This window comes from Streptomyces sp. NPDC056373, assembly GCF_042262425.1.
In the GTDB taxonomy this organism is placed as follows: domain Bacteria; phylum Actinomycetota; class Actinomycetes; order Streptomycetales; family Streptomycetaceae; genus Streptomyces.
On the sequence record NZ_JBHJPX010000002.1, the window covers coordinates 567742 to 623320 of the forward strand.

Annotated in this window: 54 protein-coding genes, 2 tRNA genes and 1 riboswitch (1 of these 57 cut by a window edge); of the genes, 21 read left to right on the top strand and 35 right to left on the bottom strand. The window is 70.5% G+C overall.

Translation table 11 applies throughout. The annotated features are described in order from the left end of the window. The 3 genes from ACFCXS_RS06520 to ACFCXS_RS06530 all read right to left on the bottom strand — a co-directional run. Positions 1 to 42 carry the 5' portion of a carbohydrate ABC transporter permease gene (locus tag ACFCXS_RS06520; RefSeq protein WP_376641929.1) on the bottom strand. It extends 801 nt beyond the left edge of the window, so the window shows 42 of its 843 coding nt (coding positions 1-42); the start codon lies at positions 40 to 42; its stop codon lies off the left edge, out of view. Further along, positions 39 to 1028 (bottom strand): carbohydrate ABC transporter permease, encoded by a 990-nt coding sequence (locus tag ACFCXS_RS06525; protein ID WP_376641930.1) that lies wholly within the window; start codon positions 1026 to 1028, stop codon positions 39 to 41. The genes ACFCXS_RS06520 and ACFCXS_RS06525 overlap by 4 nt, the downstream gene beginning before the upstream one ends. Positions 1029 to 1101: 73 nt before the next feature. Then, positions 1102 to 2382, bottom strand: a complete 1281-nt coding sequence (locus ACFCXS_RS06530; RefSeq protein WP_376641931.1) for an extracellular solute-binding protein — start codon at positions 2380 to 2382, stop codon at positions 1102 to 1104. A gap of 314 nt (positions 2383 to 2696) precedes the next feature. Between ACFCXS_RS06530 and ACFCXS_RS06535 the strand changes: the two genes are divergently transcribed. The 6 genes from ACFCXS_RS06535 to ACFCXS_RS06560 all read left to right on the top strand — a co-directional run bounded on the left by ACFCXS_RS06535 (position 2697) and on the right by ACFCXS_RS06560 (position 9824). Then, the gene (locus tag ACFCXS_RS06535) at positions 2697 to 3461 is read left to right on the top strand and encodes a GntR family transcriptional regulator (RefSeq protein WP_376641932.1); all 765 of its coding nucleotides are present in this window, start codon (positions 2697 to 2699) and stop codon (positions 3459 to 3461) included. Between the two features lie 139 nt (positions 3462 to 3600). After that, positions 3601 to 3867, top strand: coding sequence for a DUF3311 domain-containing protein (locus ACFCXS_RS06540; RefSeq protein ID WP_170320969.1), 267 nt, complete (start codon positions 3601 to 3603; stop codon positions 3865 to 3867). After that, positions 3864 to 5492, top strand: a complete 1629-nt coding sequence (gene mctP, locus ACFCXS_RS06545; protein ID WP_376641933.1) for a monocarboxylate uptake permease MctP — start codon at positions 3864 to 3866, stop codon at positions 5490 to 5492. The genes ACFCXS_RS06540 and mctP overlap by 4 nt, the downstream gene beginning before the upstream one ends. A gap of 131 nt (positions 5493 to 5623) precedes the next feature. Beyond that, positions 5624 to 6130 carry a GNAT family N-acetyltransferase gene (locus ACFCXS_RS06550; protein WP_376641934.1) on the top strand — a complete coding sequence of 169 codons (507 nt, stop codon included), beginning with the start codon at positions 5624 to 5626 and terminating at the stop codon, positions 6128 to 6130. A gap of 77 nt (positions 6131 to 6207) precedes the next feature. After that, positions 6208 to 6317, top strand: a riboswitch (cobalamin riboswitch). 145 nt (positions 6318 to 6462) lie between these two features. Further along, positions 6463 to 8817 carry a ribonucleoside-diphosphate reductase subunit alpha gene (locus ACFCXS_RS06555; RefSeq protein WP_376641935.1) on the top strand — a complete coding sequence of 785 codons (2355 nt, stop codon included), beginning with the start codon at positions 6463 to 6465 and terminating at the stop codon, positions 8815 to 8817. After that, a complete protein-coding gene (locus ACFCXS_RS06560; protein WP_376641936.1) occupies positions 8817 to 9824 on the top strand; it encodes a ribonucleotide-diphosphate reductase subunit beta in 1008 nt (335 codons plus the stop codon). Before ACFCXS_RS06555 ends, ACFCXS_RS06560 begins: the two co-directional genes overlap by 1 nt. On the opposite strand, the gene ACFCXS_RS06565 is transcribed toward ACFCXS_RS06560, so the two are convergent. Beyond that, entirely contained in the window at positions 9737 to 9979 is a 243-nt protein-coding gene (locus ACFCXS_RS06565) for a hypothetical protein (protein WP_234849276.1), read from the bottom strand. The two genes, ACFCXS_RS06560 and ACFCXS_RS06565, sit on opposite strands and share 88 nt — an antisense overlap. A gap of 93 nt (positions 9980 to 10072) precedes the next feature. Between ACFCXS_RS06565 and ACFCXS_RS06570 the strand changes: the two genes are divergently transcribed. Next, a complete protein-coding gene (locus ACFCXS_RS06570; protein WP_376641937.1) occupies positions 10073 to 11035 on the top strand; it encodes a GlxA family transcriptional regulator in 963 nt (320 codons plus the stop codon). Between the two features lie 13 nt (positions 11036 to 11048). Here ACFCXS_RS06570 and ACFCXS_RS06575 read toward each other — a convergent pair whose 3' ends face one another. From ACFCXS_RS06575 to ACFCXS_RS06620, 10 genes are all read right to left on the bottom strand, one after another. After that, a complete protein-coding gene (locus ACFCXS_RS06575) occupies positions 11049 to 12419 on the bottom strand; it encodes a cytochrome P450 (protein WP_376641938.1) in 1371 nt (456 codons plus the stop codon). After that, entirely contained in the window at positions 12416 to 13501 is a 1086-nt protein-coding gene (cyc1, locus tag ACFCXS_RS06580; RefSeq protein ID WP_376641939.1) for an epi-isozizaene synthase, read from the bottom strand. Before cyc1 ends, ACFCXS_RS06575 begins: the two co-directional genes overlap by 4 nt. Before the next feature lie 295 nt (positions 13502 to 13796). Then, positions 13797 to 14447 (bottom strand): peptide deformylase, encoded by a 651-nt coding sequence (gene def / locus ACFCXS_RS06585; protein ID WP_376641940.1) that lies wholly within the window; start codon positions 14445 to 14447, stop codon positions 13797 to 13799. A gap of 128 nt (positions 14448 to 14575) precedes the next feature. Next, complete coding sequence (locus ACFCXS_RS06590) at positions 14576 to 15556, bottom strand: tetratricopeptide repeat protein (protein ID WP_376641998.1); 981 nt, start codon at positions 15554 to 15556, stop codon at positions 14576 to 14578. 117 nt (positions 15557 to 15673) lie between these two features. Next, positions 15674 to 16954, bottom strand: a complete 1281-nt coding sequence (locus ACFCXS_RS06595; protein ID WP_376641941.1) for an HD-GYP domain-containing protein — start codon at positions 16952 to 16954, stop codon at positions 15674 to 15676. Between the two features lie 62 nt (positions 16955 to 17016). Beyond that, positions 17017 to 18354, bottom strand: coding sequence for an HD-GYP domain-containing protein (locus ACFCXS_RS06600; RefSeq protein ID WP_376641942.1), 1338 nt, complete (start codon positions 18352 to 18354; stop codon positions 17017 to 17019). A 153-nt stretch (positions 18355 to 18507) separates the two neighbouring features. Continuing rightward, on the bottom strand, positions 18508 to 18819 hold the full coding sequence (gene rsrA, locus ACFCXS_RS06605; protein WP_362245642.1) for a mycothiol system anti-sigma-R factor: 312 nt from the start codon (positions 18817 to 18819) through the stop codon (positions 18508 to 18510). Then, a complete protein-coding gene (gene sigR, locus ACFCXS_RS06610) occupies positions 18816 to 19502 on the bottom strand; it encodes an RNA polymerase sigma factor SigR (RefSeq protein WP_356920487.1) in 687 nt (228 codons plus the stop codon). The genes rsrA and sigR overlap by 4 nt, the downstream gene beginning before the upstream one ends. A gap of 310 nt (positions 19503 to 19812) precedes the next feature. Beyond that, positions 19813 to 20478 (bottom strand): alpha/beta family hydrolase, encoded by a 666-nt coding sequence (locus tag ACFCXS_RS06615; RefSeq protein ID WP_376641943.1) that lies wholly within the window; start codon positions 20476 to 20478, stop codon positions 19813 to 19815. A 1-nt stretch (position 20479) separates the two neighbouring features. Next, positions 20480 to 21295: an SOS response-associated peptidase gene (locus tag ACFCXS_RS06620; RefSeq protein WP_376641944.1), complete on the bottom strand. Its 816-nt coding sequence runs from the start codon at positions 21293 to 21295 to the stop codon at positions 20480 to 20482. 104 nt (positions 21296 to 21399) lie between these two features. Here ACFCXS_RS06620 and ACFCXS_RS06625 point away from each other — a divergent pair, with 104 nt between their 5' ends. The 4 genes from ACFCXS_RS06625 (at position 21400) to ACFCXS_RS06640 (ending at position 25036) form a co-directional block, all read left to right on the top strand. Next, positions 21400 to 22122 carry a M50 family metallopeptidase gene (locus tag ACFCXS_RS06625; protein WP_376641945.1) on the top strand — a complete coding sequence of 241 codons (723 nt, stop codon included), beginning with the start codon at positions 21400 to 21402 and terminating at the stop codon, positions 22120 to 22122. A gap of 107 nt (positions 22123 to 22229) precedes the next feature. Continuing rightward, the gene (gene aroA, locus ACFCXS_RS06630; RefSeq protein ID WP_376641946.1) at positions 22230 to 23546 is read left to right on the top strand and encodes a 3-phosphoshikimate 1-carboxyvinyltransferase; all 1317 of its coding nucleotides are present in this window, start codon (positions 22230 to 22232) and stop codon (positions 23544 to 23546) included. A 17-nt stretch (positions 23547 to 23563) separates the two neighbouring features. After that, positions 23564 to 24574, top strand: a complete 1011-nt coding sequence (gene rsgA, locus ACFCXS_RS06635; protein WP_376641947.1) for a ribosome small subunit-dependent GTPase A — start codon at positions 23564 to 23566, stop codon at positions 24572 to 24574. Positions 24575 to 24712: 138 nt separating this feature from the next. Further along, the gene (locus ACFCXS_RS06640; RefSeq protein ID WP_362245654.1) at positions 24713 to 25036 is read left to right on the top strand and encodes a multidrug efflux SMR transporter; all 324 of its coding nucleotides are present in this window, start codon (positions 24713 to 24715) and stop codon (positions 25034 to 25036) included. A gap of 44 nt (positions 25037 to 25080) precedes the next feature. Here ACFCXS_RS06640 and ACFCXS_RS06645 read toward each other — a convergent pair whose 3' ends face one another. The 4 genes from ACFCXS_RS06645 to ACFCXS_RS06660 all read right to left on the bottom strand — a co-directional run bounded on the left by ACFCXS_RS06645 (position 25081) and on the right by ACFCXS_RS06660 (position 28377). Then, the gene (locus tag ACFCXS_RS06645) at positions 25081 to 25686 is read right to left on the bottom strand and encodes a TetR/AcrR family transcriptional regulator (protein WP_376641948.1); all 606 of its coding nucleotides are present in this window, start codon (positions 25684 to 25686) and stop codon (positions 25081 to 25083) included. Between the two features lie 236 nt (positions 25687 to 25922). Beyond that, the gene (locus tag ACFCXS_RS06650) at positions 25923 to 26714 is read right to left on the bottom strand and encodes an ABC transporter permease (protein WP_376641949.1); all 792 of its coding nucleotides are present in this window, start codon (positions 26712 to 26714) and stop codon (positions 25923 to 25925) included. Next, positions 26711 to 27673: an ATP-binding cassette domain-containing protein gene (locus ACFCXS_RS06655; protein WP_376641950.1), complete on the bottom strand. Its 963-nt coding sequence runs from the start codon at positions 27671 to 27673 to the stop codon at positions 26711 to 26713. Before ACFCXS_RS06655 ends, ACFCXS_RS06650 begins: the two co-directional genes overlap by 4 nt. Positions 27674 to 27705: 32 nt before the next feature. Then, positions 27706 to 28377, bottom strand: coding sequence for a DUF4097 family beta strand repeat-containing protein (locus ACFCXS_RS06660; RefSeq protein WP_376641951.1), 672 nt, complete (start codon positions 28375 to 28377; stop codon positions 27706 to 27708). A 231-nt stretch (positions 28378 to 28608) separates the two neighbouring features. On the opposite strand from ACFCXS_RS06660, the gene ACFCXS_RS06665 reads away from it, so the two are divergent. The 4 genes from ACFCXS_RS06665 (at position 28609) to ACFCXS_RS06680 (ending at position 31446) form a co-directional block, all read left to right on the top strand. Then, positions 28609 to 29364, top strand: a complete 756-nt coding sequence (locus tag ACFCXS_RS06665) for a helix-turn-helix domain-containing protein (protein WP_376641952.1) — start codon at positions 28609 to 28611, stop codon at positions 29362 to 29364. Positions 29365 to 29452: 88 nt separating this feature from the next. Continuing rightward, a complete protein-coding gene (gene hisN / locus ACFCXS_RS06670; RefSeq protein ID WP_376641953.1) occupies positions 29453 to 30253 on the top strand; it encodes a histidinol-phosphatase in 801 nt (266 codons plus the stop codon). Between the two features lie 129 nt (positions 30254 to 30382). Next, entirely contained in the window at positions 30383 to 30775 is a 393-nt protein-coding gene (locus tag ACFCXS_RS06675; protein WP_376641954.1) for a cyclic nucleotide-binding/CBS domain-containing protein, read from the top strand. Positions 30776 to 31029: 254 nt separating this feature from the next. Then, positions 31030 to 31446 carry a Fur family transcriptional regulator gene (locus ACFCXS_RS06680; protein ID WP_376641955.1) on the top strand — a complete coding sequence of 139 codons (417 nt, stop codon included), beginning with the start codon at positions 31030 to 31032 and terminating at the stop codon, positions 31444 to 31446. Between the two features lie 289 nt (positions 31447 to 31735). On the opposite strand, the gene ACFCXS_RS06685 is transcribed toward ACFCXS_RS06680, so the two are convergent. The 4 genes from ACFCXS_RS06685 to ACFCXS_RS06700 form a co-directional block, all read right to left on the bottom strand. Further along, positions 31736 to 31809 (bottom strand) — tRNA-Met (locus ACFCXS_RS06685). Between the two features lie 83 nt (positions 31810 to 31892). Further along, the gene (locus ACFCXS_RS06690) at positions 31893 to 33716 is read right to left on the bottom strand and encodes a sel1 repeat family protein (protein WP_376641956.1); all 1824 of its coding nucleotides are present in this window, start codon (positions 33714 to 33716) and stop codon (positions 31893 to 31895) included. A 234-nt stretch (positions 33717 to 33950) separates the two neighbouring features. After that, positions 33951 to 34024: transfer RNA gene (locus ACFCXS_RS06695), tRNA-Met, on the bottom strand. 57 nt (positions 34025 to 34081) lie between these two features. Then, a complete protein-coding gene (locus tag ACFCXS_RS06700) occupies positions 34082 to 37036 on the bottom strand; it encodes a UPF0182 family protein (RefSeq protein ID WP_376641999.1) in 2955 nt (984 codons plus the stop codon). Between the two features lie 164 nt (positions 37037 to 37200). Here ACFCXS_RS06700 and ACFCXS_RS06705 point away from each other — a divergent pair, with 164 nt between their 5' ends. Further along, entirely contained in the window at positions 37201 to 37743 is a 543-nt protein-coding gene (locus tag ACFCXS_RS06705; RefSeq protein WP_376641957.1) for a PPA1309 family protein, read from the top strand. Positions 37744 to 37818: 75 nt separating this feature from the next. Here the strand turns inward: ACFCXS_RS06705 and ACFCXS_RS06710 are convergent, their stop codons facing one another. The 4 genes from ACFCXS_RS06710 to ACFCXS_RS06725 all read right to left on the bottom strand — a co-directional run bounded on the left by ACFCXS_RS06710 (position 37819) and on the right by ACFCXS_RS06725 (position 41019). After that, on the bottom strand, positions 37819 to 38910 hold the full coding sequence (locus tag ACFCXS_RS06710; RefSeq protein ID WP_376641958.1) for a PDZ domain-containing protein: 1092 nt from the start codon (positions 38908 to 38910) through the stop codon (positions 37819 to 37821). 102 nt (positions 38911 to 39012) lie between these two features. Further along, positions 39013 to 39189: a hypothetical protein gene (locus ACFCXS_RS06715; protein WP_376642001.1), complete on the bottom strand. Its 177-nt coding sequence runs from the start codon at positions 39187 to 39189 to the stop codon at positions 39013 to 39015. A gap of 124 nt (positions 39190 to 39313) precedes the next feature. Next, positions 39314 to 39775, bottom strand: coding sequence for a molybdenum cofactor biosynthesis protein MoaE (locus ACFCXS_RS06720; RefSeq protein ID WP_376641959.1), 462 nt, complete (start codon positions 39773 to 39775; stop codon positions 39314 to 39316). Between the two features lie 122 nt (positions 39776 to 39897). Continuing rightward, positions 39898 to 41019 (bottom strand): SDR family oxidoreductase, encoded by a 1122-nt coding sequence (locus tag ACFCXS_RS06725; protein WP_376641960.1) that lies wholly within the window; start codon positions 41017 to 41019, stop codon positions 39898 to 39900. Between the two features lie 192 nt (positions 41020 to 41211). Here ACFCXS_RS06725 and ACFCXS_RS06730 point away from each other — a divergent pair, with 192 nt between their 5' ends. Together ACFCXS_RS06730 and ACFCXS_RS06735 are read left to right on the top strand one after the other, a co-directional pair. Further along, positions 41212 to 42672, top strand: coding sequence for a zinc-dependent metalloprotease (locus ACFCXS_RS06730; RefSeq protein WP_376641961.1), 1461 nt, complete (start codon positions 41212 to 41214; stop codon positions 42670 to 42672). Beyond that, positions 42669 to 43196: an NUDIX hydrolase gene (locus ACFCXS_RS06735; protein WP_376641962.1), complete on the top strand. Its 528-nt coding sequence runs from the start codon at positions 42669 to 42671 to the stop codon at positions 43194 to 43196. The genes ACFCXS_RS06730 and ACFCXS_RS06735 overlap by 4 nt, the downstream gene beginning before the upstream one ends. A gap of 165 nt (positions 43197 to 43361) precedes the next feature. Here ACFCXS_RS06735 and ACFCXS_RS06740 read toward each other — a convergent pair whose 3' ends face one another. The 4 genes from ACFCXS_RS06740 to ACFCXS_RS06755 all read right to left on the bottom strand — a co-directional run bounded on the left by ACFCXS_RS06740 (position 43362) and on the right by ACFCXS_RS06755 (position 47304). Then, a complete protein-coding gene (locus ACFCXS_RS06740) occupies positions 43362 to 44117 on the bottom strand; it encodes an AIM24 family protein (protein WP_376641963.1) in 756 nt (251 codons plus the stop codon). A 16-nt stretch (positions 44118 to 44133) separates the two neighbouring features. Beyond that, positions 44134 to 44814, bottom strand: coding sequence for an AIM24 family protein (locus ACFCXS_RS06745; protein ID WP_376641964.1), 681 nt, complete (start codon positions 44812 to 44814; stop codon positions 44134 to 44136). An 11-nt stretch (positions 44815 to 44825) separates the two neighbouring features. Beyond that, a complete protein-coding gene (locus tag ACFCXS_RS06750; RefSeq protein ID WP_376641965.1) occupies positions 44826 to 46553 on the bottom strand; it encodes a TerD family protein in 1728 nt (575 codons plus the stop codon). A 142-nt stretch (positions 46554 to 46695) separates the two neighbouring features. Then, positions 46696 to 47304 (bottom strand): M48 family metallopeptidase, encoded by a 609-nt coding sequence (locus ACFCXS_RS06755; protein WP_376641966.1) that lies wholly within the window; start codon positions 47302 to 47304, stop codon positions 46696 to 46698. 452 nt (positions 47305 to 47756) lie between these two features. Between ACFCXS_RS06755 and ACFCXS_RS06760 the strand changes: the two genes are divergently transcribed. After that, the gene (locus ACFCXS_RS06760; protein WP_376641967.1) at positions 47757 to 48971 is read left to right on the top strand and encodes a ThiF family adenylyltransferase; all 1215 of its coding nucleotides are present in this window, start codon (positions 47757 to 47759) and stop codon (positions 48969 to 48971) included. After that, the gene (locus ACFCXS_RS06765) at positions 48964 to 50334 is read left to right on the top strand and encodes an ABC1 kinase family protein (protein ID WP_376641968.1); all 1371 of its coding nucleotides are present in this window, start codon (positions 48964 to 48966) and stop codon (positions 50332 to 50334) included. The genes ACFCXS_RS06760 and ACFCXS_RS06765 overlap by 8 nt, the downstream gene beginning before the upstream one ends. 140 nt (positions 50335 to 50474) lie before the next feature. Here the strand turns inward: ACFCXS_RS06765 and ACFCXS_RS06770 are convergent, their stop codons facing one another. The 4 genes from ACFCXS_RS06770 to ACFCXS_RS06785 form a co-directional block, all read right to left on the bottom strand. Further along, positions 50475 to 50798 (bottom strand): hypothetical protein, encoded by a 324-nt coding sequence (locus ACFCXS_RS06770; RefSeq protein ID WP_376641969.1) that lies wholly within the window; start codon positions 50796 to 50798, stop codon positions 50475 to 50477. Further along, entirely contained in the window at positions 50795 to 51163 is a 369-nt protein-coding gene (locus ACFCXS_RS06775) for a WhiB family transcriptional regulator (protein ID WP_033313877.1), read from the bottom strand. Before ACFCXS_RS06775 ends, ACFCXS_RS06770 begins: the two co-directional genes overlap by 4 nt. Before the next feature lie 172 nt (positions 51164 to 51335). Beyond that, entirely contained in the window at positions 51336 to 51662 is a 327-nt protein-coding gene (locus ACFCXS_RS06780) for a hypothetical protein (RefSeq protein ID WP_376641970.1), read from the bottom strand. 164 nt (positions 51663 to 51826) lie between these two features. Continuing rightward, the gene (locus ACFCXS_RS06785; RefSeq protein ID WP_376641971.1) at positions 51827 to 54022 is read right to left on the bottom strand and encodes an ATP-dependent DNA helicase UvrD2; all 2196 of its coding nucleotides are present in this window, start codon (positions 54020 to 54022) and stop codon (positions 51827 to 51829) included. 183 nt (positions 54023 to 54205) lie between these two features. Here ACFCXS_RS06785 and ACFCXS_RS06790 point away from each other — a divergent pair, with 183 nt between their 5' ends. Further along, on the top strand, positions 54206 to 54448 hold the full coding sequence (locus ACFCXS_RS06790) for a mycoredoxin (RefSeq protein WP_003992805.1): 243 nt from the start codon (positions 54206 to 54208) through the stop codon (positions 54446 to 54448). A gap of 94 nt (positions 54449 to 54542) precedes the next feature. Here the strand turns inward: ACFCXS_RS06790 and nudC are convergent, their stop codons facing one another. After that, positions 54543 to 55487, bottom strand: coding sequence for an NAD(+) diphosphatase (gene nudC / locus ACFCXS_RS06795; protein WP_376641972.1), 945 nt, complete (start codon positions 55485 to 55487; stop codon positions 54543 to 54545). Positions 55488 to 55579: the final 92 nt, after the last annotated feature.

Below are 55579 nucleotides of genomic sequence, written 5' to 3' on the forward strand. Positions count from 1 at the left end.
CAGCCGCGACGTGCGGCGGCCGGCTCCGGCGAGTGTGCTCATTCGACCTCTCCGATCTTCAGCATCTGCCGCATGTAGACGGCGACCACGCCGAGCAGCAGCAGGACGGTGATCAGCGCGATGGCCGAGCCCTGGGCGTAGTCGTTGACGACGAACGCCCGGTCGTAGGAGTAGGTGTTGAGGACCTGGAACTCCGGCTCGGGGTGGCCGCCCCGCATGACGAACACCTGGGGGAAGACGCCCATGTCCCAGATGACCGACAGGGTCGTGAGCATCACGATGATCGGCTTGAGGACGGGCAGGGTGACGAAGCGGAAGACGCCCCAGGAGCTCGCGCCGTCCAGGCGGGCGGCCTCCTCCAGCTCCTTCGGGACCTGGGTGAGACCGGCGCTGAGGGTGATGACCACGAACGGCACGGCCCCCCAGATCACCAGCAGCATGATCACGGCGAGGCCCTCGGGGCCGCTCGCGAACCAGTTGTGGCCGACCATGTCGACGCCGGGCAGCTTGCTGAGCAGCGCGTTGAAGACGCCGTAGTCGGAGTCGAAGAGCCACTTGAAGACGGTGGTCGCCACGATCACGGGCATGCCCCAGCTCGCCACCAGCACGATGTTGATCAGCATCTTCAGCCAGCCGGAGACCCGCTGGAGCAGCAGGGCGAGGGCCATGCCGATCACCATGGTGAAGACGACCGCGCCGGCCGCGAAGACGATCGTGCGCAGGACGACGGCCCAGAACTCGCCGTCGCCGAGCACCGTGGCGAAGTTGTCGAAACCGACCGTCTCGGCCGGCTGGAAGCCCCACAGCTGGGACTGTCCGAACTTCTGGAAGGACAGGGTGACGAGCCGGGCCAGCGGATAGCCCATGACCAGGGCGAGGATCAGCAGGCAGGGCGCGAGCAGCAGCCAGGGGGCCAGGGCCCCGCGCGACGTGCGCTGCCGGTGGGGCCGCCGGTCCTTCGGGGGCGGCGGTGGTGCCTGCCGTGGTGGCGGCACCTTGGCGGGGGTGGTGGTCTCTGCGGCACTCATCGCGCGCTCCTCGGCGGTCCCTCAGGTCTTGACGGCGGCGGGGCTCCGCAGGCCGGGGAGCCCCGCGCGCAGGTCACTTGGTGTTGATGACCTTGTCGATCGCGGCGTCCGCGTCCTTGGCGGCGGCCTCGACGGACTTCTTGCCGGTGCCGATGCTCTGCAGCATGGTCTGCAGGACCTGGGCCTTCTCGACCTGGCCCCAGCCGGGGGCCATCGGGACGAACCAGCTGGACTCGGCCGCGGTGGCGGGAACGGCCGTCTTCGGGTCGTTCTTGAGCGTCGCGAGGTCGGTCTTGTTGTTGGGCAGGTTGCCCTTGGCCATCAGGCCCTTCTGCCCGGAGGACCCGGTGAACGCGTTGATCCACTCGGCGGCCAGGGCCTGCGCGTCGGACTTCACCGGCACGGCGAGGTCGGAGCCGCCCAGGAAGACGGGCATGTTCTTGCCGGACGGGCCGGGCATCACGAAGTTCTCGAGGTTGCCCTTGAGCTTGCCCGTCTTGTCGTTCTTCGGGTCCTCGGCGGTGGCACCCTCCCAGGCAGCCGCGAAGATCATGGCGGACTTGCCCTGGCCGTAGACGATGTAGCGGTCGGACTCGTCCTTGGTCTTGTCGCCGTGCATGTAGGAGTCGACGACGTTCTTGAACTCCTTCAGGCCCTTGAGGGACTCGGGCGAGGAGAGGGATGCCTTCCACTGGCCGCCGGACTCGGTGGCGATGGCGCCGCCCGCGTCGTAGACGAAGGACATGGCCGCGTACCAGTCGCGGGTGGGCTGGTACCAGGCGCTGAACTTGTCGCCCCGCTTCTTCTGGATCTTGTCCAGGGCGGCGGTGAGTTCCCTGTACGTCCTGGGCGTCGACTTCACCCCGACGCTTGCCGCCACGTCCTTGCGCCAGTTGGCGACGCGGCCGCCGGCGTAGTACGGCACGCCGTAGGTCTTGCCGTCGTAGGTGACCGAGGCCTTGAGGCCGTCCAGCCATGCGTCGGAGTTGTCGAACTCGGCCTGGTCGAGGGGGGCGAAGGCGCCCTTGACCATGTAGCCGAGCATCTCGGTGTTGCCCATCTCGACCACGTCGGGCGCCTTGTCCGTGGCGAGGACGGCGTCGAGCTTGGCGTTCTTGTCGGGCCAGCCGTAGTACTCGTGGTTGATCTTGAGGCCGGGGTGCTTCTTCTGCACCGCGGCGTCGGCGGCCTTCACCAGCGAGGGCCAGTTGTTCTGGGCGTCGACGGTGAGCCAGACGGTCAGCTCCTTGGCGTCCGCGCCCTTGTCGGAGCCCCCGCCGCCCTCGCCCCCGCATGCCGCGATGGAGACCATCATGCCCGCGATTCCGATCGCGGCTGTCAGCTTGCGCTTCACGCCACCCTCCTCAGGGATCCCACAACCCCCCTGGCTCCCCCGCAGTGAACGTGGGGCCGGGCCTGGACCAATGGTGTAGACCAGTACCGGGGAGCCTGGACCAGACCAGAAAGCCTGTCAAGGGCCTCGATACGGCCCTGACCAGCCGTTATGCGACCTACATATGCAGGAACCTTTAAGTAAGAAGCCAGCGAAAACCCGAGCGGGACACGGCATACTGCGGGTAGACCACAGGGAATGGTGGACTAGACCAAAAGAGGCGCCGACGGTATACAAGTGGGATCATGTCGGCAGACGGGCCGGGAAGGCGGAGCATGAGCACCGACGTCAGCAGTGCGGAGAACGAGAACGGGGTGCCCGTCCGTACCGCGCGCGTGCCCAAGTACTACCGCCTGAAGAAACACCTGCTCGACATCACGGAGACCCAGGCGCCGGGCACACCGGTCCCGCCCGAGCGCACGCTGGCGGCGGAGTTCGACACCTCGCGCACGACCGTGCGCCAGGCGCTGCAGGAGCTGGTCGTCGAGGGCCGGCTGGAGCGCATCCAGGGCAAGGGCACCTTCGTCGCCAAGCCCAAGGTCTCGCAGGCGCTGCAACTGACCTCCTACACCGAGGACATGCGCGCCCAGGGCCTCGAACCCACCTCGCAACTGCTGGACATCGGCTACATCACCGCCGACGACCGCCTGGCCGGGCTGCTCGACATCACGCCCGGCGGACGCGTGCTGCGCATCGAGCGGCTGCGCATGGCCAACGGGGAGCCGATGGCCATCGAGACCACCCACCTGAGCGCGAAGCGCTTCCCGGCGCTGCGGCGCTCGCTGGTGAAGTACACGTCCCTCTACACGGCGCTCGCCGAGGTCTACGACGTCCGTCTCGCGGAGGCCGAGGAGACCATCGAGACGTCGCTGGCGACACCCCGCGAGGCCGGTCTGCTGGGCACCGACGTCGGGCTGCCGATGCTGATGCTCTCCCGGCACTCGCTGGACCGGGACGGACAGCCGGTGGAGTGGGTACGGTCGGTCTACCGGGGGGACCGCTACAAGTTCGTGGCCCGGCTGAAGCGGCCTGCCGAGTAACCGCACCACAGGGCTTCCGTCGCTGCTGACGCCTGGTTTCGGTTGGGTACCGCATTGCGGACGAGGGGTTCCGTTCCCGCCTCACCCTGACCTAGATTGCCTGCGCCACAGGTGATCACCAAGGGGACGGAGCCGTCTGATGTCGCAAGCCCCGGAAGCCAGTAGAGGGCCGGTGGTGACGCCCGTGCGCGTCGTCATCGCCGTCTGCCTCATAGCGCCCTTCGTGGCCATGCTGTGGGTCGGCTCGTACGCCAAGACCGACCCGGCCTTCATCGGGATCCCGTTCTTCTACTGGTACCAGATGGCCTGGGTGCTGATCTCCACCGCTCTCACGATGATCGCCTACAAGCTGTGGCAGCGTGACCAGCGCGCCCGCTCGGCCGCGAAGGGCGGTGCGTCGCAGTGAAGGACGGCGTGAACGGCGTCGCGCTCGGCGTCTTCATCTTCTTCTTCCTGGCCGTGACGGTCATGGGCTTCCTGGCCGCGCGCTGGCGCAAGGCCGAGAACGAGCAGAGTCTGGACGAGTGGGGCCTGGGCGGCCGCTCGTTCGGCACCTGGATCACCTGGTTCCTGCTCGGCGGCGACCTGTACACGGCGTACACCTTCGTCGCCGTGCCGGCGGCGATCTACGCGGCGGGCGCGGCCGGCTTCTTCGCCGTGCCCTACACGATCCTGGTGTACCCGCTGATCTTCACCTTCCTCCCGCGCCTGTGGTCGGTCTCCCACAAGCACGGGTACGTCACGACGTCCGACTTCGTGCGCGGCCGCTTCGGTTCGAAGGGCCTGTCGCTGGCGGTGGCCGTGACGGGCATCCTGGCGACGATGCCGTACATCGCGCTCCAACTGGTGGGCATCCAGGCCGTGCTGGACGTGATGGGCGTCGGCGGCGGCGAGAACACCAACTGGTTCATCAAGGACCTGCCGCTGCTGATCGCGTTCGGCGTGCTGGCGGCGTACACCTACTCCTCGGGTCTGCGGGCCCCGGCGCTCATCGCGTTCGTGAAGGACACGCTGATCTACATCGTCATCGCGGTGGCGATCATCTACATCCCGATCAAGCTGGGCGGCTTCGACGAGATCTTCGCCAAGGCCGGTGAGGCGTACAGCCAGACCAACCCGGCGACGGGCGCGCCGCGCGGTGCGCTGACACCGGCCGAGCCGGGCCAGTGGACGTACGCCACGCTGGCGCTCGGCTCCGCCCTGGCCCTGTTCATGTACCCGCACTCGATCACGGCGACGCTGTCCTCGAAGAGCCGTGAGGTGATCCGCCGCAACACCACCATCCTGCCGTTGTACTCGCTGATGCTGGGTCTGCTGGCGCTGCTCGGGTTCATGGCGATCGCGGCCGGCATCAAGGTGCAGAACGGTCAGCTGGCCATCCCGCAGCTGTTCGAGACGATGTTCCCGGACTGGTTCGCGGGTGTGGCGTTCGCGGCGATCGGCATCGGCGCGCTGGTGCCGGCGGCCATCATGTCCATCGCGGCCGCGAACCTCTTCACCCGCAACATCTACAAGGACTTCATCAAGCCGGAGGCCACTCCCGCGCAGGAGACCAAGGTGTCCAAGCTGGTGTCGCTGCTGGTGAAGGTCGGCGCCCTGGCCTTCGTCCTCACGATGGACAAGACGGTCGCCATCAACTTCCAGCTGCTGGGCGGCATCTGGATCCTGCAGACCTTCCCGGCCCTGGTCGGCGGCCTGTTCACCCGCTGGTTCCACCGCTGGGCCCTGCTCGCCGGCTGGGCGGTCGGCATGATCTACGGCACGGTCGCCGCGTACGGCGTCGCCTCCCCGACCCAGAAGCACTTCGGCGGCTCGGCGAAGGAGATCCCGGGCATCGGCGAGATCGGCTACATCGGCCTGACGGCGTTCGTCCTGAACGTGGTGGTCACGGTGGTCCTGACCTTCGTCCTGAAGGCCCTGAAGGCCCCCGACGGCATCGACGAGACCAAGCCGGAGGACTACACGGCGGACGCGGGCGACCCCGGTGTCCAGGTGGAGCTCCCGCCCGCGACAGCAGGCACCTCGCACTGAGGACCTTCAGGGGCGCGGGACCGTATCAATCTGCGGCTCCGCCGCGTGGGCCCGAGCAACCACACACAACCGGCAGCGGGCCACCGAGGGGCAAGCACCCTCGGTGGCCCGCTGCCGTGCACACTCACGCCATGGACCTCCTGATCCGCCCCGTGGAACCGACCGAACACGACGAACTCGGCGCCATCACCGCCCAGGCCTACCTGCAGGACAACCTCCTCGACTTCGGTGACAGCGACCCGTACCGGCACGTGCTGCTGGACGTCGCCGCACGGGCGGCCTCCGCGGAGGTCCTGGCAGCACTCCGGGACGGCCGCGTGCTCGGCGGTGTCACCTTCGTCCCGTCCGGCGGCCCCATGGCAGACATAGCCGGCCCGGGTGAGGCCGAGATCCGCATGCTCGCCGTCTCACCGACAGCGCGCGGGCAGGGAGTCGGCGAGGCCCTGGTCCGCTCCTGCGTCGCCCGGGCGCGGGCCACCCCGGGCTGCCGGAGCGTCGTGCTGTCGACGCAGCCCACCATGCACACGGCCCACCGCATCTACGAACGACTGGGCTTCACCCGCACCCCCGAGCGCGACTGGAACCCGCTGCCGGAGCTGGCGGACATCACTCTTCTCACCTATCAGTTGACGCTCTGAAACCAGCACGACACAACATCTGGGGGTGCCGCCCGAACCCGGCACAAGATGTATGCTCATGCTCGCTGTCGCCGCAGGGGAATCCGGTGCGAATCCGGAACTGTCCCGCAACGGTGTACTTGTGCATGTCTGTTCCCGGAACCTCTCCGTTACCGGAACCGCCCGCACAGGAGTCAGTCCGAGGACCTGCCGACAGCGCGCCCGGCCACCCGGCCGGTGCGCCCTGACGTCCGGGCCTCGTGGAATGGGCCGGTGGACGCGACGCCGCGTGCGCTCGTGTGCTGCCCCCTGCCCTCGACGAGGCCCCCGTGCCGAGCGAGGGAGAGCCCCACGTGACCATCGCGCCAGCCGAACCGGTCTCAGCCGAAGAAGAGCACGACGCCCCCGGTGCCGCGCTGCTGCGGACCCTGACCGAGCTGACCGCCGACCTCCCCGACGCCGATCCCGGCCGGGTCGCCGCCGCCGCGTTGCGCGGCCGGTCCGCGCACGCGGACGAGCGGGAGTTGCGGGAGCTGGCGACGGAGGCCGCGGCCGGTCTGATCTCCGAGGACCCCGCCTACTCCCGGCTGGCCGCCCGGCTGCTGACCATCGGCATCCGCGAGGAGGCCGCCTCGCAGGGCGTCACCTCCTTCACCGAGTCCGTCGCGGTCGGCCACCGCGAGGGCCTCATCGCCGACCGGACCGCCGAGTTCGTGCGCGTCCACGCCGCCCGCCTCGACGCGCTGATCGACCGGGCCGCCGACGACCGCTTCGGATACTTCGGCCTGCGCACGCTGCACAGCCGCTACCTGCTGCGCCACCCGCACACCCGCAAGGTCGTCGAGACGCCCCAGCACTTCATGCTGCGAGTGGCCAGCGGCCTCGCCGAGGACGACACCACGCGCGCGCTGGACGAGGTCGCGGCGCTCTACGGGCTCATGAGCCGCCTCGACTACCTCCCCTCCTCCCCCACCTTGTTCAACTCCGGCACCCGGCACCCCCAGATGTCGTCCTGCTACCTCCTGGACTCCCCCAAGGACGAACTGGACTCGATCTACGACCGGTACCACCAGGTGGCCCGGCTGTCGAAGCACGCCGGCGGCATCGGACTCGCGTACTCCCGCATCCGGGCCCGCGGTTCGCTGATCCGCGGCACCAACGGCCACTCCAACGGCATCGTCCCGTTCCTGAAGACCCTGGACGCCTCGGTCGCCGCCGTGAACCAGGGCGGCCGGCGCAAGGGCGCGGCCGCGGTCTACCTGGAAACCTGGCACTCCGACATCGAGGAGTTCCTGGAGCTGCGCGACAACACCGGCGAGGACGCCCGCCGTACGCACAACCTGAACCTCGCGCACTGGGTGCCGGACGAGTTCATGCGGCGCGTGAACGCCGACGCCGACTGGTCGCTGTTCTCCCCCTCGGACGTGCCCGAGCTGGTCGACCTGTGGGGCGAGGAGTTCGACGCCGCGTACCGGGAGGCCGAGGCGAAGGGTCTCGCGAGGAAGAGTCTGCCCGCCCGTGAGCTGTACGGCCGCATGATGCGCACCCTGGCACAGACCGGCAACGGCTGGATGACCTTCAAGGACGCCGCCAACCGCACCGCCAACCAGACGGCCGAGCCCGGCCACGTCGTGCACTCCTCCAACCTCTGCACGGAGATCCTGGAGGTCACCAGCGACGGGGAGACGGCGGTCTGCAACCTCGGATCGGTGAACCTCGGCGCGTTCGTGGCCGGCGGCGACATCGACTGGGAGCGGCTGGACGAGACCGTCCGCACGGCCGTCACGTTCCTCGACCGGGTCGTGGACATCAACTTCTACCCGACCGAGCAGGCGGGCCGCTCCAACGCCCGCTGGCGTCCGGTCGGCCTCGGCGCGATGGGCCTTCAGGACGTCTTCTTCAAGCTGCGCCTGCCCTTCGACTCGCCCGAGGCCAAGGCCCTGTCCACCCGTATCGCCGAGCGCATCATGCTCGCCGCGTACGAGGCCTCCGCCGACCTGGCCGAGCGGAGCGGCCCGCTGCCGGCCTGGGAGAAGACCCGTACGGCCCGGGGCGTGTTGCACCCCGACCACTACGACTCGGAGCCGGCCTGGCCGGAGCGCTGGGCGGCCCTGCGCGAGCGCGTCGCCACGACCGGCCTGCGCAACTCCCTGCTGCTCGCCATCGCGCCCACGGCGACGATCGCCTCCATCGCGGGGGTGTACGAGTGCATCGAGCCTCAGGTGTCCAACCTGTTCAAGCGCGAGACGCTGTCGGGCGAGTTCCTCCAGGTCAACTCCTACCTGGTGGACGAGCTGAAGCGGCTCGGCGTGTGGGACGCCCGCAGCCGTGAGGCCCTGCGTGAGGCCAACGGCTCGGTGCAGGACTTCGCCTGGATCCCCGAGGACGTGCGCGCCCTCTACCGCACGGCGTGGGAGATCCCGCAGCGCGGCCTGATCGACATGGCGGCGGCCAGGACGCCGTACCTGGACCAGTCCCAGTCCCTGAACCTCTTCCTGGAGACGCCGACCATCGGCAAGCTCTCCTCGATGTACGCCTACGCCTGGAAGTCCGGGCTGAAGACGACGTACTACCTGCGCTCGCGCCCGGCGACCCGCATCGCCCGGGCCGCGAAGGCCCAAGCCACCGTCCCCGCGCAGGCCACCCCGGATCCCGAAGCGGTCGCCTGCTCCCTGGAAAACCCCGAGTCCTGCGAGGCCTGCCAGTAATGAGCACCCAGAACCTTCTCGACCCCGGCTTCGAGCTCACCCTGCGTCCGATGCGCTACCCGGACTTCTACGAGCGCTACCGGGACGCCATCAAGAACACCTGGACCGTGGAGGAGGTCGACCTCCACTCGGACGTCGCCGACCTCGCCAAGCTGTCACCGGCGGAGCAGCACCTGATCGGCCGGCTGGTCGCCTTCTTCGCCACGGGCGACTCGATCGTCGCGAACAACCTGGTGCTGACGCTGTACAAGCACATCAACTCCCCCGAGGCGCGGCTGTATCTGAGCCGTCAGCTCTTCGAGGAGGCCGTGCACGTCCAGTTCTATCTGACGCTGCTCGACACCTATCTCCCCGACCCGGAGGACCGCGCGGCGGCCTTCTCGGCCGTGGAGAACATCCCGTCCATCCGCGAGAAGGCCTCGTTCTGCTTCAAGTGGATGGACTCGGTGGACAAGCTGGACCGGCTGGAGAGCCAGGCGGACCGCCGTCGCTTCCTGCTCAACCTGATCTGCTTCGCCGCGTGCATCGAGGGCCTGTTCTTCTACGGCGCCTTCGCCTACGTCTACTGGTTCCGCAGCCGGGGCCTGCTGCACGGCCTCGCCACCGGCACCAACTGGGTGTTCCGTGACGAGACGATGCACATGTCCTTCGCCTTCGACGTGGTCGACACCGTCCGCAAGGAGGAGCCGGAGCTCTTCGACGACCGGCTCCAGCAGGAGGTGACCGACATGCTCCGGGAGGCCGTCGAGGCCGAGCTGCAGTTCGCGCGCGACCTGTGCGGTGACGGTCTCCCGGGCATGAACACCGAGTCGATGCGGCAGTACCTGGAGTGCGTGGCGGACCAGCGGCTGACCCGCCTCGGCTTCGCTCCGGTGTACGGCTCCGAGAACCCCTTCTCCTTCATGGAGCTCCAGGGGGTTCAGGAGCTGACCAACTTCTTCGAGCGGCGGCCCTCGGCGTACCAGGTGGCGGTGGAGGGCACCGTCGACCTGGACGAGGACTTCTGAGCCGGCACCTCCTCGCGGGCCTCCTGGGCCTCCCGGATCTGTCGGTCGATGCGCCTCTCGCGCACCAGGCCGAACAGGGACGGGAGGATCAGGAGGACCAGGATCCCGAAGGTGGCGGTCAGTCCGATCAGTGCTTCTACCTGGTTGCTGTTCATGGACACCACTGTCGCGCTGATCACTCCTTACCGTCAGTGGCAGTACTGCCGTAGACCCTCGAATTACTGCCAAGGGCGAGGCACACTGGACGCATGCTGCAGAACGTGGCCGTCGCCCTGCTCGACGGCGTGAACCCCTTCGAACTGGGTGTGGTGTGCGAAGTCTTCGGCACCGACCGGAGCGACGAGGGCCTGCCGGTGTACGACTTCGCCGTCGCCTCGGCCGAGGGCCCGGTGCTTCGGATGAACTCCGGCTTCTCGCTCCAGGCCGAGCACGGCCTGGAGCGGCTGGAGACGGCCGACCTGATCGCCGTGCCGGCCGGACACAGCTACGCGCACCGGGACTTCCCGCCGGAGCTTCTGGACGCCCTGCGCCGCGCGGTCGACCGCGGCGCCCGGGTGCTGAGCGTCTGCTCCGGCGTCTTCGTGCTGGCCGCGGCCGGACTGCTGGACGGCCGCCGGTGCGCCACGCACTGGAAACACGCCCAGGACCTCGCCCGGCAGTACCCGCGCGTGGTCGTGGAGCAGGACGTGCTCTACGTCGACGAGGACCCGGTGATCACCTCCGCCGGCACGGCAGCCGGGATCGACGCCTGCCTCCACCTGGTGCGCAAGGAGCAGGGCACCGAGGTCGCCAACAAGATCGCCCGGCGGATGGTGGTGCCGCCGCACCGCGACGGCGGCCAGGCCCAGTACATCGAGCGCCCGCTGCCGCTCCCCGAGGCCGACACGATCGGTGAGGTGCTGGCGTGGATGGAGCGGCACCTGGACGAGGAGGTCACGGTCGAGCAGCTGGCCGCCCGCGCCCACATGTCCCCGCGGACCTTCGCCCGCCGCTTCCAGCAGGAGACGGGTACGACTCCCTACCGCTGGGTGCTGCGCCAGCGCGTGCTGCTGGCGCAGCGGTTGCTGGAGGCGACGGACGAGACCATGGACGCGATCGCCGGGCGAACCGGGTTCGGCAACGCTGCCGCGCTGCGCCACCACTTCGTCCGGGTGATCGGAACCACCCCGAACGCCTACCGGCGCACATTCAGAGGCCCCGAAGCGGCCTGAGGCACGGCTTCGGTCACCGCGCGACCGGCCGCACCAGCAGGTCGTGCGGCCGGAGCGTGATCCCCACCCGCGCGTCGTCCTTCGACCCCGCCACCTGCTCGAAGCGGTACCTGGTGGCCAGCGCCGCCGTGATCAGCGTCAGCATGGCCATCGAGAAGTGGTCACTCGGGCACTTGCGGTTGCCCACGCTGAACGGGCTCATGGCGTGCTTCGGGATGTCCTTGACCCGGTCCGGAAGCCAGCGGTCCGGATCGAACTCCAGGTTGCGCTCGTACGACCTCGGGTCGCGCTGGATCGCGAAGGGGCTGTAGATGATGTCCGCCCCGGACGGAATACGGTATCCACCGAGTTCCGTGTCCCGCACCGCCCGGCGCGTCAGAATCCAGACGGCGGGCCTCAAACGTATGCACTCGATCACGACATTGCTGGTGTGCCTGAGTCCTCGGACGTCCGTGAATGCCACCGGCCTCCCACCGGTGACGGCTTGCACTTCGTCGCGCACTCGGTCAGCGTGTTCCGGATGCTCCGCGAGCATATGCAAGAGCCACATGATCGTGGATGCGATGGTTTCGCTGCCGGGGGTGAGGATCGCGACGACCTGATCGTGGATCTCCTGTTCCCCGATCGGGTCGCCATTGTCGTCCTTCGCCTCCAGCAATGCCGTCAGCAAATCGTCCGGCTTTTGACCGCTTGCGCGGCGCTCGGCGACGATCTCGTCGACCAGGAGATGCAAATCGGCCAACGCCCGGTTGAATTCGCGGTTGGCCGGGAGCGGCAGGTTGTAGAGCGGCCCGAGCGGGACCACCATGCGCCGGTACATCCCCCGGAAGACGGTGGCGAGGGCGACGCACAGCCGCTCGGCCCGCTCGTCCATGTACTCGCCGCGCAGCAGGCAGCGGGCCGCAACGCGCACGGCCACCCGGAAGGACTCGGAGGTGCAGTCGATCGTCTCGCCGGTTTGCCAGCGCTCGGTGAGCGCGTGGGCCTCCTCCTCCATGATCGGGCCGTAGGCGGGGATGGCATCGAGCCGGAAGGCGGGCTGGATGGTGCGCCGCTGGCGCCGGTGCCGTGGACCGTTCGCCGTGGCCACGCCCTCCTTGCCGAGCAGGCCCTCCAGGGACTCCCACAACGGCCCGGCGATGATGAAGTCGTTGCTCAGCGCCAGGGCGCCGGTCAGGTCCGGGGTGGTGACCGCGTACACCGTTTTGGGTCCGAGCTTCAGCCGCACGACGTCGCCGTGGTCACGCAGCCGGGACATGAAGGCCAGCGGGTCGCGCGCCAGCTTCCAGCCGTGCCCGAGGACCGGGACGCCACCACCCGCCCGGGACGGCTCCCGCAGCTCCACGGCCGGCGGGGTTTCGGGCTTCACAGACTCGACGGTCATTTCTCACCTGCCGCTTCGTTGTTGACGTACGGGGGCGTGGACCGGTCGTCCCAGCTGTCGACCATGTACCGGCCGGACTCGTGGTGGAACCAGTAGACGGAACTGAACCAGTTCCTCATATTGCTCAGACAGGCCCGCACGGCTGCGCTCAGTTCCTTTCCCCGCACGGTGCCGTCGGCGAGTTCGTCGGCGAACCGTAAGGCTTCCTGCTCGACGTCGAGGAAATCGGTGATGCTTTTCTCGACACGGCGCCGGACTTCCACGACCGCCTGTTCCAGAGTCAGCCCCTCATGGGTGATGAGGCTGATTCCGAGGTTGTGCACCTCGTCGCCCGCGATCTCTTTCGGGAGCGAGCACAGATCGTTGTACCAGGCTGCGAATTCCTGGCTCAGCAGCGCTGCCTCCCGAAAGGCCGGGTGCTTCCGTATTCGGTCGGGAAGTTCACGGCCGGCGGCCGGCTCCAGCAGGTCCGTCCATATCCAGTGCGCGAAGGTGAGCCGGCGCAGCCGGAGGTATTCCTCGACCGTCGGGACGATGCCCTGCCTGCGATTGTGGAACTCCCTGTCGTACGCGTCTATCACCGCGTGGAAGTGCCGGGCGAACCGGAGGTTCCACGTCTGGGGCAGGAACGCGTACAGCCGCAGCACGCTGTCCGCGAACCCGGCGACCAGTGGGTCCTCGTGATGCAGGTGTTCCCCGGGGGAGTCGAGGGCCGCGTGGAGCCGGTCCCGCAGCAGCCGCCAGGCGGCGGGACGGCCGTGCACGATGTCGCGGTCGTGACGGTCGTCCCAGACGAAGAACCACGCGCTGTAATCGGCGATCGCCTGCATGACCTCGTCCGGGGAGCCGATGTAGTACCCCGCCATGAGGTCGGTGTAGCAAAGGCCGTCGGCATATTCCTCCACCTTGTCCGCAGGCATGAGCCGCTTTTCGAGCAGCCAGGCCCGGGTCTTCTCCTGGCACTTCGGCCAATACGGGTGGAGTTGCCGGGGAAACTCCGCCTCGATCACCGGAAGAGAGAGCGACGGTGGAACTGCGATGGTGACCGGTGTCGATGTGGTGCCGTGTGACAAAGCATGCACGAACTAACCCCTCTCAGCCGCCAGTTGGCGCGGGCGCCCCTCCCTTCGTGCCGGGCGTGCGCCGTTGCATACCCCGCTCATCCCATTCAGCACTACAACTGACCGTTCTGGGAACGTATTTGCTTCATTCACCACCCCGCAGCGCCGGGAATCTCCCGTTGTGTGACTTCCCGCGGATCTCCGGGAGAGCAGCAGCGGTCGGACGTGCGACGGACAGGCGAACGGCACAGAGGAACGGCGCCCGTCCCGGGTGGGAAACCCGGACAGACGCCGTGCTGCTGGTGAGGCCGAGGTCTCAGTCGTTGGCCACCACGGGGTAGCGGGGCTCGTTCTCGGCCATCTGCCGCAGGGCGTCCTTGCGCTCGCGCTTGGAGAGCCGGTCGATGTACAGGTAGCCGTACAGGTGGTCCGTCTCGTGCTGCAAACACCGAGCGAAGTATCCGGTGCCGCGCACCCGGATCGGGTTGCCCTTCTCGTCCTGCCCGGTCACCTCGGCGTAGTCGGGGCGGGCGAGCGGGGCGTACGCGGTGGGCACCGACAGGCAGCCCTCGTTGCTGTCGTCCAGGCGGCGCTTCTCGGCGGGCAGTTCGACGAGCTCGGGGTTGCAGACGACACCGGTGTGGCGTACGCCCTCGTCGTCGGGGCAGTCGTAGACGAAGACCTTCGCGTCGACGCCGATCTGGTTGGCGGCGAGGCCCACGCCCTCCGCGGTGCGCTGGCTGGCGAACATGTCCGCGACGAGCTGCTGGAACTCCTCGCCGAAGTCGGTGACGTCCTTGCACTCCTTGTGCAGCACCGGGTTCCCGACCACGGTGATGGGCCGCGAGGTCCCCCGCTCCCGCCAGGCCGCCTCGCGCTCCTCGCAGTCCTCCGTGTCGATCACGTACCCCTCGTCATCGACGGGGAGCACGCCCGCACGCTGCTGATCGGTGTCCTGCTGAGCCATGACGTTACGTACGCCTTCCTGAACAAATCCAAGCCGGGATGCAGATACAGGGTACGGGGAAGGCGCCCCCGTCAGGGGCACGGGGAACCGCGCGAACAGCCCCGACGGGCCCGCACCCGCACGACGGCCTAACAGACCTCTTCCAGATCCCGCCAGTCCCGGGAGTCCGGGCTGTCGGCCACCCACCCGTCCAGCAACCCCCGAACCAGCGAAGCCGGCGCAGCCAGCCCGCACTCCCGCTCCGGCACCCACAGCTGCCCGTCCGTGCGATGCCCCAGCGGCCCGGGATGCCCCGGCTCACTGTGATCGTGCGGGTCGAGGTGCTCCCCGTCGCCCTCGTCCGACGGCATACGCGACTCGGAACACATCCGGCACAGCAACCGCACCGAAGAAGACCAGTCCTCCGCGGCGAACCCGGCGTCCGCCGCCAGCTGCTCCAGCGCGTCCCGGTCCGACTCGGTCGCCGCCTCCAGCAGCACCACCCAGGTCGGCACCGGCGAGGGCGCCCACAGCTCGATCTCGTCGAACACCGGGTAGGTGTGCCCGGCGGCGGTCGTCCGCTCCCCGTGCGGCACACCGTCGTGCAGGACGACCTCGCCCCAGCGCCGTCCCGACGACGGCAGCGGAATGGACAGGACCTCGATCCGCGCGGGGTCCAGCCGCCGCCCCCACACCACCTCGGCCTCCCCCTCGGGGGACAGCCGTACGGCCGCGCTGCCGAGGTCCATGCCGAGGGGCTCACCGGAGTCGTTGGCCGCTCCCGGCACCCGCAGCCCGTAGGCCTGCCAGGCACGCCGGGCCAGCGGCCAGTCCTGCAGCCCGGTCGCCGCGATCCCGACGTTCCACCAGTCGGGCGCGCCGTTGTCCCGGTCGAGCAGGGCCACGGCCCGCAGTCCGGCCGCCCGCGCCTGCTCCCAGTCGTGCCGGAACTTGTGCAGCAGCGCGAGATTGAACCAGGACTCGGAAAGCCAGGGCTCCAGATCGGCGGCACGTGTCAACAGTGCGCCTGCGTCCTCGTACCGGCCGTCGCCGATGAGGGTGAACGCCCGGTCCGTGGCCTGCCGCCAGGAGGCGGAGGGCCGGTGCCGTCCCTTGCCGAAGATCCTCACGATTCCCGCCTGCCAGTTCCGTGCGGTGGGCTGGCCGTAGCTGTGTTTCGAGCCCCCGGACACCTTCTTCTTCGCATCCAACCACGTACGGCCTCGAGGGCGCTCATTACCCATGGGTTACCCAGCCACGGGCAGGGTCAGACTGCTCCTTGCCAGTACGCGGGCCAGTGATTCCACCACCTCCGGGGCGTACGTCCCGGCGGTGGCGAGCCGGAGTTCCTCCAGCGCCTTCAGCGGCCCGCCCGGCCCTCCTTCCCGGGACTTCTCCTCGTACGCGTTCACGACCCGGACGATTCGCGCTGCGAGCGGCTGCTCGGCGTAGGGGTCGGCCTGCCGCTCCACGACCACGGCCACCGCCTCGTCGACGCCCGTCTGCCGTACGACGGCCCCGCCGAGCAGGGCGATCCGCCGCTGCTCCGCGGCGGGCAGCGCGGCGGTGGCGCCCGCCGGCACCGGGTCGACGAGGCTCAGCTGGCCGATGTCGTGCATGAGCGCGGCGTATTCCAGGACGGCGAGCTCGGGCTCGGTCAGCCCCAGGTCGCGCCCCACCGCCTTGCTGACCACGGCGACGCGCCGGGCGTGCCCGGCCGGGGTGTATCCGGCGACCTCGGTGGCCCGGGCGAGGGAGGCGATGGTCTGCCGGTAGGTCGCCCGGACGGCGGCGTAGCGGCGGAACGACATCTGGGCGAGCAGCAGCGGCACGGAGAAGACGGGCAGGGCCCACAGCCCCACGACGGCGACAGCCAGCGCCATCACCGCCCCGGTGGCGATGACGGCGGCCCCGATGCCGCACACGGCCCGCAGCTCGTCCCGCAGCGCCGGCCCGAACGGCCGGCCGGTGCGGGTGTGGGCCAGGGCGGCGGCGAGCACCGCGTCGCACAGAGCGGTCAGGGACAGCAGGGCGAGCAGCAGCAGCGCGTAGGCGGGGCCGCCCCAGTCGTCGAACATGCCCCGGTTGTACGGGGGCTGGAAGCACACGGCGACGAAGCCGACGGTGAGCACACGACGTGCCACGTGGTCGAGTGTGGGCCCCTGTCCGCGGGCGACGTGCGGGACGCTGCCCAGCAGCGAGGCGGCCAGCACGACGGCGACGACCTGCATGGGGCCGTGGTGGGTGGCTCGCCCGCCGGCCTCACCGAGCAGCGCGTAGGACAGGGCCGCGGCGGCTCCGAGCGGTGCCGGCTCCCGGACCCGCGCGCCGTTGCGCCGGGTGAGCTCACCGACGGTGACGAGGACGCCGAAGGCGAGGGCGACCCGGCGTTCCTCGAGGCCGTCGTAGAGGGTGACGACGAGGGAGCCGACGGCGAAGAGGCCCGCGCAGGCGTGGACGAGGGTGAGCAGCTGGGGCGGCCGGTACGCGCTCTTCGGTGGGCTCCCGTACGGTCGCCGCGCGCTCATCGGTCCACTCCCGGACGGCCGGTGCGTGTTCAACGATCGACTCCCGGACGGCCGGTGCGTGTTCAACGGTGGGCTCCCGGACGGCCGGACAGGGGTGCGCCGGGCGGGGGGACCCGTGGTGGGCGGGTCTCCGCGTCGTCGGCGGTCACCGCGGGGTGCCACCCGGTCCGCCCGACGGCTTCGACGAGAGCGGCGACCATCACCGGGTCGAACTGGCTGCCCGCGCACCGCTCCAGCTCGGCCAGGGCCACGGCGACGGGCCGCGCCCTGCTGTAACTGCGGGTGGAGGTCATGGCGTCGAAGGCGTCCGCGACCGCCACGACCCGTGCGGACTCCGGGATCTGACGGCCCACCAGGCCATAGGGGTAGCCGCTGCCGTCGAGCCGCTCGTGATGGTGCAGCACGGCGGCGCGGGCCTCGCCGAGGAAGCCGATGCCGCGCACCATCTCGTGCCCGTATTCGGGGTGCAGCTCGATCACCCGCCGCTCCTCGGGCGTCAGCGGCCCGTCCTTCCTGAGCAGCCGGGTGGGCACGCCCAGCTTGCCGACGTCGTGCAGGATCCCGGCGAAGCGGAGCACCTCGACGCGTTCGTCGGCCATGCCCAGCTCGCGCGCGATCATCATGGAGGCCTGCCCGACGCGCTCGCTGTGCCCGCGGGTGTACCCGTCCTTGATGTCGACGGCCTGCACCAGCGCCCGGATGGTCGCCTGATGGGCGGCGCGTTCCCGGTGGTACTGCGCGAACGCCCACCAGGACACGCACATGGGCAGCAGCACGAGCAGCGCGGAGACCGGCCCGTAGGGGCTGCGCCACAGGACGGCCATCATCAGCCCGGCGAGGCCGTGCACGGCGATCGGGGCGAGCGAGCGTGCCACCAGTCCCCGCCAGGCACGCCGTACGGGCACCCGTTCCGCCACGGCCAGGATTCCGCCGTCGAGCAGCGCGAGCACCAGGCAGAACGCCAGCACGGCCGCTCCGGCCGGACCGAGGGCGTAGGGGACGTCGCCCGCGGCGACCGCGTCCGGCCCGCCGAGCAGCCGGTGCGTCCCGGCCGCGGCCCACAGCCCGAGGACGAGCTGGGCGGTCCGCCAGACGCGTCGCAGCGCCACGGGCCGCTGACCTACGTGCGAGAGCAGCGCGCCGGGCACGGCCACCAGCGCGGCGGCGGGTGCCGGAAGGAGGAAGGCACCGGCGAGCAGCACGGGGTAGAAGGTCCCGGTCGGGTGGGAGATCCCCACGAACCGGGACCGGGCGACGCGCTCGCATCCGGCGTACAGCCCGGCGAGCAGTACGACCGCCCACCAGGTGGTGTGGGTGTCCGGCCGCGGGAGCAGGCAGAACAGGGCGGCCGTGACGACACAGGCGATGTAGACCCGTGCCCGTGCCGGTACCGCTTCCATGAGCCCCTCCCCCGGCCAGGTCCGTCAGGCCCGGAGCCTAGGACGGCGGCAGGGGGTTCCGCGGGCCGATAACCCGCGGATTAGCACGTTCGAGTGACGTGTTCGAGGGGGACTACCCGCGCAGAGGTGGGGTAGTTGAAAAGTGCAGGAGTGTCAGGACTCCCGCGGCGTGGCGGGAGAGGCCGTGACGTCCTGCTCGGGGACGGCCTGGCCGGAGCGGATCAGATCGATCCGCCCCATGACCTTGTCCCGCAGGTCGCCAGGCACGTCGTCGTGCCCGCAGCAGCGCTTGACGAGCTTCTTCACGGCCTGCTCGAGCCCGTACTTCTCGAGGCAGGGCGAGCACTCCTCGAAGTGGTGCTCGAACTTCACGCAGTCCGAGTCCGGCATCTCACGGTCGAGGAACTCGTAGAGATGATCGAGGATTTCGCTGCAATCCGTCTCGTGCGGCTCTCCGCAGCTCATGACCCCGAGCCTTTCGCTTCGTTCGACTCTCCGGCACCGGCCGGCACCATCCCGCGGTCACGGGCGTAGTCCTCCAGCATGCCGCGCAGCTGACGGCGGCCCCGGTGCAGCCGGGACATCACCGTACCGATGGGTGTCCCCATGATGTCGGCGATCTCCTTGTAGGCAAACCCCTCGACGTCCGCGAGATAGACGGCGATGCGGAACTCCTCGGGGATGGCCTGGAGCGCCTCCTTCACGTCCGAGTCGGGCAGGTGGTCGAGCGCCTGCGACTCCGCGGAGCGCAAGCCCGTCGACATGTGCGACTCGGCGCGGGCGAGCTGCCAGTCCTCGATCTCCTCGGCCGCGGAGCGCTGAGGTTCGCGCTGCTTCTTGCGGTACGAGTTGATGAACGTGTTGGTGAGGATCCGGTACAGCCACGCCTTGAGGTTGGTGCCCTCGCGGAACTGGTGGAAGGACGCGTACGCCTTGGCGTACGTCTCCTGCACCAGGTCCTCGGCGTCGGCCGGGTTGCGCGTCATGCGCAGCGCGGCCGAGTACATCTGGTCGAGGAACTCGAGCGCGTCCCGTTCGAAGCGCGCACTGCGCTGCGCGGCCGTCTCGGCGGCCGTGCCGCCCTGGCCCTCGGGCTGCTCCGCCTGGCCGTGTTCGGTCCCTGCGTCGGTCCCAGTGACCGGACCCACCTCCTCGAGTGTTCTCGTGAGACCGAGACCGGTCTCACCCGAATCGGAGGATAGACGACGATCCGGTCCGCCCGCCGCCCGAACAGGGGCGGTCTTCGCCGCGTGCAGCACCGTCCAGTCCAGGTCGGCGCGGCTGCTGCGGGTCGAATCAGATTCTGCCGGGCGCAGCCCGTCCACGGGGTGGTGGCGGGTGACGGGCGGGCAGATGGTCGAACCCATGCGGCGGACTCCCTCTCCTACGACGTCGATGCTGGTCTCCAGCACGTACGTCCCGCACAACAGTGACCGCCGCCCCGGCATTCCCGAAGCTTTACCCGAGTGACCCGGCCCACTCCACGACCGCGTCCGTGATGAGCGCCACGGCCTCCTCCTGCGTGAGGTCCGCACGCTTGGGCACGGCGAAGCCGTGATCCCCGTACGGAACCTCCACGAGCCGGTACGGCCCCTCGGGGAACTCCTCCGGTTTGCCGAACGGGTCGTTCCCGCCCTGGACGACCAGGGTGGGCACCCCGGACCCCAGCAGTTCGTCCGCGCGGGACTTCTCGGGCTTGCCCGGCGGGTGCAGCGGGAAGCTGAGGGCGAGGACCGCGTGGGCGCCCAGCTCGGTGGCGGTACGGCAGGCGACCCGGGCCCCGGCGCTGCGCCCGCCGGAGATCACCGGCAGTCCGGACTTCGCCAGCGCGGGCCAGATGCCCCGCCAGCCGGTGTCGAGCGTCCTGGGCGCGGGCGCCAGCTTCTTCCCGGCCACCCGCCAGGGCTGCTCCACACGCGCCACGGTCACGCCGTGGGCGGGCAGGGCCTCGGCCAGGGCGATCAGGTCGCGGGCCTCGATGCCGCCGCCGGCGCCGTGGCTGACGGCGAGGACCAGCCGGGCCTTCTTCGCCCGGTGCCAGGTGATGCGGGCGGTTCCGGCGTCGGTCTCGACGGTCTCGGTGGTCACACCCGCCGTCTTCGTCACGTTGGTCACGTTCGTCACGTCAGAAGAGTGTGCCCTCTTCGGGCCCCTCCAGCTCCTTCAGCAGCTCCGGCCCGTTGTTGCGGACGTTGCTGACGGCCGTGGCGACCGGGTAGGCGCGCATCAGCCCACCGGGTGGCGGGGCGAGCAGCTCACGCAGGCCGTCGGGGTCCGTACGGGACGGGTCCAGCCAGGCGTCCCAGCGGTCGGGCGTCAGCATCAGCGGCATCCGGGGGTGGATCTCGGCGAGCGCCCGGGGCCCGTCGGCCGGGGACACCGCGAGGGGGCCCTGCTCGGCCTCCGTGGTGATGACCGAGCACGTCACCCACCAGGCCTGCGGGTGATCGTCCGGCAGCGTCTTGTCCCGCCAGAACTCGTACAGCCCGGCCATCGCGAAGACCGACCCGTCCGCCGGTGTCACGAAGTACGGCTGCTTGCGCGGCCGCTTCTTCTTGCCCTCGACCTCCAGCTCGCGCTCCTGGGTGCCGGTGACCCACTCGTAGTAGCCGTCGGCCGGCAGGATGCAGCGCCGCGAGGTGAAGGCGCGGCGGTAGGACGGCTTCTCGTGGACGGTCTCCGCGCGGGCGTTGATCATCCGGGCGCCGCCCTCGGGGGTCTTCGACCAGGACGGGACGAGTCCCCACTTCAGCGTGCGCAGCTGGCGAACCGGCCGCGGGTCGTCCGCGTCCTTCAGAGGGCGGTCCAGGACGGCGTAGACCTCTTTGGTGGGTGCCACGTTGTAGTCCGGCGCGAGGGTCTCCTCGGGCTCCCACTTCTCGATCTCGAAGACTCCTGCGAGATCCTCTGGCCTACGACTCGCTGAATACCGTCCGCACATACGTGCCACACTGCCAGGCCCACCCGTCGCCCGACCACCACCCCCCATCGACGGCGCTACGCGCCGGCCCCCACCGACTCGCCCACAGGGAGCCAACGCCTTACATGGACAGCACCGCAACCGCCTCGCTCGCCTCCCTCTGGGACGAGGTCTCCGGTACGCAGCCCGACCCCGACCTGTGGGTGGTGATCGCGACCCTGGGCGTCGCGCTCGCCGTGGTGATCCCGCACGGCCTGTGGCGCATCTCCCGCAACGCCATCACCATCGCCCACGAAGGCGGTCACGGGCTCGTGGCCCTGCTCACCGGCCGCACCCTCACCGGCATACGCCTGCACTCGGACACCAGCGGCCTGACCGTCAGCCGGGGCAAGCCCCACGGCATCGGCATGATCCTCACCGCGGCCGCCGGCTACACCGCCCCGCCCCTGCTGGGCCTCGGCGGCGCGGCCCTGCTCGGCGCCGGCCGCATCACGCTCCTGCTGTGGCTGGCGACGGCCCTGCTGCTCGCCATGCTCGTGATGATCCGCAACGCCTACGGCGCCCTGACCATGCTCGTGACCGGCGGCCTGTTCGTGCTGGTGTCGTGGCTGGCCGGCCCCCAGGTGCAGGCGGCGTTCGCGTACGTGGTGGTGTGGTTCCTGCTGATCGGCGGGGTCCGTCCGGCCTTCGAGCTCCAGGCGAAGCGGGCCCGGGGCGGTGCCGGGGACTCGGACGCGGACCAGCTGTCGCGGCTGACGCACGCACCGGCGGGGCTGTGGTTCTTCCTGTTCCACGCGGTGTCGCTGTGCTCGCTGATCGGCGGGGGCCGCTGGCTGCTGGAGATGTGACAGCCGGCCGAGGGGCGCGTGCCCCCGCGGGGTGCGCCTGTCCCAGCGGGCGCGACCGCGCCGACGGCGCCGCACTCGGAAGTCGGCCGGCTTATAAAGTGGGGGCCATGGCCCCGAACACCGCAGACACCGCCCTCTGGCCCGCCCCGCACGCGAGCGGAGCCGTCGACGCGACGGTCCACGTGCCCGGGTCCAAGTCGGTCACCAACCGTGCCCTCGTCCTCGCCTCCCTCGCCTCCGAGCCCGGCTGGCTGCGCCGCCCCCTGCGCTCCCGCGACACCCTGCTGATGGCCGGCGCGCTGCGGGCGATGGGCATCGAGATCGAGGAAGGCGTGGGCCCCGACGGCACGGGTGAGGCCTGGCGGGTGCTCCCCACGGGCCTGCGCGGCCCGGCCACGGTCGACGTCGGCAACGCCGGCACGGTGATGCGGTTCCTGCCGCCGGTGGCCGCGCTCGCCGACGGCCCCGTCCGCTTCGACGGCGACCCCCGTTCCTACGAGCGTCCGCTGACCGGCGTCATCGACGCGCTGCGTCAGCTCGGCGCCCGGATCGACGACGACGGCCGCGGCGCGCTGCCGTTGACCGTGCACGGCAGCGGCGCCCTGGACGGCGGCACGGTCGCCGTCGACGCCTCCTCCTCGTCGCAGTTCGTGAGCGCCCTGCTGCTGTCCGGCCCCCGGGTCAACCAGGGCGTCGAGGTCCGCCACACGGGCTCCACGCTGCCCTCCATGCCGCACATCCGCATGACGGTCGACATGCTGCGCGCGGTCGGCGCCCAGGTGGACACGCCCGAGTCGGGCGGCGAGCCGAACGTCTGGCGGGTCTCGCCGGGTGCCCTGCTCGGCCGGGACCTGGTCATCGAGCCGGACCTGTCGAACGCCCAGCCGTTCCTCGCGGCGGCCCTGGTGACGGGCGGCAAGGTCGTCGTGCCGGACTGGCCCGCCCGCACCACGCAGCCCGGCGACCGGCTGCGCGAGATCTTCACCGAGATGGGCGGCTCCTGCGAACTGACCGAGTACGGGCTGGTGTTCACCGGCTCCGGGTCGATCCACGGCATCGACGTCGACCTCGGTGAGGTCGGCGAGCTGACGCCGGGCATCGCGGCGGTCGCGGCCCTCGCGGACTCCCCGTCGACCCTGCGCGGGGTGGCCCATCTGCGGCTGCACGAGACGGACCGGCTGGCCGCGCTGACCAAGGAGATCAACGAACTCGGCGGCGACGTCACGGAGACCGCCGACGGTCTGCACATCCGCCCGCGCCGGCTGCACGCCGGGATCTTCCACACCTACGACGACCACCGCATGGCCACGGCCGGCGCGATCGTCGGACTGGCGGTGGAGGGGGTGCAGATCGAGAACGTGGCGACGACGGCCAAGACCCTGCCCGGCTTCCCCGACCTGTGGACCGGGATGCTCGGGGCGTAGGACGCAGGGATCACGTCATGCGCCGCTACGGCAAGCACACCGACGAGGACGACATCCGCACCCGTCCGGGCCGCCGCAACACCCGGCCCCGGACGAACATCCGCCCCAAACACGAGGACGCCGCCGAGGGACTCGTCCTCACCGTCGACCGGGGCCGCCTGACCTGCCTCGTCGAGGACCGTGTGGTCATGGCGATGAAGGCCCGCGAGCTGGGCCGCAAGGCGGCGGTGGTCGGCGACCGGGTGGCCATCGTGGGCGACCTGACGGGCAAGAAGGACTCACTCGCGAGGATCGTGCGCATCGAGGAGCGCACCTCCGTTCTGCGCCGCACGGCGGACGACGACGATCCGTACGAGCGCGTGGTCGTGGCCAACGCCGACCAGCTGGCGGTCGTCACCGCCCTGGCCGACCCGGAGCCCCGCCCCCGCCTGATCGACCGCTGCCTGGTCGCGGCCTACGCCGGCGGCCTGGAGCCGCTGCTGGTCCTGACCAAGTCGGACCTCGCGCCCCCCGACAAGCTGCTGGAGCTGTACGGCCACCTCGACATCCCCTACGTCGTCACCAGCCGCGAGGAGCTGCGGAACGGCACCGCCCTCGCCCGCGTGCGCGAGCAGCTCGAAGGCAAGATCACCGCGTTCGTCGGTCACTCCGGCGTCGGCAAGACGACTCTGGTCAACTCGCTCGTGCCGGAGGAGCAGCGGCGTACGACCGGGCATGTGAACGCGGTGACGGGCCGCGGACGCCACACCACCACCTCGGCGCTGGCGCTGCCGCTGTCGGGCAGCGACGGCTGGGTCATCGACACACCGGGCCTGCGGTCCTTCGGACTGCATCACGTGGACCCGTCCCAGGTCATCCACGCCTTCCCCGACCTGGAGCCGGGCACCGAGGGCTGCCCGCGCGCGTGCAGCCACGACGAGCCGGACTGCGCGCTGGACGCGTGGGTGGCCGAGGGGCACGCGGACCCCGCGCGGCTGTACTCGCTGCGGCGGCTGCTGGCCACGCGCGAGCGCAAGGAGGGCGACTGACCTCCGCGTTGTTTGTCCTGGCGTGCGGACGGTAAATGCATAATCGCACCCAAGCCGGAGGCGAGGCCGGCCAAGGCCTGACGAGCGCGCTGAGACTGATGAAGCGGTCACTGAACGTGGGATACGGGAGGACGACTCATGGCGTGGCTGCTGGTCATCGTGGCCGGGTTGCTCGAGACCGGCTTCGCGGTGTGTCTGAAGCTGTCGCACGGCTTCACCCGGCTGTGGCCGACGGTCGCGTTCTGTATTTTCGCTCTCGGCAGCTTCGGACTGCTGACCCTCGCGCTGAGAAGGCTCGACGTCGGTCCCGCGTACGCGGTGTGGACCGGCATCGGGGCGGCCGGGACGGCGATCTACGGAATGGTGTTCCTGGGTGACCTGGTGTCGGTGCTGAAGATCGTGTCGATCAGTCTCGTCATCGCCGGTGTGATCGGGCTGCAGTTGTCGGGGTCCGCGCACTGACGCCCCGTCAGCCGTTTTGCCGGGGATAGGCGGCTGACGCCCCGTCAGCCTCCCGGCCGGGGAAGGGCGCTGCGGACCAGGTCGGCGACGCCGCCCTCGCCGGGTGGTGCGGCCACACAGGACAGGGCGAGCCGGACGGCGAGTTCGCAGGAGCGGGCCAGGCCGGCGGTGTCGGACCGGGGCGTGGCGGGCCCGGCCAGGAGGGTCACGGCCCGGTCGCGGACGAGCGCGACGAAGTCGCCGGGTGAGGGCAGCGGCCCGTCGGCGCGGCGCTGGGCCGGTACGGCGGAGCTGGACGGTACCGCCGTGAGGGCCGGGGCGGGCAGCCGCTCGCTCCAGCAGCCGGTGAGCATGGCGCGGACGAGGATGTTGCCCCGGGCCGCCGAGGCGGTCCACTCGGCGGTGGCGGTGAGCCGGTCGCACGGATCGCCGTGCGCGGCGAGGGCGCGGTCCACCCCCGCGAGGTATCCGTCGGCCTCTCTCCTCACGAGCGCCCGGGCGAGACCGTCCTTGCTGCCGAACTCGTTGTAGAGCGTCTGCCGGGACACCCCGGCCGCCGCGGCCACGTCCACCATCCGTACGGCGGACCACGGCCGGCGCACCAGCGCCGTGTAGGCGGCGTCCAGTAGGGATTCCCGCGCTGCAGGCATCTTCGCCTCCCCTTGGGGCGAGCGGCTCTGCGCCCAGATTTGACGCGCGTGGAACCACTGTCAAGGGTTCGCGGGCGGGCCCGGGGTCGCGTTTCGGCCTTGTGGCGCGGGGCGTTGACCTGTGGGCCGGGTCCTCGCCACGTGCGTACGAACGGGCGGCGCACTCCGACCGGTTGTCGGTGTACGCCGCCCTGGGGTGGGACGTTCGCGGGAACCGGCCCGCGGGGTCACGACGGTTACCTCGGGTCGTTGTCGAACTTCGAGGTCGACCAGAAGTAGCCGAGCGCCGCGAGGCCCAGGCACCATGCGAGGGCGAGCCACCCGTTGTGGCCGATCCCGGTGCCGAGGAGCAGGCCGCGCAGGGTCTCGATGGCCGGGGTGAACGGCTGGTACCGGGCGACCGGCTGGAACCAGCCCGGCATCGCGTCGAGCGGGACGAAGGTGCTGGACAGCAGCGGCAGCAGGATCAGGGGCATCGCATTGTTGCTCGCCGCCTCGGCGTTCGGGCTGACCAGGCCCATGCCGACGGCGATCCAGGTGAGCGCCGTGGCGAAGAGCACGAGCAGGCCGAAGGCCGCCAGCCACTCCAGGGCGGTGGCGTCGGTGGACCGGAAGCCGATCGCCACACCGACCGCGCCGACGAGCACCACACTGACGACCGCCTGCAGCACGCTGCCGAGGACGTGCCCGATGAGGACCGACCCGCGGTGGATCGCCATGGTGCGGAAGCGGGCGATGATGCCCTCGGTCATGTCGTTGGAGACGGAGACCGCGGTGCCGATCGTGGTGCTGCCGATGGTCATCAGCAGCAGGCCGGGGACGACGAAGGCGACGTACGCGGAACGGTCCGGACCGCCACCGCCGATGCCGGCGCTCATGGTGTCGCCGAAGATGTAGACGAAGAGCAGGAGCAGCATGATCGGGGTGAGCAGGAGGTTGAGGGTGAGGGAGGGGTAGCGCCGGGCGTGCAGGAGGTTGCGGCGCAGCATGGTGGAGGAGTCGCGCAGGGCGAGGCCGAGGGAGCTCATCGGGTGTTCTCCTTGGGCTGGTCGGGGATGCCGGTGGCGCTGCCGCCGGTCAGTGCGAAGAAGACGTCGTCGAGGTCGGGGGTGTGCACGGTCAGTTCGTCCGCCTCGACGCCGGCCGAGTCCAGCCGGTCGAGGAGGACGTGCAGTGCGCGCTGGCTGCCGTCGCTGGGAAGCTGGAGGGCGAGGGCTTCGTCGTCGCGGGTGACGTCGCCGAGGGCGGTGGCGGCGTCGCGGTAGGCGGCGGGGTCGGTGAAGCGGAGCCGGACGTGTCCGCCGGGGATGAGGCGCTTGAGCTCTTCGGCGGTGCCCTCTGCGGCGATCCGGCCGTCGTTGAGGACGGCTATGCGGTCGGCGAGCTGGTCGGCTTCCTCCAGGTACTGGGTGGTGAGGAAGACGGTGACGCCGCCGGAGACGAGCTCGCGGATGATCTGCCACAGGTTGTGGCGGGCGCGTGGGTCGAGGCCGGTGGTGGGTTCGTCGAGGAAGATGATGCCGGGGTCGCCGACCAGGGTCATGGCGATGTCGAGGCGCCGTTTCATGCCGCCGGAGTAGGTGGAGGCGGGCCTGCCGGCGGCGTCGGTGAGGTCGAAGCGTTCCAGCAGTCCGGCGGCGACGCGGCGCCCCTCACGGCGGGGAAGGTGGTGCAGGTCGGCCATGAGGAGCATGTTCTCCATGCCGGTGATCAGCCCGTCGACCGCGGAGAACTGGCCGGTGACCCCGATCGCGGCGCGTACGGCCTGCGGGTCGGTGGTGAGGTCGTGGCCGGCCACCCGGGCCTGACCGCCGTCGGCGGTGACGAGGGTGGAGAGGATCTTGACGGCGGTGGTCTTACCGGCACCGTTCGGCCCGAGCAGGGAGAAGATCGTGCCTTTCGGGACGGCCAGGTCGACGCCGTCCAGGACGGTCTTGTCGCCGTAGGACTTCCGCAGCCCGTTCGCCGCGATGGCCAGGTCGGTCATGAGGGGTGCTCCTTCGGGCGGGCTGGGGGCTGCTAGAGGCTGCGGGCGGTGATGTCGCCGTGCGCGGTGGTCGCGTGGATGGTCAGGCCGGCGGCGGCGCCGTCCGCGTTCTTGAGGGTGTTGTGGATGCGGCCGTAGCCGGTGCCTGCGTCCAGGGCGGCGGAGACGCCGTGGGCGGCGCCGACCGAGATGTCGCCCTGCTCGGTGCGCAGCGTGACGGTGCCGCGGACGGCCTCGGCGATACGGAGGTCGCCCTTCTGCGTGCTGATCTGCGCGGCACCGCCCAGGCGGCCGACCTCGATGTCCCCGGCGAGCAGGCTGAGGCGGGCGCCGTGCGTCTCGTCGAGCTTGACCGAGCCCTGCGCCGCCTCGAGGACGACGTCGCCGAGCCGTCCGACGCCACGCAGTTCGGCGGCCGCGGCCTTCGCCTCGACGTGGGAGCCCGCGGGCAGCTGCACGGTGATCTCGACGGAGCCGGAGTGGCCGAGGACGCGGCTCTTCGCCGCGGGGGCCGTGACGCGCAGGACGCCGTCGTCGTAGGTCGTCTCGATCTGCTCGGCCGCCTTGACGTCGCGGCTCTTGGACGCGTCCGCGGGCAGGACCTCGACGGTGGTGTCGGCCCGGTCGGCGGCGATGAAGCGGATGCGTCCGGCGGGGACGTCGAGGACGGCCGAGACGGTGGCGGGGGTGTCGAACTTCTGCATCGTGCTCTCCTTGGATTCTTGCGGTGCGTCGTTTCCGATGATGGAAAAGCTACGTTGCATTCACGAAACCGACAACAACTTCGTTGCACGAGAGACTAGTAATTGCAGCTCAAAGCCCTGAAATCATTGCAACGAGCCTGCCATCGAACGCAACAGAATCACTCAATCCGTTGCAATGAGATGCCAATGAACGCTATGGTGCGGTCATCACGCGGCACGAAGGAGGCCACGATGCCGGGAGGCAGACTCACCCAGCAGGAACGCCAGCAGATCGCGCTGGGGCTGACCGACGGCCTCGCCTACGCGGAGATCGCCCGGCGTCTCGACCGCCCGACCTCGACGGTCACCCGCGAGGTCATGCGCAACGGCGGCCCCACGGCCTACCGCGCCGACCTGGCCCATCGCGCCACGGAACGGCGCACGCGCCGCAAGCAGGCCGCACCCCGGGACCCGCTGTCGCCCCCGCGGGCCGACGGGCGGGACGCCGAGGCCGTGCGCGAGTACGAGGAGACGTTCACCACCGTCCTCATGGGGTCGGGCATGCCCAAGATGATGTCCCGGGTGATGGCCTGCCTCTGCATGACCGACTCGGGCAGCCTCACCGCCGCCGAACTGGCCCGGCGGCTCCAGGTCAGTCCGGCGTCCGTCTCCAAGGCGATCGCGTACCTCGACAGCCAGGGCCTGGTCCGGCGCGAGACGGACGAGGGCCGCCGCGAGCGCTACGTCGTCGACGACGACGTCTGGTACCAGTCGATGATGGCCAGCGCCCGGTCCATCGCCCAGGTCGTCGACATCGCCCGGCAGGGCGTGGGTGTCCTCGGCCCCGGCACCATGGCCGCCACCCGCCTCGAGAACGTCGCCCGCTTCCTCGACTTCGTCTCCGAGAGCACCGCCCGAGCCGCGGAACAGGCACGCGACATCCTCCACGCCAAGCCCGGGCCGGCCGCGGGCGATGCCGAAGAGCCGGATCCGGATCCGGATCACTGACCCGGCACCCAGCGCCTCGCCAAACCCCTCCCCCACCGTCACAAACCCCCTGTAGCCCCACCCCCACCTCGGCAGATAGGTTCGTTGCATGCCCGACTACCTCGACGACCTGCGTCTCGCCCACGTCCTCGCCGACGCCGCCGACGCCGCGACGATGGACCGCTTCAAGGCCCTCGACCTCAAGGTCGAGACCAAACCGGACATGACCCCGGTGAGCGAGGCGGACAAGGCCGCAGAGGAGCTCATCCGCGGCCACCTCCAGCGCGCCCGCCCCAGGGACGCGATCCTCGGCGAGGAGTACGGCGTCGAGGGCTCCGGCCCCCGCCGCTGGGTGATCGACCCGATCGACGGCACCAAGAACTACGTGCGCGGCGTGCCCGTGTGGGCCACGCTCATCTCGCTGATGGAGGCCGGTGAGGGCGGCTTCCAGCCCGTCGTCGGCGTCGTCTCCGCTCCCGCCCTCGGCCGCCGCTGGTGGGCCGCGAAGGGCCACGGCGCGTTCTCCGGCCGCAGCCTCACCAAGGCGTCCCGGCTGCAGGTCTCCCGCGTCTCCAAGCTCTCCGACGCCTCCTTGGCGTACTCCTCGCTCAGCGGCTGGGAGGAGCAGGGCCGCCTGGACGGCTTCCTGGACCTGACGCGCGAGGTGTGGCGCACGCGCGCGTACGGCGACTTCTGGCCGTACATGATGGTGGCCGAAGGCGCCGTCGACATGTGCGCCGAGCCGGAGCTGTCCCTCTGGGACATGGCCGCGACGGCCATCGTCGTCACGGAGGCCGGCGGCACCTTCACCGGCCTCGACGCCCGCCCCGGCCCTCACAGCGGCAACGCGGCCGCGTCGAACGGCCTGCTGCACGACGAGTTGCTCGGGTATCTGAATCAGCGCTACTGAGCCCCCCGTTGTTACCGAGCGCCCCCTTGTTGACCCTCCCTTTACCTGCCACTCTGAGAGTCCCCCCACTTGTGAATTTGTGAAACCGTGAACGAACGGTGGGGAGACTCCCAGGAGGTGGCTCCATCCATGCTCGTCCGTGACGCCATGAGCACTGTCGTCCTCACGATCGGCCCGACCCACACCCTGCGCCAGGCCGCATCGCTGATGTCCGCGCGCAAGGTGGGGGCGGCGGTGGTTCACGACCCCGACGCCGGTGGCATCGGCATCCTCACCGAACGCGACATCCTCATCTCCGTGGGCCTGGGCCAGGACCCGGACACCGAACGCGCCCACGCCCACACCACCACCGACGTCGTGTTCGCCGCCCCGGCCTGGACCCTGGAGGAGGCCGCGGGCGCCATGGCGCACGGCGGCTTCCGGCACCTCATCGTGCTGGACGGCGGCGAACCCGCCGGCATCGTGTCGGTCCGCGACATCATCCGCTGCTGGGCACCGGCCCGACAGCGGGTCCCGGCGTAACGACGCGGACGGGCCGGGCGCCGAGGAGCCCCGGCCCGTCCGCCTCCGCGAGCCGTCCGGCGCCCAAGTTCAGCTTCACAGGGCCCGGACCGCGACCTCCAGCCCGCTCGCCCATACTCCCCGCCGGCCCGGCGGAAGCCGTCGATCGCCGCTCGACGCCGCCACCCTCGATACTGGACAATGTCTAAAGCAGGCAAAGATCTAAACTCACACCTGTTCGGGACCTGGTCTCTTTTGCTGTTAGGCTGGTGGCTATGAGTGACCTTCTGGAACGGCTGCGCGGACGCGGATGGCGGATGACCGCGCAGCGACGTGTCGTGGCTGAGGTCCTCGACGGCGAACACGTCCATCTGACGGCCGACGAGGTCCATGCGCGGGCCGTCGCCAAGCTGCCCGAGATCTCCCGGGCGACCGTCTACAACACCCTGGGCGAACTGGTGACCCTCGGCGAGGTGCTCGAGGTCTCCACGGACCAGCGTGCCAAGCGGTACGACCCGAACGCCCACCAGCCGCATCACCACCTGGTCTGCGCCCGGTGCGGCGCGATCCGCGACGTCCACCCGACCGGCAACCCGCTGTCGGACCTCCCCGACACCGAGCGCTTCGGCTTCACGGTCTCGGACGTCGAGGTGACGTATCGCGGCGTCTGTCCGAACTGCGCCGCCGCCTAGCCCTCCCGCACGCCACACGAAAGCCCCGGCACCCATGGGTGCCGGGGCTCACTGCTGCCGTTGTCGCACGAGGGCGGAAACCCTGGGGCCCGAGCCCCTGAGGCCCGAGCGGCTGAGGCCGGAACATCCGGGGCCGGACACACCGAGGGCCAGAACCGATGACCGGAAACACCGAGGGCGGAAACACCGAGGGCGGAAACACCGAGGGCGGAAACACCGAGGGCGGAAACACCGAGGGCGGAAACACCGAGGGCCGGAACCCTTTCGGATTCCGGCCCTCGGCCTTCAGTAGCGGGGACAGGATTTGAACCTGCGACCTCTGGGTTATGAGCCCAGCGAGCTACCGAGCTGCTCCACCCCGCGTCGGTGAATGCAACGTTACGTCACCGCAGAGGACGGATGCAAATCCATTACCCGGGGCCCCGCCAGGACCCAGCGGCGACGCCTCACGCGGACAGCTCCTGCCGCAGCGCATCCCTGAGCCGCTCCGCCCTCTCGGCGACGGACGCCGGGCCCAGCGACACCGCCCGGTCGGCCCAGCGCTGCCCCTCCGCCAGCTCACCCCGACGCGCGTAGACGAGCGCCAGCCGCAACGCCGCCCTCCCGTGCCCGGCGTCAGCGGCCCGCGTCCACCACACCGCGGCCTCGGGCTCGCTCCCTTCCCTGGCCAGCAGCAGCCCGAGATTGAACGCGCCGTTACGGGATCCGGCCTCGGCCGCCTCCCGGTACCACCGGGCCGCCTCGACGACATCGCCCCGGGCCGCCGCCAGCATGCCGACCCGCACCTGCGCCCGCCGGTGCCCCTGGGAGGCAGCCCGCTCGTACCACTCCTCGCACTCGCTCCGCTGGTGCACCGGCTCCCCGAGCTCGTGCGCGGGCTCCGGCGGCCGCCGCGCGTCGAGCACGGTCGCCAGCCGGTACGCGGCCTCGGAACTCCCGCCCCCGGCCGCACACCGCAGGTGCCGCTCGGCCTCCTGCTCGTCGCCTTCCCGCAGCCTTGCCATACCGACCTGGAGCGCCGCCTCGGTGTGGCCGGCTGCGGCGGCACGCTCGTACCAGCGCAACGCGGCCTCCTCCTCGCCCCGCCCGGCATGGAGGATGCCGAGGTTGAAGGCGGCGTCGACGCTCCCCGCCTCGGCGGCCTTGGAGAACCACGGCTGCGCGCCCGTCTCGTCACCACCCCGCAGCAGCAGGATCGCCAGCGCGTTCGCCGCCTCCCGGTGCCCGGCGTAGGCCGCGCGCCGGTACCACTGCTCGGCCTGCGGGGTGCGCCCCTGCTCGGCGCAGAGCAGACCGAGGTTGTACGCGCCGTTCACGTCGCCCGCGTCCATCGCGGCCCGGTACCACCGCTCCGCGGTCTGCGTCTCGCCCCGCTCGGCGTGCAGTGCGCCCAGCGCGTTCGCCGCGTTGCCGTCGCCCTCCTGGGCGGCCCGCAGCCACCACACGGCGGCGTTCTCGGTGTCGCCCGCGTCGCGCAGCAGGAAGCCGAGCGCACAGGCGGCGCGCGCCTCCCCGTCCTTGGCGGAGGTCAGGTACCAGCGCCCGGCCTCCTTGAGCTCGCCACGCCGCTCCAGAATCGTCCCGAGCTGCAGCGCGGCCCGTCGGTGGCCACGCGCGGCGGCCTGCAGGTACCACTGCTCGGCCTCCTCGGGCGCCTGGACACCGTTGTCGCCGTCGGCTTCCCGCGCCGCCTGCCGGTCCAGCGCCCGCGCCAGCCGGTACGCCGCCTCCCGGTGCCCGCGCTCGGCCGCGACCCGCATCCACTGGACGGCCCCGGCGTCACCGCGGTGCTCCAGCAGGTCGGCGAGCGCGTACGCGCCCAGCGTGTGGCCCTGTTCTGCGGACTGGCGCAGCCAGTACTCCGCGGCGGGCTCGTCGCCGCGCTCCCGGTGGTGCCGCCCGAGGGCGTGGGCGGCCGCCGTGGATCCGGCGACGGCGGCGATCCGCCACCACCCGGCCGCCTCGTCGGCGTACCCCCGCTGGTGCAGGAGGACTCCCAGGTTGTTGGCGGCCGCCCGGTCGCCCGCGGCGGTGGCGGCACGCAGATGAGGCTCGGCACCGTCGAGATCACCACGGCGCAGCAGCATGGCCCCGAGGACACTCATCGCTTCGACGTCGCCGGCCTCGGCGGCGAGCCGCTGACGCAGCTCCTCGGCCGCCTCGTCGGCGATCTCCCCGGTCTCGTCCGGGGTCTCGGTGTCCTCCCGGCTGGAAGGCTGCACAAAACGCCCTGTCTCGAACAGAGTTGCCTTGTCCCCCATAACGTCCATCGTCGCACCACCTGCAACCTGGGTACACCTGGTATACCGCAGCCAGTGAGGTCACTTCAGCGTTTTGTCGACATGCCCACAGAGAGACAAGTCAAACACAGATCGGCCAACTCCCCCCGGCGGCGCGGCCACAGCCGACGCCAGCACATGCGTTCACACATCACGAAGGCCCGGATTCCTTTGTGGAATCCGGGCCTTCGGTGCCGCTCCGTCACTCGGACATCGCGACTTCAGTAGCGGGGACAGGATTTGAACCTGCGACCTCTGGGTTATGAGCCCAGCGAGCTACCGAGCTGCTCCACCCCGCGCCGTTGTGTTCACAACCGTATCACGGCGCGGGACGGGCATTTGACCAGGCCAGGGCGTCAGCTGCTCGGCTTGGGGCTCGGACTGCCGCTCGGGTCGCCGCTCGGCTTGCCGCTGGGCTTGCTCTCGCCGCCCCCGGAACCTCCCGACCGGCTCGCCTCGGACTGCGCGTCCTCGGCCCGCCGCAGGGCGTCCTCAAGGTCCTTCTGCGCCTTGCCGTACGCCTCCCAGTCGTTCTTCTTCAGGGCCTCCTGACCCGCGTCGAACGCCTTCTGGGCGTCCTGCAGGGCCTGTTGGACCGTCGGGTTGTCGGACGTCGGCGGTGGTTGCGTCGTGTCGCCGCCCTCGTCCGGTGGCTCGGTGGTCGGGCCGTCCGCTCCGAAGACCTTGTTGAGGGCCTCGTCGAGGGTGTTCTCGAAGGCGGTCTGGCCTCCGTAGGTGACCAGCACCTTGCGCAGCAGCGGGTACTTCAGTCCGCCACCGCGTACGTACACCGGCTCCACGTACAGCAGCCCTCCGTCGAGCGGAACCGTCAGCAGGTTGCCGTACTCGACCTCGGAGTCACCGCCTCTCAAAAGCCTGATGGACTCGGCGATGTCCTCTTGGGAGTTGAACTGGCTCTGGACCTGTTTGGGTCCGTTCACCGTGGTGTTGGTCGGCAGTTTCAGGATTCTGATCTTGCCGTAGTCACTGGTGTCCGCCTCGGCGTCGACCGCCATGAACGCGCTGAGGTTGTCCCGGCCATTGGGCGTGAAGGTCGTCGTCAACGAGAACGCCTGCGCCTTCTGGTCGGGCATCTTCATGCTCAGGTAGTACGGCGGCACCGCGCTGCCCGACCGGTTCGTCGGGTCGTCCGGCACCTGCCACACCTCGCTGCCGCTGAGGAACGTCGTGGCGTCCTTCACGTGGTAGCGCGTGAGCAGCTCCCGCTGGACCTTGAAGAGGTCCTGGGGATAGCGCAGGTGGTCCATGAGCGACTTGGAGATGTCGCTCCTCGGCTCCACCGTGTCGGGGAAGGCCTTCATCCAGGTCTTCAGGACCGGGTCCTTGGTGTCCCACTGGTAGAGCTTGACCTTGCCGCTGTAGGCGTCGACGGTCGCCTTCACCGAGTTGCGGATGTAGTTGACCTGGTTCTGCTGGGCCACCACCGCGCGGTTGTCGTTGGTTGCGGTCAGCGAGTCCGCGGTGGTGTCGCCGAGGGTCGTACGCGAGGAGTACGGGTAGCCGTTCGTCGTCGTGTACGCGTCGACGATCCACTGGATGCGGCCGTCCACGACCGCCGGATAGGCGTCGCCGTCGATGGTCAGCCAGGGGGCGACCGCCTCGACGCGCTCCTTGGGCGTGCGGTTGTACAGGATCCGCGAACCTTCGCCGATGGCCCCGGAGTACAGGATCTGCGGCTCGCCGAACGCCACCGCGTACGCGGCCCGGTTGACCGGGTTGGAGAGGTTGACCCCGCTGTTGCCCTTGTAGCTGGTGGTCTTCTCGCCGTTGTCGTCGGAGTAGTCGATCTCCTTCTGGGGACCACCGACGATCGAGTACGTGGTGGTCTTCTCGCCGTAGTAGACCCGCTGCTCGTACGTGCCGAGGTCGCCCTCGGAGGGCAGGTCGGACTCGGTGAAGTTCGGACGGCCCTGGGCGTCCGCACTGGTGCCCTCGGCGGCGACCACTCCGTAACCGTGTGTGTAACGGAAGTGGTTGTTGATCCAGTTCTTCTTCGGGATGCCCGCGAGGTTCAGCTCACGCAGACCGATGACCGTGTCCTGGTCCTTGCCGTCCTTGGCGTACCGATCGACATCCAGATTGGTCGGGAACGCGTAGTAGTTCCTGATCTGCTGGAGCTGCTGGAACGTCGGCGAGACGATGTTCGGGTCCATGATCCGGATGCTCGCCGTGGACGGGACGTCGTCGCGCAGTGTGGTCTTGTCCTCGGTCTTGCTCGAGCCCGAGTAGTCGGTGACCTTGGTGCCGTCGATACCGTAGGCCTTGCGCGTGGCCTCGAGGTTCTTCTCGACGTACGGCGCTTCCTTGGCCTGCTCGTTGGGCTGGACCTGGAACTTCTGCACGATGGCCGGGTACAGGCCGCCGATGAGGATCGCGGAGAGCACCATCAGGCCGAAGCCGATCACGGGCAGCTGCCAGGTGCGCCGCCAGATGGTGGCGAAGAACAGCAGCGCGCAGATGACCGCGATGCAGAACAGGATCGTCTTGGCCGGCAGGTAGGCGTTGGCGTCGACGTACCTCAGACCCGTCCAGTTGTCGGTCGCCCTGAAGTCGCTGGACTTCACCGCGAGTCCGTACCGGTCGAGCCAGTACGCGACCGCCTTGAGGGCGACGAAGACGCCGATGAGCACCGACAGGTGCCCGGTGGCCGCGGCCGTGGCACGCGCGCCTGGGCTGGTGACGCGCAGCCCGCCGTACAGGTAGTGGGTGAGCGCGGCGGCGATCACGGAGAGGATCGCGGCGGCGAAGCCGAAGCCGAGCAGGAACCGGTACCAGGGCAGGTCGAAGGCGTAGAAGGAGACGTCCAGCTTGAACTGGGGGTCCTTCTGCCCGAAGGGCACGCCGTTGACCCACATCAGCCACGTCCGCCACTGGCCGGAGGCGGAGGCGCCGGCGATCAGGCCCACGAGGGCGGTGATCCCGAACAGCAGCCACTTCTTGTAGGGCGCGATGCCCATCCGGTAGCCGTCGAGGTTCTGCTGCTCCATCGACATGGCGCTCAGCGGCGGCCGCAGCCGGTGCGCCAGCCAGATGTTGAAGCCGACGGCGAGGGCCATGAGCAGGCCGAAGACGAAGAAGAGCCCGATCTTGGTCCACAGGGTGGTGGTGAAGACCGAGGAGTAGTTCACCGAGCGGTACCAGAGCCAGTCCGTCCAAAAGCCCGCGAACATGGTGAACGCCATGCCGAGAACGGCCAGGACGCCCAGCGTCATGAGCAGGGTCCGGACACGCCGGGACGGGCGGCCCACTCTGATCCGCGGCCCTGTCGGGCCTCCGCCGCGGTCCGGCATCTGGAAAGCCAAGGTGCGCACCTCGAAGTTCGCTGTTGATTCGTCAGGCCCGCGTCTTCACGGACCGCTCGTGGCCCCCGTGATCGCGGGGCCCCCACCTATGCAACTTACTCACCGTTTACTCGGTTCCCGATTCCGGCCGGGAACGAGGCAGGATTGTGACCATGTCCAACACTCCCATGGCTGCGAACCCGCTCACCCGGGCCGTTCTCGAGATCGACGAGTACGTCTCCGGCCTCGGCTGGGACCAGCCGGCCCGCCTTTTCGCCCTCGTCGACACCGCACGGCTGCGGGCCGAACAACCCTCTCTCGCGGACCGGCTCGGTCTGGGCGACGAGTCGGAGAACTCCGGCCTCACCCCGATCGAGCAGGACGAAGTGCCAACGGGCAAGCCGCTCGACGAGTTCCTCGCCACCATCGCCTGGCCCGACGCGGTGGTCGGCTGCGCCCTCGCCGTGGAGCGGCTGATGCTGCCGCCGTCCGCGGAGGCACAGGTTCCGAAGGGGCTGAGCGAAGCCGCGCTCACGAAGTGGGTGGCGGATCACCCGGACCGCCAGGAGGTCCGCATGACGGTCGCGGTCCAGCGCGACGGCACGCGTGAGTCGGCCCTGCGACTGCGCGAGAAGGACTCCCCCACGGAGGTCCTGACCGGTTCCGATCTGGTCCCGGGGCTGGCGGAGGCGCTGGCGGCGACGTTCGAGGAGTAGCGGCCGCAGGAGACCATGGACCGCGGGGCCCGGCTTTCCGGGCCCCGCGGTCCTCAGGCTGATCACCGCGCTCGGCTACTTACCGCACTTCGGCAGATCCGCGGTGTCGCCGCTGCGGACGTCCTTCAGGGCTCCCAGGGCGTCCTTGATGGTGCCCACCTTGATCAGGGTGAGACCGTCGGGGGTGTCCTTGGCGGCGGCAGCGCAGTTGTCGGCGGGCGTGAGGAAGTACTTCGCGCCCTTGGCCCGTGCGCCCACGGTCTTCATCTCGATGCCGCCGATCGGCCCGACCTTGCCGGTGTCGTCGATCGTGCCGGTGCCGGCCACGAAGGCGCCCCCGGTCAGGCTGCCCGGGGTGAGCTTGTCGTAGATCCCGAGCGCGAACATCAGCCCGGCGCTCGGCCCGCCCACGTCCGCGAGCTTGATGTCGATGGTGAACGGGAACGTGTGGTCGGTCCCGGCGGAGATCCCCACGATGGCGCGCTTCTCACCGCTGTCGTCGGACGTCGTGGTGGTCATGGTGATGTCCTGCGTCCTGGTCGGCGTCCGCTTCTCCTTCTCCGCGGCGACCTGCTCCTTGGCCGGCACGATCGTGAAGCGGACCTCCTGGCCCGGCTTGTGCTTGGTGACGAGCTTCGCGACGTCGGCCGGTTCCTTCACCGCCGTTCCGTCGACGGCCTTGATCACGTCCCCCGCGTGCAGCTTGCCCTCGGCGGGGGACCCCTTGACGACCGTGGAGACGATCACCCAGGACTTCACCGGAACGTCCAGCTGCTTCAGGGCGGCGACCTTGGCGCTCTCCTGGGACTGGCTGAACTCCTCGGCGTTCTCCTGGGTCGACTGCTCCTCGGTCTTGCCGTCCGGGTAGAGCGTCTCGTGCGGCACGACCTTGTTGTCGTGCGCGAGCCAGCCGTAGACGGCTTCGACCAGGTTCATCCGGTAGTCGGCGCTCGTGACCCGGACCGTCGTCATGTTCAGATGGCCACTGGTCGCGTAGGTCTTCCTGCCCGCGATCTGCAGCACCGGCTCGCCGTCGTGATCGCCCAGCGTGTTCACCGTCGGCCCCGGGGACATCTCCGAGTAGGGCACGGGGATGAACACTCCCGCGCACAGGAGCGCGATCAGCATCAGGGTGGAGGCGAGCATCGTCGCGGTGCGGCGTGGCATGAGTCGACAGTACGGGACGGTCCTGTCAGCGCACCGTCAGGGCCGCCCGTCCGAGGCGGCCCTGCGCTCTGCAACGTTTGTGACCTGCGGGTTCCTCGGCCGTCAGGCTCCCGTGCGGGGCTTCTCCATGGCCTCGCGGAAGCGGGCGTAGCCGGTGAGCTCCGGCCCGTCGTTGCGGGCCCTGCGGGTCCGGTTGGCCCAACTGCCCCAGAGTCCCGCGCCGATGGCAGCCACAAGCGGAATCAGCAACCAGGCGAGCGCCGCCATGCCGACCTCCAACCCCTTTGAGCATCCGCAACTGACTGATCAGCAGATTAACGATCCGCAGTGACAACGCTCACGCCAGGGGTGCGGTTACGCAACCGGAAGACGGCTTCCGGCATCAGCAGGCGCGCTTACGGGATCAGCAGGCGCCGACCCACTCCTCGGTGCCGTCGGAGAACTTCTGGTGCTTCCAGATGGGCACTTCGTGCTTGAGGTCGTCGATCAGCTTCCGGCAGGCCTCGAAGGCCTCTGCGCGGTGCGGGCAGGAGACGGCGACGACCACGGCGAGGTCCCCGACCCGCAGGTCCCCCACGCGGTGCACGGCCGCCAGGGCTCGCACCGGGAACTCCGCGGCGACCTTCTCCGCGATGCGCCGCATCTCGGCCTCGGCGCTGGGGTGGCAGGAGTACCCCAGCTCGTCGACATCGGTGCCCCCGTCGTGGTTCCGCACGGTCCCCACGAAGAGCGCGGTGCCGCCTGCCGCGTCGTCCCCGACGGCCCGGAACACCTCGTCCAGGGAGAGAGCCGAGTCCCGGATTCCGATCAGCTTGATCGGGTCCTGCGCGGCCTGCTCACCGGGGTGATCGCTCGTGGTTGCCATGCCTCCATCGTGCCGCACGCGGCCGACGCCACGGAACAGAGCTATCGACCGGCACGCGCGCGTACGCGTTTGGAGCCTCCTACAGGGGCCGCCTCCCGCGGCGATTCCGGCACCGGCGCCCCTCAGATCCGCCGCCTGGCCTTTCGCGCCCGCCGCACCACCGCCGCCGCGCCCAGCAGCGCCACGGTCGCACCCGCGGCACCCGCGGCCGTCGCGTCCTTGCGGCCCAGCCGCCGTCCGGCGACCGTGTGCCGGCCGGAGACCTCCTCCAGGAGTTCCGCCAGCACCTCCTCGTTGGTGTACTGCGGGCGCCACCCGGCGTCGTGCAGCCGGCTGCCGCTCACCACCCACGGATACATCGTGTACGCCAGGTCCCCGGCCGGGGAGGGGGTGAGGCCGATGCGGTGCAGTCGCGCCGCCGCACCCAGCGCGACCGCCGACGGCAGCTCCATCCGCCGGATCCCGCTGAGCTCCTCCACCTCCTCCTGCTCCAGCCAGCCGTCGCAGCCGACGGCCAGCTCCCCGTCGACCTTCTCCAGAACGGCGTACTCCAGCGCGCTGCACAGGTCCTCGACGTGGCAGAACTGCCACGCGGGCCGCGACCCTGCCACGACCAGGAGCCGGGGCGACTCGAAGTACCTGGTCAGCGCGGTGTCGGTGCCTCCCACCAGCACGGCCGGCCGGACCACGGTGACATTGAGCCCGGGGTGCGCCCGGGGCGCGCGCCGCGCCAGCCGTTCGATCTCCAGCAGGTCGCCGACGCCCGTCGCCTCCGCCGTGGCGCGCAGCTCTGCGTCCTCCGACAGCGGCAGCTCGTTGTCGGGCAGCGCCCCGTAGACCATCGCCGAGGTGCACAGCACGACCCGGTGCACCCCGGCGGCCGCGGCCGCCGTCAGGACGGTCTGCGTCCCCCGTACGTTGTAGGCCGTTCGGGCGGCCGCGTCGGTTTCCAGGTCGAGATCCAGCGCCAGGTGCACCACCACGTCGGCCCCGCGCAGCTTGTCCGCGATGGCCGGGTCCCGTACGTCCAGGATGTGCCACTGGGCCGCCGCGCACTCGCCGCGCCGCTCGTCGATGGCGAGGACCTGCTTGACCTCGCCGGACGCGGCGAGCTGCTCCGTGAGCAGGGCTCCTACGCCGTACGCGGCACCGGTCACCGCGACGACGGGTCCGCGCGCCGCGGGACTCGCGGAACTGGTTGACTGGTTTCGCGCTGCGCGAACCTGCGGATCTGGGGAACTCACCGGGCGTCTCCAGCGGTTGTCTTCAGTACGAGCGCGTCCGACGCGTGCGTACCAGGTGGCATCCATCCTGCCGCAGGCCGTCAGTCGGCGAAGCACCGAGGCCCGATCCGCCCCAGGTGTCTACGCTGGGTGGTGATGTCGGGCAGCCGTGCCGCCGGAAAGAACCGGCGGCCCTACCAGCCGAGGAATCCCGTGAGTGACACCCCATTCGGATTCGGCCTTCCGCCGGAGGAGCCGGACGACGGCGACGAGGGCAAGAAGAAGGACCAGCAGAGCGGTGGTGGTCAGGGACCTGCCAACCCGTTCGGTTTCGGCGGCCTGCCCGGAGCCGGCGGCTTCGGCTCAGGCCCCGGCGGCCCCGGTGGCCCCGGTGCGGACAATCCGTTCGCAGCCATGTTCGGGTCGCTGAACCCCACCGACCTGGGCGCCGCGTTCCAGCAGCTGGGCCAGATGCTCTCCTACGAGGGCGGCCCGGTGAACTGGGACATGGCCAAGCAGATCGCCCGCCAGACGGTCTCCCAGGGCAGTCCTGACGGCACCAAGGACGCCAGCGTCGGCCCCGCCGACCGCAAGTCCGTCGAGGAAGCCGTCCGCCTGGCCGACCTGTGGCTCGACGACGCCACGTCGCTGCCCTCCGGCGCCGCCTCCGCGGTGGCCTGGAGCCGCGCGGAGTGGGTCGAGGCGACTCTGCCCGCCTGGAAGGAGCTGGTCGACCCGGTCGCCGAGCGCGTCGGCACCGCCATGGGCGACGTCCTGCCGGAGGAGATGCAGGCCATGGCCGGCCCGCTGATCGGCATGATGCGCTCGATGGGCGGGGCCATGTTCGGCACGCAGATCGGGCAGGCCGTCGGCGTACTGGCCGGCGAGGTCGTCGGCTCGTCCGACATCGGCCTTCCTCTCGGCCCCGCCGGCAAGGCCGCGCTGCTGCCGGTGAACATCGAGACGTTCGGCAAGGACCTGAGCGTCCCCCAGGAGGAGGTGCGGCTGTATCTCGCCCTGCGCGAGGCCGCCCATCAGCGCCTTTTCTCGCACGTGCCGTGGCTGCGCTCGCACCTGTTCGGCGCGGTCGACGGCTACGCCCGCGGGATCAAGGTCGACACGGCCAAGCTGGAGGACGTGGTCGGCCAGTTCGACCCGCAGAACCCCGAGCAGCTGCAGGAGGCCCTCCAGCAGGGCATGTTCCAGCCGGAGGACACGCCCGAGCAGAAGGCCGCCCTGGCCCGTCTGGAGACGGCTCTCGCGCTCGTGGAGGGCTGGGTGGACGCGGTGGTCCACGCCGCCGCGAAGCCCCGCCTGGCATCCGCCGACGCCCTGCGCGAGACGCTGCGCCGCCGCCGCGCCTCGGGCGGCCCGGCCGAGCAGACGTTCGCCACGCTGATCGGCCTGGAACTGCGTCCGCGCCGCCTGCGGGACGCCTCCCGTCTGTGGGCCTCGCTCACGGACGCGCGCGGGGTCGACGGCCGGGATGCCCTCTGGCACCACCCGGACATGCTGCCGACCGCCACCGACCTGGACGACCCGGACGGCTTCGTGCACCGCGAGCAGATCGATTTCTCCGAGCTGGACAAGATGCTCGGCGAGGCCGCGGACAAGCCCGACCTCAAGAAGAAGGACGAGGGCGAGGACGAGAACAGGGGCGACGACGCCGGGTGAGCCTGTACGACGACGCGGTCCTCGTACTGAAGGGGTACGAGGACCAGCCGGAGCTGCGCCAGGCCTACCTGGACCATCTGGCCGACCATCCGGACGGCCTGTGGAAGGCCTGCCACGCGGGCCACATCACGGCGAGTGCCCTGGTGATCGACCCCGAGGGCGGCCGGGTGCTGCTGACCCTGCACAAGAAGCTGCGGATGTGGCTCCAGATGGGCGGCCACTGCGAGCCGGGCGACGCGTCCCTGGCGGACGCGGCTCTGCGTGAGGCGACGGAGGAGTCCGGCGTGCCGGGGCTCACCCTGCTGCCCGGCGGCCCGGTGCGCCTGGACCGGCATCCGATCCCGCCGCCGTGCCACTGCCACTTCGACGTCCAGTACGCGGTCGTGGCCCCGCCGGACGCCCCGCACGCGATCAGCGACGAGTCGCTCGACGTGCGCTGGTTCGGCTACAAGGAGGTACCGGACGTGGCGGACGAATCGGTGGTCCGCCTTCTGGAGGCGACCCGCGCGAGGCTCGGGGCCTGAACATCGGTAAGGGGCGACCGCTCATGCGGCCGCCCCTTACTTTCCGATACTGGCAGTGGGCTGCGCCCCGTCAGGGGCGCGGGGAACTGCGCGACCAGCCCCGCACGGGCCGCAGCCTCAGTGAGACCGCAGACCCCCGAACCCTTCGGCCGCCCCGCGGAGCGCTCAGCTCCAGACGTTGCCCTGGTTCTGCCCCCGGGCCCCCTGCTGGCCCATGCCGTACTGCGCGGCGAGACCTGAGCCGATCTGGGCGTTCTGCGGCGGCAGCAGCTCACTCGGCTGGACCAGCGCGTAGCCGGTCCCCATGAAACTCAGCTCCCAGCCCTCACCCGTGCTGCCGCGGCGCCTCCACACCCCCGAGGAGTGCGTCTGGGCCTGCATCTGCACCCGCAGGCCCGTCGACCAGGCGACGATCGCGTCGGCGTCGCAGTTGACGTACTTGTCGGGCGTCACCTGCATCGCCAGCGGCATGCCGGAGGTCATCAGGGCGACCTTGCCCCGGCCGGTGATGTTGAGCTGGTACTTCCCCGAGCCGGAGATGCCGTACAGGCTGTCCACGGCGATGACCTCGTGGTGCAGCGAGGAGTCCATCGCCAGCACGTAGCTGCTGTCGACGGTGAGGCCGTCCTGGTCCACCTCCATCACGTGAACGTGCTGCTTGAGGTTGGCGAGGTAGACCGTGCCCTGCCCGTGGCAGCGCATCAGGTCCAGGCCCTCTCCGGTCTGCGCACGCGCGCGTGACTGCTGGTTGCTCTGGAACTCGGCGTCGAACTCGACGAGGCCCTGGTAGGCGACCATGGTGCCCTTGCGGGCCAGGACGTCCTCGTGGCCCTCCAGAGTGACGCGCAGCATCTGCTTGTTCTGCAGGCTCCAGCGTTCCTGGGTCTGCTGCTCGTTGTAGGCGAAAATCGGGCTCTGCATGACGTGTGGCTCCCCCTCAGCCCCGGAACCGGAGGCGGTCGGTGCTGTCCTCGCTGGGCTGGACGACGACGATGCCCTGACCGGAGAAGGCCATCTGGTAGGCCTCGCCGCTGCCGCGGCCGATCAGCGACTGGGCCCGGAAGCTGCGCTTGCCCTTCACCTTGAGGTTCGGGGACCAGGCCACGAGCGCGTCGGGGTCGACGTAGGTCTCGTCCTCGCCGCCTCCGCAGTCGACGACGATGGGCTTGCCCCGGGAGGTCAGCGCGACCCAGCCCTGCCCGGAGATCTTGGTGTTCCACAGGCCCTGCCCGGCGAACTTCGCCAGGCCCTTGACCCGCTCCACGCCCCAGGTGAGGTGGGCGTCGAAGGCCAGCAGATTGGTGGCGTTGACCGAGATGCCGTCGCCGTTGAGGTTGATGACGACGACGTTCGCCCCGTAGTCGGCGAGGTAGAGCAGGCCGTCGCCGGAGCACTTCATGAGGGGTGCGCCCTCGCCCGTCATCCAGTCCTTGGCGATCTGGCGCACGGCCGGCGGGTTGGGCTCGTACTGCACGAACCCTTCGTAGGCGACCATCGATCCCACGCGCGCGAGGAGGTCGTGTCCGGTCTGCATGGCGACCTTCAGCATGTGGTTGCCGTGGTTCTCCATGCGGGCGGTGACGGGTGCGGGGGCGTGGCCCGCGAGTTGCTGTGTCATGACGGGCTCCCTCAGACCTCGTACGGCTGGACGACGATGAAGTTGCCGGGCGCTCCCCGGAACTGGAGGTTGACGCTCTCCCCCGTGTCGCCGGGGTAGGCGTTGCGGCGCATCCGCACCTGGCTGGAGACGACGACCTGGGCGGCGGCCGACCAGGCGACCACGGCGTTGCAGTCGGCGAACGTGGTGGGCGTGACGGGCAGCACCACGGGCGTGCCGTGCGTCTTCACGACGATGGTGCCGGTGCCCTGGAACTGCATGGTGAACAGTGCGCCACCGGGGATGCCGTGGCCCTCGATGCGGCGGACCTCGTAGGTGAGGCTCTCGTCGAACGCGAGGACGTTCTCGGCGGAGACGCAGATGGCGTCGCCCTGCAGCTCGAGGGGGTGCAGCATGGTCGAGTTCTCGGCGAGGAAGACCTGCCCCTGGCCCGTGCAGCGCATCAGCTGCATCTCCTGGCCGGTCGCGTTGCCCACGATCCGGCCGGCGAAGCCGGCGCCCTTGTAGCTGAAGTCGACCTTGCCCTGGTAGAGCACCATGCTGCCCTGCCGGGCCAGCACGGGCTGTCCGCCGATGCCGAGGTCGACGCGGACGAGCTTCTTGTTCTGCTGCGTCCAGCGCTGCCCGGTGGGGGTCTCCTTGAACTGCTGGAGTGCGGCGGAGACGCCGGGGCCCTGGGGAGCGCCTTGCGGGGCGCCTTGCGGGGCGCCGTAGGGGGCCTGCGCGAACGGCGGCTGCTGCTGGCCGTAGCCCGGGGGAGGCGTGGGCTGGCCGTAGCCGGGGGGCGGGGCCGGGGCGTGGGGCGCATGAGGCGCCTGGGGCTGGCCGTAGCCGGGAGGCGGCGGGGCCGTCTGGCCGGGCACCTGGCCGTACTGCGAGGGCTGCTGGCCGGGCTGGCCGTACGGCGCGGGCGCCGGGGCCGGGGGCGGTACCGGGGAGCCACCGGGCGGGGTGTGCAAGGGCGCGACGATGGTCGGTGCGGCATGCACCTGGGGCTCCGGGGCCGGAGGTGGGGTGTGGCCGGGCGGGGGCGCGAAACCCTGCGCCGCGGGCTGGGGCGCCGGAGCCGGGGGCGCCGCGGGTGCGGGGGCCTGAGGGGCCGCGGGGGCGGGCGCGGGTTCCGGAGTGCCGGGGACACCGAACGCGGGCGGAGCGAAGCCCGGCGCGGCGCCGGCCTGCGGCTGCTGCGGGGCCGGCGTCGGCGTCTCCTCTTCGGCGACCTCTCCGCCGAAGTTCTTCAGCAGCGCGTCCAGGCCTCCGTCGAAGCCCTGCCCGACGGCGGCGAACCGCCAGACGTCCTTCAGGTAGAAGTCGCCCAGCATCACGGCCCGTTCCGTGGAGAACTCCGAGCCGCTGAAGGCGTAGCGCGCCACCTCCTCGCCGCCCGCGACGATGCGGATGTATCCGGAGGCGATCTGCGACATCTGGCCGGCGCCGTCGATCGTCGCTGTGAAGGACAGCTTCTGGATCTGCGACGGGATCCGGTCGAGCGTCACCCGGAAGGACTCGGTGTCGCCCGCCTGGGCACCGAGGAGCTGAATGGACTCCTCGGGGGATTTCGGCTGGTTGAAGAAGACGAAGTACCGGTCGTCCGAGAGCCGTTCGTCGGCGTCGAGGCCGAAGCAGCTGATGTCGAAGCTCAGTCCGGGGCCGGTGATCTGTACACCTACGTACAGATCCGTACCCGCGGTGAGGTCACTGATCCTGGCCTTGTGGCCGCGTTGGAATTCCCTGGCCATGCGTAACGACCGTCCCCCATCCAGAACGTGAGTGCGTCGCGCCAGGCTAACGGCAAACCCGGACACCGGACGAGGTCGGTACAGAGCCGGTACACAACGCCCGCTCAGCCGTATCGGCTGTTCGCTCGCGGAAAGCGGTCGGTCACCCCGCGGGGCTGTCGCCCCTTGTGCCGGGTACATGGGGCAACCGCTCGGCGGCGACCACACCTTCGAGGTATCCCCGGGCTCGTTCCGTGCGCGGGTAGGCCTTCAGCAGTTCCCAGAAGCGAGGTCCGTGTCCGGGAACGAGCAGATGAGCGAGTTCGTGGACGAGGACGTAGTCGACGACGTACTCGGGCATGCCCTGAAGGCGGTGCGAGAGGCGGATGCTGCCCTCGGCGGGGGTGCAGGAACCCCAGCGCGTGTTCTGGTTGGTCACCCAGCGCACCGACGCGGGGCGGGCCAGCCCTTCGAAGTACTGGTCCGAAAGACGCCGGGCCCGCTCGGTCAGCTCGGCGTCGCCGAGGGACCGCTTGCTCTCCTGGGCGGCCAGCTTGTCGAGCATGACGGTCACCCAGCGCTGTTCCTCCGCCTCGGACATCCGGGCGGGGATGAGCACCACGGTGCGATCGCCCTCGCGGTACGCGGAGACCGTTCGGCGTCGGCGGGCGCTCCTGCGGACCTCGATCGCGCTCGCCCTTGAGCCGCTCGGCGGCTGGCTCGTCGTGCTGCGCTGTGCGGTTCCGGCGCGGTGCAGTGGGTCGGCGGGCACGCCCCGACGTTACCCGCTGCACACGGGGAAGTCCCGACTCCGGGACGCTTCGGTGCCGCCACTCCCGCCTGCCGCCGGATTCGTACGCTCCGGCCGCCGGGTTCGTACGACGTGGGCGCCGGGTTCGTCCGCTCTGGCCGCCGGGTTCGTACGCTCTGGCCGCCGGGTTCTTGCAACGTGGGCGCCGGGCTCGTGCGACGCGGGCGCGCGGGGTTCGTACGACGCGGGCGTCGGCTCGTGAGGCTCGTTGCCGGGCGGCGGCAGGACATGGTCGCCGGACCAGTACGACTAATGCCCACGCCTGTGGACAACTTTCAGCGGGCCGCGGCGGGGTTGGGCATGCTGGATCTCGTCGGCGAAGCAACGGCGAGGCCGGTCCGGGACCAGGGGCCGTGCCCGCGCTCGGGGCCTGTCGGCGTACGGGGACGATCTACGGCAAACGGGGGCCTGTCATGCATCCGATGGTGAAACCCGCGCTCCGGCGCGGCTGGCGCGACCTCAACACCGTGCAGTTCGGGATGACTCCGGCGCACGCGATGACGCTCGGCCCGATGGACCTGGCGACGGGCAGCTTCCTCGACCTGCTGAACGGCACGCGGGGGCTGGAGCTGCTCCGCGATGAGGGACGCCGCATGGACCTGCCCGACGGTCATGTCGACAAGCTGGTGCGGGGGCTCGCCCGGGCCGGACTGCTGGACGACGCCCGCGGCGGCGGGCCGGCCGCGGACGCGCTACGGAAGAAGAAGGAGGTCCTCGACCGGCTGCGCCCCGACCTGGCCTCCCTCTCCCTGACGACGTCGTCCCCCGGCGACGCGATCGGGCGGCTGGCCGCGCGGCGCTCGCAGCGCGTACAGGTGCGAGGCGCCGGCCGGGTGGGTGCCGTGCTGGCCTCGCTGCTGGCAGGGGCCGGCGTGGGCGGGGTGGACGTGATCGACGGCGGCTGTGTGGAGCCGTGGGACGTCGCGCCGGGCGGGCTGCCCCCGGACGCCGTCGGCGACCGCAGGGACGAATCTGCACGCCGTGCCGTGCGCCGGGCGGCCCCCGACCCGCCGCCGCGCCGCGCGGCGGGCCAGGCATCTCCGGAGGACGGCGACCCGGGTTTCTCGCTGGTGATCCTCGCCCCACGGGACGATGTCGCCGTACACGCGCCCGACCCGGTCTCCGCAGAGCCTTGGATGACCTCCGGGACACCCCATCTGTACGCCGGTGTCGTGGAGGGCACCGGCCTGGTCGGTCCTCTCGTCCTGCCCGGTGAGACGGGATGCGCGGGATGCCTGCACGAGGACCGTGTCGACCGGGACCCCGCCTGGCCGCGTCTGGTCGCCCAGTGGCGCTCCGGCAAGCAGCGGCAGGTGCCGCCCTGCGATCTGACGCTGGCCACGGCCGTGGCCGGACTCGCGGCCGCCCACGCACTCGCTTTCCTCGACGGCCGGGCCCCCTCCAGCGCCGGGGCACGCTGGGAGTGCTCCGCCCCTGATCTCCAATGGCGTGCGCGGCCGGTCCGGGCGCATCCGGCGTGCCCGTGCGCTGCGGCGGAGAGAGGAAAAGGGGAGCACCTCTCGGAGGACGGCGAGTCACACGAGACAATGGCTGTGCAACGGCCGTCGGAGCAGTGCCGTGAGGCAGAGGCGGAGCGGCCGGCTGGGACTTGGAGGGCGCATGTCTGATCTTCCCCGGAAGGCGGTTACCCGGACCGCCAAGCTCGCCGCGCTCCCGCTCGGCATCGCCGGGCGGGCGACCTGGGGATTCGGCAAGCGGATCGTCGGTGAATCCGCCGAGCTCGTCGGCCGCGAACTCCAACAGCGCACGGCGGACCAGCTGTTCAAGGTGCTGGGTGAGCTGAAGGGCGGCGCGATGAAGTTCGGGCAGGCCCTGTCCGTCTTCGAGTCCGCGCTGCCCGAGGAGGTGGCCGGCCCCTACCGGGCCGCGCTGACCAAGCTCCAGGAGGCGGCGCCGCCCATGCCGACCCGGACCGTGCACGCGGTGCTCGAGGAGCGGCTCGGCGAGGGCTGGCAGAAGCTGTTTCTGGAGTTCGAGGACAAGCCCGCCGCGGCGGCCTCGATCGGCCAGGTCCACCGGGGGGTGTGGCACGACGGCCGCGAGGTGGCCGTGAAGGTGCAGTACCCGGGCGCCGGCGAGGCCCTGCTGTCGGACCTGAACCAGCTGAGCCGCTTCTCCCGCCTGCTCGGCCCGCTGATTCCCGGCATGGACATCAAGCCCCTGATCACGGAACTGAAGGACCGGGTCTCGGAGGAGCTGGACTACGGCTTGGAATCCCAGGCCCAGCAGGCCCACGCGGAGGAGTTCACGAACGATCCGGACGTGGTCGTGCCGCAGGTGGTGCACCAGTCCGACCAGGTCCTGGTCACCGAGTGGATGGACGGCATCCCGCTCTCGGAGATCATCTCGGACGGCACCCCGGAACAGCGCGACCGTGCCGGTCAGCTTCTGGCCCGCTTCCTGTTTTCCGGCCCGGCCCGCACCGGCCTGCTGCACGCCGACCCGCACCCGGGCAACTTCCGGCTCCTGCCCTGCGGCCCGGAAGGGGAGGACGACTGGCGCCTGGGGGTGCTGGACTTCGGCACGGTCGACCGGCTCCCGGGGGGCCTGCCGGCCACCATCGGCGAGTCCCTGCGGATGACCCTCGACGGTGAGGCCGAGGCGGTCTACGAGCTGCTCTGCACGGAAGGGTTCGTCAAGAAGACCATAGAGCTGGACCCGGACGCCGTCATGGACTACCTGCTGCCGATCATCGAGCCGGCCCAGGTCGAGGAGTTCACCTTCACCCGGGGCTGGATGCGCAGCCAGGCGGCACGGATCGCCGACCCCCGTTCCCCGGCCTACCAGCTCGGCAAGCAGCTCAACCTGCCCCCGTCCTATCTGCTGATCCACCGGGTGACGCTGAGCACGATCGGCGTGCTGTGCCAGCTGGGGGCGACGGTGCGATTGCGCGAGGAGTTGGAGGAGTGGCTGCCGGGGTTCGTCCCGGAGGGTCCGGCGGACGGCGAAGAGGCAGTGGCGGAGGCCTGAGCGCTCACCGCGCAGGCCGCGTGCCCACGGACAACGCGCCGCGGGGGCCAGTCCGTTCGGTACGGATAGGCCCCCGCGGAGAGGTCAGAAGTGGCATCCCGGTCGCATCGTCCGGAATGCCCCGCTCCAGGTGAAGCGGATTACTGCATGACCGCCATGGCGAGCGCCCGGCGGGCACGCAGTGAGGCGCGCTCCGCCTTGCGCTGCATCCGGCGGGCGGACACCAGGCGCACGGCCAGGCGATCCCGCTCCGCCTCTTGCAGCCGCTCGCGCATATGCGCACGAGCCATGGCTTCTGGGATGAGTTGCATCTCTCGGGTCCTGTTCTGACGCGAGTCCTTCGCGCCGTTGATGGGGAAGTCTTGGGTCGCCGAGCCGGCGGGCTCGTCAGTGGACGGCTTCATCGGGGCCTGCTTCTGGGGGTCGTGCGTGAAGGGACGGTCGATCGTGCCTGCGGTGTTCATGCCGTGACCGGGTTCTTGCGCGGGCGGCCACGCGGCCGCTTCCGGGCGACGACGACACCCTGGACGAACAGCTCGCCACCCCAGACGCCCCAGGGCTCACGCCGCTCTTTGGCGCCGGCGAGGCAGGCCTCGACGAGCGGGCAGGTGCGGCAGAGGGACTTGGCGTACTCGACGTCCGCGGGCGACTCGGCGAAGAAGACCTCCGGGTCGTAGGAACGGCACGGGACGGGTACGCCGAGGTTCTCGATGGCGTCGTCGAGCGCGGTGAGCGCGGTGAGCGGGGTCAAGGCGGGGTCCTCCGTGGAGCCGGGCTTGGGGATCGTGTCGGAAGGCGGTACGGACGGGGCGTGCGCTTCGAGTTGCACGGTTCGGCTTCCTCGTCAGGTCGTTCCGGCCTGTTGGCCGGGGGTGGTGGTACCGGGCTCTTTTCTTGTCCCGAGGCCCCTTCGGTCTGTCATCCCTGTTCAGGGACAAACAGAAGGGCCGCGGATCCCGGATGGGGTTCCGCGGCCCTGAAGGCGCCTGCCTGATCGGCGATCAGGCTGGATCACTCCAGGGTTCTGGCCCACGGAAGGCCCACATCTGGTGGTGCTGCGTCGTCTGCTTCCGGAATCCGGCACCGGTCGCCGTAAAGGCATAGGCCTGCGCCTGTGCCGTTACTGCCGCTTCCAGTGCCTTGGTCGGTCGCTCATTGCGCTCACGGACGGGAAGGCCCGCGGGAGCAACGGAGGAGGACGCCGGGAGGGCGGCACGAATGCCGGACAGACCGGTGCCCAGGTTCGAAACGCCGAGCATGCACGTGGAGACGGCCGAGCGATCGGTCATTTTCACGATGCTGACGGAGCTGGTGTTGATGCTGATCACTGGACTCGCCTCCTCTCGGCGTCTTGGGGGACTGGGCGGACCAGTCCGACGGATATGCAAGTACAACACGGAATCAGGGCCTCCGAGAAGGCCGCTGCTCTCGTGCCTAAGAACCTATGGGGATTGCCGGGGCATGCGCAAACTATTTTTTCGACGAGTTCGTGTCAGTCCTGATCTCGGCTCTCCGCGCCCGACTGGCCTGCGCAGATGGCCAGTACGTCGGCCCCGTAGCGGGTGAGCTTGCGCATCCCGACGCCCGGGATGCGGGCGAGCTCGCGTTCGTCGTCGGGGGCGGACTCGGCGATCGCCATCAGCGTCCTGTCCGTGAACACGCAAAAGGCGGGCTGGCCACTGCTGCGTGCCTGGTCGGCCCGCCACTCGCGCAGCCGCTCGTACAGGCCCTCGTTCATGTCGGAGGGGCAGTCGTCGCAGCGCATCAGCTTCATCTCGCCCGGGTCGGTCAGCGTGCGGCCACAGACCCGGCAGCGGGCGGGAACTCGTTGGGTCCGCCTCGGGGCGGAATCCCTGGTTCCGGAAATTCCACGCTCGATTCCGCCCGCCCCGCCCGAGCCGGCACGGCCCGTGGTGGCCGTCGAGCCCGGGCGCAGTCCGTCGAGGAAGCGGCTGGGACGGCGGTTGGGGCGGCCGCCGGGCGAGCGGGAGAGCGCCCAGGAGACATGGAGGTGTTCGCGTGCACGGGTGACCCCGACATAGAGGAGCCGGCGCTCCTCCTCGATCTGTTCGTCCGTCTTCGCGTAGGTGATCGGCATCATGCCCTCGGCCACACCCACCAGGAAGACCACATCCCATTCCAGGCCCTTGGCCGAGTGCAGGGAGGCGAGGGTGACGCCCTGCACGGTGGGGGCGTGCTGGGCGTTCGCTCGTTCGTCGAGTTCGGCGACGAGGTCGGCCAGGGTGGCGTCCGGTTTGGCGGCGGCGAAGTCCTGGGCCAGGTTCACCAGGGCGGCCAGGGACTCCCAGCGCTCTCTCACGGCACCGGAGCCGGCCGGTGGCAGGCTCGTCCAGCCCTCTCCCGACAGGACGGCGCGCACCTGCGAGGGCAGGTCGACGACATCGTCGAGAAGGGAGTCGTTGCCGCCGAAGCGGGCCGCACCGCGCAGGGCGATGCCCGCCTTGCGCACCTCCGGACGGTCGAAGAACCGCTCGGCGCCGCGCAGCTGGTAGGGCACCGCGGCGTCGGCGAGGGCCTGCTCATAGGTCTCGGACTGCGCGTTCGTGCGGAAGAGGACGGCGATCTCGGAGGCCGGGACCCCGGAGTCGATGAGCTCGCGGATCCGACGGGCCGCGCCTTCGGCTTCGGCGGGCTCGTCGGTGTACTCGCTGTAGACCGGCTCGGGCCCCGCGCCGCGCTGGGAGACGAGCTCCAGGCGGTGGTCGGCGGCCCGGCCCCGGGCCTGGGCGAGCAGGCCGTTGGCGAGATGGACGACCTGAGGGGTGGAGCGGTAGTCGCGGACCAGCTTGACGACGGTGGCACCGGGGTGGCGGGTGCGGAAGTCGAGCAGGTGGTCGGGGGTGGCTCCGGTGAAGGAGTAGATCGTCTGGCTGGCGTCCCCGACCACACAGAGGCTGTCCCGTTCGCCCAGCCACAGTTCGAGCAGGCGCTGCTGGAGGGGGCTGACGTCCTGGTACTCGTCGACCACGAAGTGCTGGTACTGGGCGCGGATCTGTTCCGCGATGTCGTGCCGGTCCTGCAGGACGGCCACGGTCAGCAGCAGCACGTCCTCGAAGTCGATGACGGACCGCTCACGCTTGACGTCCTCGTAGGCGGCGTAGAGCTGGGCCACCTCGGCGGGGTCGCGGGGGGACTCACGGCCGGCCTTGGCGGCGGCGGGCGCGTAGTCGGCGGGGACGGTCTGGGTGACCTTGGACCATTCGATCTCGGCGGTGACGTCCCGCAGCTCGCCACGGTCGAGCCGGATGCGGCAGGCCGCCGCCGCGTCGGCGACGAGCTGGATCTTGCGGTCGACGAGCCGGGGCATGGAGCCACCGATCGCTTTCGGCCAGAAGTACTGGAGCTGGCGCAGGGCTGCCGAGTGGAACGTGCGCGCCTGGACACCGGCTGCGCCGAGCTGACGCAGCCGGCCGCGCATCTCTCCGGCGGCGCGGGCTGTGAAGGTGACGGCGAGGACGCTGGAGGGGTGCAGGATGCCCGCGCGCACTCCGTAGGCGATGCGGTGGGTGATCGCCCGGGTCTTGCCCGTGCCCGCGCCCGCCAGGACGCACACCGGACCGTGCAGGGCCGTGGCCACCTCGCGCTGCTCGGGGTCGAGCCCTTCGAGCACGGCGTCGGCGGAGTCCGGTACCTGCGGGAACAGGGTGGAGTGCGGTGCTGCTGTCACACCGCCATGCTGCCAGGTCGCGCGAGACGGCTGCGCCGGTTGTCCACAGGCGGGCCCCGATAGTCGTACCAATGCGGCAGGCGTCACGTCGGGGTGGGCCCGTGGGCCGGGAATGGTGGACCTTTCGCATACGTTCCCTCACTGCGACCACCCGCCCCGAGCCACCGAAGGAGCACGAGAAACATGCTGGGCACTGTGACGATGTACAGCACCACGTGGTGCGGCTACTGCCGCCGGCTGAAGAGCCAGATGGACCGCGAGGGCATCGCGTACACCGAGATCAACATCGAGCAGGACCCGGAGTCCGCCGCGTTCGTGGAGAAGGCGAACGGCGGAAACCAGACGGTGCCCACCGTCCTGTTCCCGGACGGCTCGACGCTCACGAACCCCTCGCTGGCTCAGGTGAAGCAGAAGATCGGCGCCTAGTCACCGCGTGCCGGTCCGGGGAAGGCGGCTCCTGAGGAAGCTCAGGAGCCGCCTTCTCTCGTGCCGGCGAGGACCGCGCTGACGAGGGACGCGGTCAGAGGACGTTCCGCGTCGGGAGCGGCTTGCCGTACCAGAGTTCGATCAGGCGCGCGGCGATGGAGATGCCGTAGGGCGGGAGCACCTCGCCGGACTCGAAGGCGGCGTGCAGCTCCTCGCGGGAGAACCAGCGGGCCTCGTGGATCTCGTCGCCGTCGACCTCGATCTCGGTCGAGGTGGCCCGGGCCATGAAGCCCAGCATGAGGCTGGACGGGAAGGGCCAGGGCTGGCTGGCGACGTACTCGACCTGGCCGACGCTGATGCCGACCTCCTCGTGGACCTCGCGGCGCACCGACTGTTCGATGGCCTCGCCGGGCTCGACGAAGCCGGCCAGTGTCGAGAAGCGGCCCTCGGGCCAGTGCACCTGGCGGCCGAGCAGGATCCGGTCGTCCTCGTCGGTCACGGCCATGATCACGGCGGGGTCCGTGCGCGGGTAGTGCTCCGCGCCGCAGGCCTGGCAGCGGCGGATGTGCCCGGCGGCGGCGATGACGGTGCGCTCGCCGCAGCGCGAGCAGTAACGGTGCGTGCGCTGCCAGTTCTCCAGTCCCACCGCGTGCACCATCAGGCCCACGTCGCGGGCCGACAGCAGGGCGCCCGCCTCCCGCAGGCCGGCCGGGCGCGCGGACTGGTCCATCCGGCCGGGCAGGGAGTCCTTCTGGAGGGCGAAGTAGCTGACACCGTCCTCGTCGATACCGAGGAAGTAGCGGTGCGCCTCGGTGAGGGGTGCTTCGAAGGAGGGGGTCATGACGAGTTCGGTGCGCCCGTCCGCCGTCTCGTCGATGAGGACCTGCCCGCCGGAGACCACGAAGCAGCGTGTCGTGGGGTGGCTCCACGCCGCCGCGAGCCAGGCCTCGTCGAGCCGGTGGTGGGCGGCCCGGTCGATGCCGCTGGGGGCGGTGAGCGAGATGGGGCGGTCGGCGTTGTGGTCGGTCCAGGTGGTCACGGGTGCTTCCAACTCCCCGGTGGAACGGTCGGGTTCGGCGGTCGGTTCAGCGGGACGTACGGCGAGGGGCGACCGGGTCCGGCGGGCTCGGG

Bases quoted from the DNA above. Each gene is read 5' to 3' on its own strand.
- ACFCXS_RS06525 (WP_376641930.1), bottom strand. From the start codon at position 1,028: ATGAGTGCCGCAGAGACCACCACCCCCGCCAAGGTGCCGCCACCACGG.
- ACFCXS_RS06535 (WP_376641932.1), top strand. From the start codon at position 2,697: ATGAGCACCGACGTCAGCAGTGCGGAGAACGAGAACGGGGTGCCCGTC.
- ACFCXS_RS06540 (WP_170320969.1), top strand. From the start codon at position 3,601: ATGTCGCAAGCCCCGGAAGCCAGTAGAGGGCCGGTGGTGACGCCCGTG.
- ACFCXS_RS06550 (WP_376641934.1), top strand. From the start codon at position 5,624: ATGGACCTCCTGATCCGCCCCGTGGAACCGACCGAACACGACGAACTC.
- ACFCXS_RS06560 (WP_376641936.1), top strand. From the start codon at position 8,817: ATGAGCACCCAGAACCTTCTCGACCCCGGCTTCGAGCTCACCCTGCGT.
- ACFCXS_RS06565 (WP_234849276.1), bottom strand. From the start codon at position 9,979: ATGAACAGCAACCAGGTAGAAGCACTGATCGGACTGACCGCCACCTTC.
- ACFCXS_RS06570 (WP_376641937.1), top strand. From the start codon at position 10,073: ATGCTGCAGAACGTGGCCGTCGCCCTGCTCGACGGCGTGAACCCCTTC.
- ACFCXS_RS06575 (WP_376641938.1), bottom strand. From the start codon at position 12,419: ATGACCGTCGAGTCTGTGAAGCCCGAAACCCCGCCGGCCGTGGAGCTG.
- def (WP_376641940.1), bottom strand. From the start codon at position 14,447: ATGGCTCAGCAGGACACCGATCAGCAGCGTGCGGGCGTGCTCCCCGTC.
- ACFCXS_RS06595 (WP_376641941.1), bottom strand. From the start codon at position 16,954: ATGAGCGCGCGGCGACCGTACGGGAGCCCACCGAAGAGCGCGTACCGG.
- ACFCXS_RS06600 (WP_376641942.1), bottom strand. From the start codon at position 18,354: ATGGAAGCGGTACCGGCACGGGCACGGGTCTACATCGCCTGTGTCGTC.
- rsrA (WP_362245642.1), bottom strand. From the start codon at position 18,819: ATGAGCTGCGGAGAGCCGCACGAGACGGATTGCAGCGAAATCCTCGAT.
- ACFCXS_RS06620 (WP_376641944.1), bottom strand. From the start codon at position 21,295: ATGTGCGGACGGTATTCAGCGAGTCGTAGGCCAGAGGATCTCGCAGGA.
- ACFCXS_RS06625 (WP_376641945.1), top strand. From the start codon at position 21,400: ATGGACAGCACCGCAACCGCCTCGCTCGCCTCCCTCTGGGACGAGGTC.
- aroA (WP_376641946.1), top strand. From the start codon at position 22,230: ATGGCCCCGAACACCGCAGACACCGCCCTCTGGCCCGCCCCGCACGCG.
- rsgA (WP_376641947.1), top strand. From the start codon at position 23,564: ATGCGCCGCTACGGCAAGCACACCGACGAGGACGACATCCGCACCCGT.
- ACFCXS_RS06640 (WP_362245654.1), top strand. From the start codon at position 24,713: ATGGCGTGGCTGCTGGTCATCGTGGCCGGGTTGCTCGAGACCGGCTTC.
- ACFCXS_RS06645 (WP_376641948.1), bottom strand. From the start codon at position 25,686: ATGCCTGCAGCGCGGGAATCCCTACTGGACGCCGCCTACACGGCGCTG.
- ACFCXS_RS06650 (WP_376641949.1), bottom strand. From the start codon at position 26,714: ATGAGCTCCCTCGGCCTCGCCCTGCGCGACTCCTCCACCATGCTGCGC.
- ACFCXS_RS06655 (WP_376641950.1), bottom strand. From the start codon at position 27,673: ATGACCGACCTGGCCATCGCGGCGAACGGGCTGCGGAAGTCCTACGGC.
- ACFCXS_RS06660 (WP_376641951.1), bottom strand. From the start codon at position 28,377: ATGCAGAAGTTCGACACCCCCGCCACCGTCTCGGCCGTCCTCGACGTC.
- ACFCXS_RS06665 (WP_376641952.1), top strand. From the start codon at position 28,609: ATGCCGGGAGGCAGACTCACCCAGCAGGAACGCCAGCAGATCGCGCTG.
- hisN (WP_376641953.1), top strand. From the start codon at position 29,453: ATGCCCGACTACCTCGACGACCTGCGTCTCGCCCACGTCCTCGCCGAC.
- ACFCXS_RS06675 (WP_376641954.1), top strand. From the start codon at position 30,383: ATGCTCGTCCGTGACGCCATGAGCACTGTCGTCCTCACGATCGGCCCG.
- ACFCXS_RS06680 (WP_376641955.1), top strand. From the start codon at position 31,030: ATGAGTGACCTTCTGGAACGGCTGCGCGGACGCGGATGGCGGATGACC.
- ACFCXS_RS06690 (WP_376641956.1), bottom strand. From the start codon at position 33,716: ATGGACGTTATGGGGGACAAGGCAACTCTGTTCGAGACAGGGCGTTTT.
- ACFCXS_RS06700 (WP_376641999.1), bottom strand. From the start codon at position 37,036: ATGCCGGACCGCGGCGGAGGCCCGACAGGGCCGCGGATCAGAGTGGGC.
- ACFCXS_RS06705 (WP_376641957.1), top strand. From the start codon at position 37,201: ATGTCCAACACTCCCATGGCTGCGAACCCGCTCACCCGGGCCGTTCTC.
- ACFCXS_RS06710 (WP_376641958.1), bottom strand. From the start codon at position 38,910: ATGCCACGCCGCACCGCGACGATGCTCGCCTCCACCCTGATGCTGATC.
- ACFCXS_RS06720 (WP_376641959.1), bottom strand. From the start codon at position 39,775: ATGGCAACCACGAGCGATCACCCCGGTGAGCAGGCCGCGCAGGACCCG.
- ACFCXS_RS06740 (WP_376641963.1), bottom strand. From the start codon at position 44,117: ATGCAGAGCCCGATTTTCGCCTACAACGAGCAGCAGACCCAGGAACGC.
- ACFCXS_RS06745 (WP_376641964.1), bottom strand. From the start codon at position 44,814: ATGACACAGCAACTCGCGGGCCACGCCCCCGCACCCGTCACCGCCCGC.
- ACFCXS_RS06750 (WP_376641965.1), bottom strand. From the start codon at position 46,553: ATGGCCAGGGAATTCCAACGCGGCCACAAGGCCAGGATCAGTGACCTC.
- ACFCXS_RS06760 (WP_376641967.1), top strand. From the start codon at position 47,757: ATGCATCCGATGGTGAAACCCGCGCTCCGGCGCGGCTGGCGCGACCTC.
- ACFCXS_RS06765 (WP_376641968.1), top strand. From the start codon at position 48,964: ATGTCTGATCTTCCCCGGAAGGCGGTTACCCGGACCGCCAAGCTCGCC.
- ACFCXS_RS06770 (WP_376641969.1), bottom strand. From the start codon at position 50,798: ATGAACACCGCAGGCACGATCGACCGTCCCTTCACGCACGACCCCCAG.
- ACFCXS_RS06790 (WP_003992805.1), top strand. From the start codon at position 54,206: ATGCTGGGCACTGTGACGATGTACAGCACCACGTGGTGCGGCTACTGC.